Source organism: Dyella monticola (assembly GCF_003363155.1).
Classification (GTDB): domain Bacteria; phylum Pseudomonadota; class Gammaproteobacteria; order Xanthomonadales; family Rhodanobacteraceae; genus Dyella_B; species Dyella_B monticola.
This window is the reverse complement of record NZ_QRBE01000006.1, coordinates 115,012-172,682: the sequence shown is the minus strand read 5'-3', so window position 1 is coordinate 172,682 and position 57,671 is coordinate 115,012. Positions and strand designations below refer to the sequence as shown.

The 57,671-nt window shown below is 60.9% G+C and carries 52 protein-coding genes (2 of these 52 only partly in view); 27 read left to right on the top strand and 25 right to left on the bottom strand.

Annotation, left to right across the window (positions count from 1 at the left end; genetic code table 11):
* From DWU98_RS11820 to DWU98_RS21710, 9 genes are all read left to right on the top strand, one after another.
* Positions 1-84, top strand: the final stretch of a protein-coding gene (locus DWU98_RS11820; RefSeq protein WP_115495763.1) for a response regulator. The gene continues 558 nt to the left of window position 1, outside the view; 84 of the gene's 642 nt are visible here — the last part of the coding sequence; the start codon falls outside the window, past its left edge; the stop codon is at positions 82-84.
* A gap of 227 nt (positions 85-311) precedes the next feature.
* Positions 312-1,703, top strand: coding sequence for an SRPBCC family protein (locus tag DWU98_RS11815; protein WP_115495762.1), 1,392 nt, complete (start codon positions 312-314; stop codon positions 1,701-1,703).
* A 181-nt stretch (positions 1,704-1,884) separates the two neighbouring features.
* Complete coding sequence (locus DWU98_RS11810; RefSeq protein WP_115495761.1) at positions 1,885-2,823, top strand: ABC transporter ATP-binding protein; 939 nt, start codon at positions 1,885-1,887, stop codon at positions 2,821-2,823.
* Positions 2,820-3,554 carry an ABC transporter permease subunit gene (locus DWU98_RS11805; protein WP_115495760.1) on the top strand — a complete coding sequence of 245 codons (735 nt, stop codon included), beginning with the start codon at positions 2,820-2,822 and terminating at the stop codon, positions 3,552-3,554. The genes DWU98_RS11810 and DWU98_RS11805 overlap by 4 nt, the downstream gene beginning before the upstream one ends.
* A 14-nt stretch (positions 3,555-3,568) precedes the next feature.
* Positions 3,569-5,488: a GldG family protein gene (locus DWU98_RS11800; protein WP_115495759.1), complete on the top strand. Its 1,920-nt coding sequence runs from the start codon at positions 3,569-3,571 to the stop codon at positions 5,486-5,488.
* A gap of 125 nt (positions 5,489-5,613) precedes the next feature.
* Positions 5,614-6,486: a cytochrome c oxidase assembly protein gene (locus tag DWU98_RS11795; RefSeq protein WP_115495758.1), complete on the top strand. Its 873-nt coding sequence runs from the start codon at positions 5,614-5,616 to the stop codon at positions 6,484-6,486.
* A gap of 173 nt (positions 6,487-6,659) precedes the next feature.
* Positions 6,660-11,531, top strand: a complete 4,872-nt coding sequence (locus DWU98_RS11790) for an RHS repeat domain-containing protein (protein ID WP_115495757.1) — start codon at positions 6,660-6,662, stop codon at positions 11,529-11,531.
* Positions 11,532-11,548: 17 nt separating this feature from the next.
* A complete protein-coding gene (locus tag DWU98_RS11785) occupies positions 11,549-13,024 on the top strand; it encodes an RHS repeat-associated core domain-containing protein (RefSeq protein ID WP_158545041.1) in 1,476 nt (491 codons plus the stop codon).
* Positions 13,025-13,086: 62 nt separating this feature from the next.
* On the top strand, positions 13,087-13,398 hold the full coding sequence (locus tag DWU98_RS21710) for a hypothetical protein (RefSeq protein WP_147293309.1): 312 nt from the start codon (positions 13,087-13,089) through the stop codon (positions 13,396-13,398).
* Positions 13,399-13,616: 218 nt separating this feature from the next.
* Here DWU98_RS21710 and DWU98_RS11780 read toward each other — a convergent pair whose 3' ends face one another.
* The 3 genes from DWU98_RS11780 to DWU98_RS11770 are packed head-to-tail and all read right to left on the bottom strand — an operon-like array spanning position 13,617 to position 15,443.
* Positions 13,617-14,372, bottom strand: a complete 756-nt coding sequence (locus tag DWU98_RS11780; RefSeq protein WP_115495755.1) for a metallophosphoesterase — start codon at positions 14,370-14,372, stop codon at positions 13,617-13,619.
* Positions 14,373-14,385: 13 nt separating this feature from the next.
* Complete coding sequence (locus tag DWU98_RS11775) at positions 14,386-14,826, bottom strand: copper chaperone PCu(A)C (protein WP_115495754.1); 441 nt, start codon at positions 14,824-14,826, stop codon at positions 14,386-14,388.
* The gene (locus tag DWU98_RS11770; RefSeq protein ID WP_115495753.1) at positions 14,823-15,443 is read right to left on the bottom strand and encodes an SCO family protein; all 621 of its coding nucleotides are present in this window, start codon (positions 15,441-15,443) and stop codon (positions 14,823-14,825) included. Before DWU98_RS11770 ends, DWU98_RS11775 begins: the two co-directional genes overlap by 4 nt.
* Positions 15,444-15,527: 84 nt before the next feature.
* Between DWU98_RS11770 and DWU98_RS11765 the strand changes: the two genes are divergently transcribed.
* On the top strand, positions 15,528-15,911 hold the full coding sequence (locus DWU98_RS11765) for a DUF423 domain-containing protein (protein WP_115495752.1): 384 nt from the start codon (positions 15,528-15,530) through the stop codon (positions 15,909-15,911).
* An 8-nt stretch (positions 15,912-15,919) separates the two neighbouring features.
* Here DWU98_RS11765 and DWU98_RS11760 read toward each other — a convergent pair whose 3' ends face one another.
* From DWU98_RS11760 to DWU98_RS11750, 3 genes are all read right to left on the bottom strand, one after another.
* Positions 15,920-16,111, bottom strand: coding sequence for a type II toxin-antitoxin system antitoxin (locus DWU98_RS11760; protein WP_115495751.1), 192 nt, complete (start codon positions 16,109-16,111; stop codon positions 15,920-15,922).
* Positions 16,112-16,118: 7 nt separating this feature from the next.
* Complete coding sequence (locus DWU98_RS11755; RefSeq protein ID WP_115495750.1) at positions 16,119-16,988, bottom strand: SPFH domain-containing protein; 870 nt, start codon at positions 16,986-16,988, stop codon at positions 16,119-16,121.
* A 94-nt stretch (positions 16,989-17,082) separates the two neighbouring features.
* Entirely contained in the window at positions 17,083-18,615 is a 1,533-nt protein-coding gene (locus DWU98_RS11750) for a transglutaminase-like domain-containing protein (protein ID WP_115495749.1), read from the bottom strand.
* A 101-nt stretch (positions 18,616-18,716) separates the two neighbouring features.
* On the opposite strand from DWU98_RS11750, the gene purT reads away from it, so the two are divergent.
* On the top strand, positions 18,717-19,898 hold the full coding sequence (purT, locus tag DWU98_RS11745; RefSeq protein WP_115495748.1) for a formate-dependent phosphoribosylglycinamide formyltransferase: 1,182 nt from the start codon (positions 18,717-18,719) through the stop codon (positions 19,896-19,898).
* A 60-nt stretch (positions 19,899-19,958) separates the two neighbouring features.
* On the top strand, positions 19,959-21,473 hold the full coding sequence (locus DWU98_RS11740) for an FMN-binding glutamate synthase family protein (protein ID WP_115495747.1): 1,515 nt from the start codon (positions 19,959-19,961) through the stop codon (positions 21,471-21,473).
* A 68-nt stretch (positions 21,474-21,541) separates the two neighbouring features.
* Here the strand turns inward: DWU98_RS11740 and DWU98_RS11735 are convergent, their stop codons facing one another.
* The 4 genes from DWU98_RS11735 to DWU98_RS11720 form a co-directional block, all read right to left on the bottom strand.
* Complete coding sequence (locus tag DWU98_RS11735; protein ID WP_115495746.1) at positions 21,542-22,252, bottom strand: arginyltransferase; 711 nt, start codon at positions 22,250-22,252, stop codon at positions 21,542-21,544.
* Positions 22,253-22,314: 62 nt separating this feature from the next.
* Entirely contained in the window at positions 22,315-22,713 is a 399-nt protein-coding gene (locus DWU98_RS11730) for a hypothetical protein (RefSeq protein ID WP_115495745.1), read from the bottom strand.
* A gap of 9 nt (positions 22,714-22,722) precedes the next feature.
* A complete protein-coding gene (gene tesB, locus DWU98_RS11725) occupies positions 22,723-23,589 on the bottom strand; it encodes an acyl-CoA thioesterase II (RefSeq protein WP_115495744.1) in 867 nt (288 codons plus the stop codon).
* 58 nt (positions 23,590-23,647) lie between these two features.
* Positions 23,648-24,214, bottom strand: coding sequence for an N-acetylmuramoyl-L-alanine amidase (locus tag DWU98_RS11720; RefSeq protein ID WP_115495743.1), 567 nt, complete (start codon positions 24,212-24,214; stop codon positions 23,648-23,650).
* A 117-nt stretch (positions 24,215-24,331) separates the two neighbouring features.
* Between DWU98_RS11720 and DWU98_RS11715 the strand changes: the two genes are divergently transcribed.
* The 3 genes from DWU98_RS11715 (at position 24,332) to DWU98_RS11705 (ending at position 27,493) form a co-directional block, all read left to right on the top strand.
* Complete coding sequence (locus tag DWU98_RS11715) at positions 24,332-24,859, top strand: alpha/beta hydrolase (protein ID WP_115495742.1); 528 nt, start codon at positions 24,332-24,334, stop codon at positions 24,857-24,859.
* Entirely contained in the window at positions 24,856-27,042 is a 2,187-nt protein-coding gene (gene rlmKL, locus DWU98_RS11710) for a bifunctional 23S rRNA (guanine(2069)-N(7))-methyltransferase RlmK/23S rRNA (guanine(2445)-N(2))-methyltransferase RlmL (protein WP_115495741.1), read from the top strand. Before DWU98_RS11715 ends, rlmKL begins: the two co-directional genes overlap by 4 nt.
* A gap of 64 nt (positions 27,043-27,106) precedes the next feature.
* Positions 27,107-27,493, top strand: a complete 387-nt coding sequence (locus tag DWU98_RS11705) for a hypothetical protein (protein ID WP_115495740.1) — start codon at positions 27,107-27,109, stop codon at positions 27,491-27,493.
* 60 nt (positions 27,494-27,553) lie between these two features.
* On the opposite strand, the gene DWU98_RS11700 is transcribed toward DWU98_RS11705, so the two are convergent.
* The gene (locus tag DWU98_RS11700; protein ID WP_115495739.1) at positions 27,554-27,991 is read right to left on the bottom strand and encodes a DUF6491 family protein; all 438 of its coding nucleotides are present in this window, start codon (positions 27,989-27,991) and stop codon (positions 27,554-27,556) included.
* Between the two features lie 271 nt (positions 27,992-28,262).
* Here DWU98_RS11700 and egtB point away from each other — a divergent pair, with 271 nt between their 5' ends.
* Entirely contained in the window at positions 28,263-29,513 is a 1,251-nt protein-coding gene (gene egtB / locus DWU98_RS11695; protein WP_115495738.1) for an ergothioneine biosynthesis protein EgtB, read from the top strand.
* The gene (gene egtD / locus DWU98_RS11690; RefSeq protein ID WP_115495737.1) at positions 29,510-30,481 is read left to right on the top strand and encodes an L-histidine N(alpha)-methyltransferase; all 972 of its coding nucleotides are present in this window, start codon (positions 29,510-29,512) and stop codon (positions 30,479-30,481) included. Before egtB ends, egtD begins: the two co-directional genes overlap by 4 nt.
* Positions 30,482-30,527: 46 nt before the next feature.
* On the opposite strand, the gene mfd is transcribed toward egtD, so the two are convergent.
* Positions 30,528-33,974, bottom strand: coding sequence for a transcription-repair coupling factor (gene mfd / locus DWU98_RS11685; RefSeq protein WP_115495736.1), 3,447 nt, complete (start codon positions 33,972-33,974; stop codon positions 30,528-30,530).
* Between the two features lie 83 nt (positions 33,975-34,057).
* Between mfd and DWU98_RS11680 the strand changes: the two genes are divergently transcribed.
* A complete protein-coding gene (locus DWU98_RS11680) occupies positions 34,058-34,261 on the top strand; it encodes a hypothetical protein (RefSeq protein WP_147293308.1) in 204 nt (67 codons plus the stop codon).
* On the opposite strand, the gene DWU98_RS11675 is transcribed toward DWU98_RS11680, so the two are convergent.
* The 7 genes from DWU98_RS11675 to DWU98_RS11645 all read right to left on the bottom strand — a co-directional run bounded on the left by DWU98_RS11675 (position 34,258) and on the right by DWU98_RS11645 (position 41,804).
* The gene (locus DWU98_RS11675) at positions 34,258-34,863 is read right to left on the bottom strand and encodes a GNAT family N-acetyltransferase (protein WP_115495859.1); all 606 of its coding nucleotides are present in this window, start codon (positions 34,861-34,863) and stop codon (positions 34,258-34,260) included. The two genes, DWU98_RS11680 and DWU98_RS11675, sit on opposite strands and share 4 nt — an antisense overlap.
* 128 nt (positions 34,864-34,991) lie before the next feature.
* On the bottom strand, positions 34,992-35,900 hold the full coding sequence (locus tag DWU98_RS11670; protein ID WP_115495734.1) for a cation diffusion facilitator family transporter: 909 nt from the start codon (positions 35,898-35,900) through the stop codon (positions 34,992-34,994).
* 10 nt (positions 35,901-35,910) lie between these two features.
* Positions 35,911-36,417 carry a Slp family lipoprotein gene (locus DWU98_RS11665; protein WP_115495733.1) on the bottom strand — a complete coding sequence of 169 codons (507 nt, stop codon included), beginning with the start codon at positions 36,415-36,417 and terminating at the stop codon, positions 35,911-35,913.
* Positions 36,418-36,454: 37 nt separating this feature from the next.
* Positions 36,455-37,387, bottom strand: coding sequence for a 23S rRNA (adenine(2030)-N(6))-methyltransferase RlmJ (locus DWU98_RS11660; protein ID WP_115495732.1), 933 nt, complete (start codon positions 37,385-37,387; stop codon positions 36,455-36,457).
* A gap of 192 nt (positions 37,388-37,579) precedes the next feature.
* Complete coding sequence (locus tag DWU98_RS11655) at positions 37,580-38,506, bottom strand: DMT family transporter (RefSeq protein ID WP_115495858.1); 927 nt, start codon at positions 38,504-38,506, stop codon at positions 37,580-37,582.
* Positions 38,507-38,597: 91 nt separating this feature from the next.
* Positions 38,598-40,727, bottom strand: coding sequence for an AsmA family protein (locus DWU98_RS11650; protein WP_115495731.1), 2,130 nt, complete (start codon positions 40,725-40,727; stop codon positions 38,598-38,600).
* Positions 40,728-40,859: 132 nt separating this feature from the next.
* The gene (locus tag DWU98_RS11645) at positions 40,860-41,804 is read right to left on the bottom strand and encodes a peptidylprolyl isomerase (RefSeq protein WP_115495730.1); all 945 of its coding nucleotides are present in this window, start codon (positions 41,802-41,804) and stop codon (positions 40,860-40,862) included.
* A gap of 171 nt (positions 41,805-41,975) precedes the next feature.
* On the opposite strand from DWU98_RS11645, the gene DWU98_RS11640 reads away from it, so the two are divergent.
* Entirely contained in the window at positions 41,976-43,238 is a 1,263-nt protein-coding gene (locus tag DWU98_RS11640; RefSeq protein ID WP_230474818.1) for an NAD(P)/FAD-dependent oxidoreductase, read from the top strand.
* Between the two features lie 228 nt (positions 43,239-43,466).
* Positions 43,467-44,486: a hypothetical protein gene (locus DWU98_RS11635; RefSeq protein WP_115495729.1), complete on the top strand. Its 1,020-nt coding sequence runs from the start codon at positions 43,467-43,469 to the stop codon at positions 44,484-44,486.
* Positions 44,487-44,501: 15 nt separating this feature from the next.
* On the opposite strand, the gene DWU98_RS11630 is transcribed toward DWU98_RS11635, so the two are convergent.
* From DWU98_RS11630 to DWU98_RS11620, 3 genes are all read right to left on the bottom strand, one after another.
* Positions 44,502-45,617 (bottom strand): hypothetical protein, encoded by a 1,116-nt coding sequence (locus tag DWU98_RS11630; RefSeq protein WP_230474817.1) that lies wholly within the window; start codon positions 45,615-45,617, stop codon positions 44,502-44,504.
* Between the two features lie 198 nt (positions 45,618-45,815).
* Positions 45,816-46,892: an NAD(P)H-dependent flavin oxidoreductase gene (locus tag DWU98_RS11625; protein WP_115495728.1), complete on the bottom strand. Its 1,077-nt coding sequence runs from the start codon at positions 46,890-46,892 to the stop codon at positions 45,816-45,818.
* A gap of 42 nt (positions 46,893-46,934) precedes the next feature.
* The gene (locus DWU98_RS11620) at positions 46,935-47,855 is read right to left on the bottom strand and encodes a LysR family transcriptional regulator (protein WP_115495727.1); all 921 of its coding nucleotides are present in this window, start codon (positions 47,853-47,855) and stop codon (positions 46,935-46,937) included.
* Positions 47,856-47,950: 95 nt separating this feature from the next.
* On the opposite strand from DWU98_RS11620, the gene DWU98_RS11615 reads away from it, so the two are divergent.
* Complete coding sequence (locus tag DWU98_RS11615; RefSeq protein WP_115495726.1) at positions 47,951-48,832, top strand: aldo/keto reductase family oxidoreductase; 882 nt, start codon at positions 47,951-47,953, stop codon at positions 48,830-48,832.
* 229 nt (positions 48,833-49,061) lie between these two features.
* Entirely contained in the window at positions 49,062-49,763 is a 702-nt protein-coding gene (locus DWU98_RS11610) for a phosphatase PAP2 family protein (protein ID WP_115495725.1), read from the top strand.
* Positions 49,764-49,882: 119 nt separating this feature from the next.
* Here the strand turns inward: DWU98_RS11610 and DWU98_RS11605 are convergent, their stop codons facing one another.
* A complete protein-coding gene (locus DWU98_RS11605) occupies positions 49,883-51,004 on the bottom strand; it encodes an RMD1 family protein (protein WP_115495724.1) in 1,122 nt (373 codons plus the stop codon).
* A gap of 9 nt (positions 51,005-51,013) precedes the next feature.
* Between DWU98_RS11605 and DWU98_RS21705 the strand changes: the two genes are divergently transcribed.
* The 5 genes from DWU98_RS21705 (at position 51,014) to DWU98_RS11585 (ending at position 54,619) form a co-directional block, all read left to right on the top strand.
* Positions 51,014-51,193 carry a hypothetical protein gene (locus tag DWU98_RS21705; RefSeq protein ID WP_147293307.1) on the top strand — a complete coding sequence of 60 codons (180 nt, stop codon included), beginning with the start codon at positions 51,014-51,016 and terminating at the stop codon, positions 51,191-51,193.
* A 171-nt stretch (positions 51,194-51,364) separates the two neighbouring features.
* Positions 51,365-51,814: an ArsR/SmtB family transcription factor gene (locus DWU98_RS11600; protein WP_230474816.1), complete on the top strand. Its 450-nt coding sequence runs from the start codon at positions 51,365-51,367 to the stop codon at positions 51,812-51,814.
* Between the two features lie 55 nt (positions 51,815-51,869).
* Positions 51,870-52,571 (top strand): DUF899 domain-containing protein, encoded by a 702-nt coding sequence (locus DWU98_RS11595; protein ID WP_115495854.1) that lies wholly within the window; start codon positions 51,870-51,872, stop codon positions 52,569-52,571.
* Between the two features lie 22 nt (positions 52,572-52,593).
* A complete protein-coding gene (locus tag DWU98_RS11590) occupies positions 52,594-53,184 on the top strand; it encodes a DUF899 family protein (protein WP_115495723.1) in 591 nt (196 codons plus the stop codon).
* Positions 53,185-53,581: 397 nt separating this feature from the next.
* On the top strand, positions 53,582-54,619 hold the full coding sequence (locus DWU98_RS11585) for an MBL fold metallo-hydrolase (RefSeq protein ID WP_230474815.1): 1,038 nt from the start codon (positions 53,582-53,584) through the stop codon (positions 54,617-54,619).
* A gap of 123 nt (positions 54,620-54,742) precedes the next feature.
* Here the strand turns inward: DWU98_RS11585 and DWU98_RS11580 are convergent, their stop codons facing one another.
* The gene (locus tag DWU98_RS11580; RefSeq protein WP_115495721.1) at positions 54,743-56,806 is read right to left on the bottom strand and encodes a response regulator; all 2,064 of its coding nucleotides are present in this window, start codon (positions 56,804-56,806) and stop codon (positions 54,743-54,745) included.
* Positions 56,803-57,671, bottom strand: the 3' portion of a protein-coding gene (locus DWU98_RS11575) for a HAMP domain-containing protein (RefSeq protein ID WP_115495720.1). It continues 4,537 nt past the right edge of the window; only the last 869 of its 5,406 coding nucleotides appear in the window; the start codon falls outside the window, past its right edge — the gene reads right to left on this strand; it ends in the stop codon at positions 56,803-56,805. The genes DWU98_RS11580 and DWU98_RS11575 overlap by 4 nt, the downstream gene beginning before the upstream one ends.

Genomic DNA, 57,671 nt, shown 5'->3' with positions numbered 1-57,671 from the left:
CATGTGTCCAACATCCTTTCCAAGCTGGGTGTGCGTGACCGTACGCGCGCGGTGTTGAAGGCGCTGGAACTGGGCATTGTGTGAGGTGCTGAGTGCCCACTCGTGCGCCTACAGAAGAATGCTGCGTAGCAGCGCGGCCGGAGAGGGCGGCGGCCCGTAGCGTTCCTGAGCGCGAACAAGTACCATCGGCGGCTTAGGCGCCGGCCGAACCCCGTCCTGATGCGGTTTCCCTCGTGGGAAAACCACCCCGAGGCGGTCCGTTCCGACCGGCGCGTTTCACGCACTAGAGAGACGTCTCGGAGATACCTGGAATGACGCGTGTTCTGGAATTCATCGTTGCCCTGATCATCGTCGCCGTTGTTGGCGTCGTGGTGGGCATCATCATGCCCGGCAGTGGCCACGTTGAGCGGTCATTGATCGTGAGCAAAGACCTGCGCCAGGTCTATGACGTGCTGGCCAATTTCCGCACCTTCCCCGACTACGCCGTGCTGCGCGCGTACGATCCCAAAACGCAATACACGCTCTCCGGCAATGCCTATGGCGCCGGCTCCGAAATCAGCTGGAGCAGTCAGGACGACAAAGTGGGCGACGGCAAGCTGACCATCGCCAGCACCCAGCCGGAATTCGACAAGATCGATCCCACCGTCAACAACGCCGAGATCATCTGGAATGTGGATAACGCGTGGCGCGGTAGCGACAAGCACTTCACGCTGGATCTGCTGCGTCAGGGCAACACTGGCAAGCTGACCAAGATCACCTGGTCGTACGATGTGAGCTACGGCTTCAACCTGATGGATCGTTATTCCAATCTGTACATTCACGGCCAGCCGGATGCGTTCATCCAGTACAGCCTGAATGATCTGCAGAACGTGCTGGCCTCGGTGCCGAACGTCGACTACAGCGATCTGATTCCGTACATAGAGCAGCCCAAGGCCACGCCGGTGCTGCTGGTGTCTACGCAGATCAGCCTCAAGGGCGGTCTGATTGAAGGCATGGCGGATGCCATTCCTGCCGCGGTGAACCAGATCCAGGCCGCTGCGAAGAAGCTGGGTGTGAACATCACCGGCCCGCGCATCGTCTACACCACCAACTTTGGCGATCAGAACTATACGTTCGACGTGGCGATGCCGATCGACAACGCCAATCTCAACGTCAACGGCCAGAGCTATCAGCTGACGCCGGAAGTTCCCCCGTCACTGGCTGATCAGGCAGCTGCCGCCAGCACCAGCGCTACACCGGCCAATGCGCCAGCGCTGAACCCGGGTGACAAGGATCGCAATGGTCGCCTCGTGATCGACAACAACGTCCGCGCCATGCTGGCCTTCGGTCAACCTGCGCTGATGGCGAAATGGAACGGTACCATCGTGGGCGTGAAGAACACCCGCGAAGAGCTCGAAGCCTATGCGCAGACGCATGGCCTGAAGTTCAACGACTTTACCAACCGTAGTTATGACATCGAAGTGCAGCCTGAGGTGAAGGATAATTCCGGCAATATCACCACCTACGCTCAGTACGAGGTGTACCTGCCGTTGACTGATCTTCAAGATGTGACGGGCGGTGCGATACCGCAACAGACCCCGGAACAGCAGGCTGGCATCAAGCAGCAGGGCATCCTCAATGCGAACGGTCAGCCCGCTTCCAGCGGCACTGCGCCCGCTCCCGCGAGCAGCGCACCGGCCGCGGCGAGCACCGCCGGCCAATAAGCCGCGCGCGCCAGACCGACGAAAAGCCCTCCCTTTGCGGAGGGCTTTTTCGTTTTTGCGTGTGTAGCGCTTCGCGTGGCGAATTTTCGCGCGCTTGCGGTACATTGCGATGCGGTTCCTTTGACTGGCCCGCACATGGATCCCGACGCGGGCCACGCAAATAGTGTAAAAACAGGCCCTCATGATCGAGACCGACAAGCTCACCAAGCGCTATGGCCATTTGACCGCAGTGGATGCGTTGAGCATTTACGCCGAACCAGGCCAGGTGCTCGGCCTGCTGGGGCCGAACGGCGCGGGCAAAACCACGGCGATGCGCATGATCGCCGGCTTCCTCTCGCCCAGTTCCGGCACGGCGCGCGTGTGTGGGCATGACGTGACGAAGGAGCCGATCAAGGCCAAGCGAGCGCTCGGCTATCTTCCTGAGGGGGCACCGAGCTACGGCGAAATGACGGTGCGCGAGTTCCTCCTCTTCATCATGCGCATGCGCGGACTGCGCTCCGACGTCGGCCGGCGTCGCTTCGATGACGTAGTCAGTCATCTGCAACTGGAGGATGCCTTGCACGTCAGTGTGGAAACCCTGTCCAAAGGGTTGCGCCGGCGCGTCGGGCTCGCGCAGGCCATTCTGCATGACCCGCCGGTGCTGATGCTGGACGAACCCACCGACGGCCTCGACCCCAACCAGAAGCACACCGTGCGTCGGCTCATCGATACGATGGCGCGCGAGCGCACCATCCTCATTTCCACGCATTTGCTCGAAGAAGTGCATGCGCTGTGCAATCGGGTGGTGATCATCGCGGGCGGCCGGCTACGCGCCGATGCCACGCCGGCTGAACTGGAAGCGCGTTCGCGCTATCACGGCGCGGTGTCCTTCAGTGCGCAGGGCAGCGGCGTTTCGCAGGAAATGCTCGGGCGTCTTCCACAGGTCGCTGGTATCGAGGTGGATCCGCTGGACGGCCGAATCACCGTTTTTCCCAAGCCCGGTGAGCGAATCCTGGAACCGGTAGAGGCCTTGCTGCGCCAGCAAGGGCTGGAAGTATCCGAGATCCAGCTCGAACGCGGTCGCCTGGATGAAGTGTTCCGTCAGATCACGCTGGGCACTGACACGGAGGCGCGTGCATGAACCCCACCATAGCGGTCATGCGCCGCGAACTGCGCAGTTATTTCGTCACGCCGGTGGCCTACGTTTTCTTGGTGATCTTTCTGGTGCTGGCGGGCATCCTTACCTTCTACGCCGGTGGTTTCTATGACCGCCGTATCGCCGACCTCCAACCGTTTTTCGAAATGCATCCGTGGCTCTACCTCATCCTGGTGCCTGCGGTGTCGATGCGCATGTGGGCCGAGGAAGCCAAATCCGGCACGTTGGAATTGCTGCTCACATTGCCGATCAATCTGTGGCAGGCGATGTTCGGCAAATTTCTAGCGGCATGGCTGTTTGTCGGCCTTGCGTTGCTGTTGACGTTTCCCATCTGGATCACGGTCAACTATCTGGGCTCTCCCGACAACGGCATCATCGTCGCCGGATATCTGGGTAGCTGGCTGATGGCCGGTGCGTTCCTCGCCATCGGCGCCTGCCTGTCCACGGTAACGAGTAGCCAGGTGGTGGCCTTTGTCCTCACGGCGGTGGTGTGCGTATTGCTTATCCTCGTCGGTCAATCGCAGGTGCTGGATTTCTTTCAAGGCGCGTTGCCGCGCAGATTGGTCAATGGCGTGGCGCATCTGTCGATGTTCCGGCACTACGAGGCGATTGCGCGTGGTGTGCTGGATGTGCGCGATCTTCTGTATTTCATACTCACCATTGCTGCGTGGTTGACGGCCGGCGTACTGGTGCTCGATATGAAACGCAGTCGTTGAGCGGGGCGGTGATCATGTTCGGTCTTCCCTTGCGCCGCCGTACCGTACTGATCAGTGCATTGATCGCGCTGATCGTGGCCTATTGCAGCCTCACGCTGGTTACCAGTCGTTGGCTCGCGCCTGAGCGGTTCGACCTTACCGCGGACCACCTTTATACGCTGTCGCCTGGCACGCGGCAGATTATCGATAACGTGAACCGCCCGCTGTGGCTGACGCTGTATTTCTCGCAAGACGCCACGAAAGATGTGCCGGTGCTGCGAAGCTACGAGCAACGCGTAGCGGAAATGCTGCAGGAGATGGTGGCTCGATCGCATGGACGCATCCACTTGCAAATCGTCGACCCCGTCCCGTATTCCGATGACGAGGCCAGTGCAGAAGGCAACGGCCTGACGGCGCTGAATGGCGGTACCAACGGTGAGCGCATTTTCTTCGGCTTGGTGGGTACTACGCGCCCGCCAACGAACGAAGCCGCTACCGATTATCGGGCCGACTTTCCGAACTTGGCACCCGGCAAACTGATCGATCGCACGCTCTCCATACCGTTCTTCGATCCGAATCAGGAAACGTTCCTTGAATACGACACCGCCAAGCTGCTGTATCAATTGAGCGAAGCGGAAAAGCCACGCATCGGCGTCATTACGGATCTGCCCGTCATGGGCGATCCCGCACAAGGTACGCCGCCGTGGGCGGTGATGCGCCAGCTGCAGCAGTTGTTCGATGTACAGATGATCGATGCGAGCAAGCTCAAGCATATCGACAAAGCCATCCAGGTCGTGTTGCTTATCCACCCCAAGCATGTGTCCACCACCGTGGAATACGCGCTCGATCAATACGTGCTTGGCGGCGGCCATCTGGCGGTTTTCGTCGATCCGTACTCGGAGTCCGATCCCGCACCGCTGGTCGATGATCCAACCAGCGCCACGAACAATCACAGTTCCAACTTGCCACGGTTGTTTACCGACTGGGGCGTGATGTTCAATCCTGATCAAGTGGTGCTTGATCGTGCGCGTGCGTTGCCGATCGAGCTGGCGGGCGTGAACCTGGCGCACCCGGCCATGCTTGGTCTTGGTGCGGCCGAGCTCAATCGTGACGACGCTATTACTTCCAGCTTGCAGCGCATCAACGTTTCCACCGCCGGGCATTTCGATCTTCTGCCCAATGCGAACACGCGGCTGATCCCACTGATGCAAAGCAGCTCCGATGCGGAGGTGGTGCCCACGCAGCGCGTGATCGAGGCCGCCAGCAATCCGTCCAGCCTGCTGGATGGATACCAGCCGCAGGGCCAGAACTATGTGATTGCTGCGCGTCTGCGTGGACCGTTCGTCAGCGCGTTCCCCGAATTTGCCCGACACGCGGGACATCTGTCGACATCCGCGTCTAACGCGGAGGTGATTTTGGTGGCAGACACCGACCTGCTTACCGATCGTCTGTGGGTGGAGACGCAGAGCTTTCTCGGTCAGCCCATGCCCAGTGCGTTTGCCAACAACGGCGATTTCATCAGCAACATGGTGGATAACCTGAGCGGCTCGTCGGCGCTGTTGTCCATTCACGGGCGCTCCAGCTCGCAACGGCCGTTCACACGCGTGCTGGCTTTGCAACGTGTGGCGGACCGTAAATTCCTGCAAAAGAAGCAGGAGCTGGAAAACGAACTTGCCGATACCAAGGAGCGCCTCGACGAACTGCAACCTGCCAAAGGCGCGCGCGACACCTCCACCAATGCCGAACAGAAGCAGGAGATCGAGCAATTCCTGCAGCGTGAGCTGGCCATCAGCAAGGAGCTGCGCGATGTGCAGCACCAGCTCAATGCCGAGATCGACGCGTTGGGCACGGAATTGAAAGTCATCAATATCGTGTTGTTGCCGGCGCTGATCGTCCTGCTCGGGCTTCTCTATGGATGGCGCCGGACGCGTCGTAACCGGCGCCAACGGGGTTGATGGCGAAATGCCGCAGTCGGGTGTTGGCGCGGCTACCGGCAATGGCGTTACGCTGGGGTGGCTGTGTTACGTCGTTTGTCGGCGTTAAGCGCAGCAGGTGTGTCGCGCGGGGACTGTAGCCACCAATGTTCGCCTCTTTGCTGAAATGGATCGTTCCCTGGGAGTTTTCCTGGGTCTTTCTGGCGTGCTTTGTGTGTGCGTGCGTTTTGTACTGGCGCGGTTGTCGCAAGCTGCGGGTCAGCGTGGCGCGCAAGATGGCGTTCTGGACAGGCATGGTGATGGTGTACCTGTGCCTGCATACCTATTTCGATTTCTACGCCGAGCATGAGTTCTTCATGCATCGCCTCCAACAATTGCTGTTGCACCACCTGGCGCCGTTGATCGTCGTCGCGTCCTACCCCGGATCGGTACTGCGCGCCGGCTTGCCGCTGAAGTGGCGTATACGCGCATTGCGCCCGGCCTTGCGCGCGTGGCCATGGCGGTTGGTGAGCGCGGTGCTGCTCAACCCTGCTGTCGCGACCGTGCTGTTCGTAGCGTTCATCCTGGTCTGGCTGATCCCTGCGATGCAGACCATGGCGATGCTCGATTGGCGCATTTATCGCTTCATGAACTGGTCGATGATCGTCAGCGGTTTCGTGTATTGGTGGCTGGTGCTGGATCATCGCCCGCGCCCCCCCGGGCGAATGATTCCAGGCATGCGCGTACTGTCGCCCGGCATCACCATGGCGCCGCAGATATTGGCGGGCGCCATCATCACTTTTTCGAAAACGGATCTTTATCCGATCTTCGAAATCTGCGGGCGCGCATTCGATTTCAACGTGTTCACGGGACAACTCATCGGCGGCATCATCATCTGGGTGCCGGCGGCGACCATCGAAACCATTGGCGCTCTCCTGGCTATGCGGCAATGGTTGCGGCTTTCGCGCAGCGGGCGCATTCGCCATCAACGCCGTGCGGCGCATGCGATGTCCGGCATGGTAGAGCGGCCACTTGCGTAGTGTTGCGAGTTCTACCTCTAAGTAAATACGCACAGCCCTCGTCGCGATAAGCGGACTGTCTCCGCTGTGCAAGCGCGACTAAAAGAGCACTGACATATCCGGCAACATCACGCGGTGCACTCATCCAGCGCGTGATGGGGTGAGGCCGCGTCCATGCTCTCGGGGATATTGTCATGCGTTTTACGCCGCACGGATTCGCTGGTGTGTTGTTGCTTTGGGGTGGCGTTGACGCAGCCGTTGCGCAATCCGCTACGCCACAACAGGAGCTACGCGCCTACGTTGGGATAAAGGACAGCGTCCCACTCCCCGATGCCGGAGCGTTCGGCGAGCAGATTAACCCGTTGACTGGCGAGCTCACATTGGTGCAGACGGATGCCTGGCTGCGCACTAACGGCTTTCCTTTATCGGTAGCGCGCAGCTTTACGCCCGGTGGCTTCCCTGAAGGCACGCCACATACGGGTGCCTTTGGTGACTGGCAACTGGAACTACCGCGCATCACCACGCTCACTGTGCGTGGTAGCGACGGACATGGCTGGCAAGTGGCAGGTCCTAACCCGTATGCACGCTGCAGCGCTTTCGCATCGCCGCCGCCGGTACTGACGTCTGTTGAATTGTCGTCACGAGGCAAAACCCGCGGTCTGATCGGCACGGGCCCTATTTACAGTGGCGGCACCATTGGGGCGGGTTCCGATGGTTCTGCGCTCAATCCCGACGCCATCGATTCAAATGCCTGGTGGCAAGGCTATCAACTTATCGTGCCTGGCCAAGGTGAGCAGGAAATCCTTCACCGCGATGCCGGCAACACGCTGGCCGTCAACGGCACACCTGCCAATTATCCGCTTGTTACCACAAGGCAATGGCAAATCGGTTGCCTCGGCGCCACCGACAATGGCGAGCCAGGTGAGGCGTTTATCGCTGTTGCCCCAGATGGCACGAAGTACACCCTCAACCATCTCGTGTACCAGGCGGCATCAGACCTGTCGTTGACTGATCTCGGGGTGGTTGCGCGTGAGCGCGCCTCGATGCTGGTGACTCGCATGGAAGACCGCTTCGGCAACGTGCAGGAATTCATCTACGACGGTGACCGCTTGGTGACCGTGGCCAATCCCAATGAGATGCAGCTCGATCTCACGTATCGCACCGACGTACCCACCCTCGTCGATCAAGTGATTCTGCGGCCCTATACCGCCAATCCACGCAAATGGACCTACCGCTATGCCAACCTTGGCACCGGTCACGAAACCCTTACAGGCGTCACACGTCCCGATGGCACGGCGTGGGGCTACGACCTGCAAACACTTGCCGAAGCCACACTGGACTATAGCGGCACTACCACGTGCAACGCGGTCGCCCCCTTCGACGCCACGCAAACCTTTACCGGATCGATGTTCGATCCCAATGGACTGACCGAGCACCTCATCATGGCGGGCATGCGCCATGGCCGTGCCCAAGTCAAAAACGACTGCAGTATCGCCGCCAACTTCCCCTGGGTGCCATCCCAGTACGACACGATCTCGCTGGTTCAGCGCAGTTATTACGGTGCAAACGTCGGTACGCTTGCGTGGACCTATCGTTACGCCGCTGCGGCGGTATCACCGGCATGGATGGAAATCGTCGATCCCGATCAGCACATCACACGATTCACGTTTAGCAACGTGGCCGATGAAACCGAAGGTCACCTGCTTGCGCTGGATACCGATCGACACGCCGATGGCTCCGCCTCGCGCAGCATTCATTTCGATTACGCGGCGGCGAATGTCGGCCCGTATCCGGCTTTGCTAGGCAAGGCAGCCAGCTCGCGTGTCAACGCCGCCGCCCTGGGCAGCGTGACACCGTTGACCAAACAAACCCTTGTGCAAGACGGCGACAGCTACCTCACCGAATGGAACGCGTTCAACCGTTTCGGACAGCCTACGCAAACTCGGCGTAGCAATACCATCGCCGGCCAGCCCGTACTCGAAACGCGCACGGATTACCTCAACGATCTGCCGCACTGGGTGGTGGGCCTTTCGCAAGCCATCACTGACTTGGCGGACAACACCGTTATCCGCCAAAACGTCTACGATCTTGCGCAGGTCACGCTGAAAGAAACTTATCGCTTCGGTCTCAAGCAAGCCTCGTATACCTACGACGCGCAGGGTCACGTCGCCAGCGTCACCGATGGCAACGGACTCGTTACGCACTATCAGAACTATGTAATGGGTAACCCAGTCACGACCCTTTACGCCGATGGGACGAACGAATCCAGGTGGCCAGACGACTTCGGCAACATTGCGACATACATAGATCGAGCTGGCGTCACCACGACCGCCGACTACGACGTGATGGGGCGTATAACGCATCTGCATGCCCCCCAGGGCGACGGCACGACGTGGAATGACACCTATTATCGCTATCTTTACGGCGAATGGTCGGAAACAGGGGTTCGAGAGACGCACTGGCGCTACGGTGTAACACGCGGCGATGCCGATGCCATCGTCGACTACGATGCATTGATGCGCCCCTACATCCGCTCGATGCGCTCCGGGCCTGTTGGTGTTGCTCCCTATATAAGCACAGCCTATGCCTACGATTGGCGTGATCGCCCACTATTTACCTCTTACCCATCAAGCATCAGTGCCAACACCGCGCAACTCAACCAAGGCGTTCGTGTCGACTATGATGCCCTTGACCGTCTCACTGCCAGTCATCAGGATTCCGAACAAGGCGTACTCACCACCACGCTTGCTTACTTGAACGGCGCGCGCACGCAACTGACCGACCCCAAGGGCGCCATCACCACTACCAGCTATCAGGTACTGGGCGCTCCGAGCACGAGCACTGTGCTGCAGGTGCAAGCGCCTGAAGGCATCACTCAAACCATCGCGCGCGATACCTATGGCCTGCCGCTGAGCCTCGTTCAATCGGGCCTTTATCAAAACGCATCGGTATCGCTCACGCGCAGTTACGTGTACGACGAGCACAAACGCCTGTGTCGCACCATCGAGCCGGAAACCGGCAGCACCGTGGTCGATTACGACGCCGGCAGTCGCGTCATCTGGAGCGCGCAAGGTCTGTCGATCAACGCTGCTGGCTGCGGTCGCGAGCAAGTGGCCGACGGCGCTAAAACGCAGCGTGGTTACGATGCTATGAATCGCGTGCTTAGCGTAGCCTATCCCGCAGGCACGCTCCCGTCCCAATTCACCTATGACGCGATGGGGCACATTACCAGCGCGGATACGGGCCTGAGTCGTTGGATCTACGCTTACAACAAGCTCGGGCTGCCCGCCAGCGAAACGCTCATGGTCGATGGGCTGCCCTACACGCTCCAATACACCTACGACGCCAACGGCAGCCTGGCCAGCACCACCTATCCCGACGGCCGCGTCATTGCCTATGCTCCCGATGCCTGGGGCCGTCCCACGCAGGCGGGCAGCTTCGCCAGCGCCGCCCGTTATCTGCCCAGTGGCGAACTGGAGTATTTCAAATACGGCAACGGCATCGAATACGTCACCGACCAGAACGCACGTCAACTGCCCAACAATCTGAGCTATGTGCTACCCAACGGCAGCCTGCTCTTCAGTCAGGACTTCAGCTACGACAAAAACGGTAATCTCACCCAAGCCAACGACCTGCTGCAAGGTGTTGGCAGCCAACGTGCCTTCCAGTACGACACCCTCGACCGCCTGACCCATGCCACTTTGCCCGGCGCGGCCAATAGCGAAACCTACAACTACGATCCCCTCAACAACCTGCGCCACATCACCGCAGACACCGGCCTGCAGCGCGACTATCTGTACGACCCCTTCAACCGGCTCAGCAGCGCTGTCGGTTCGGACGGCCATCCTCACCAGTTTGTCTACGACAACCGCGGCAACACCATCCAGCGCGACGCCACGCCGCTCACCTTCGACTTCGCCAACCGTCTCACCGAAGTCAGCGGACGCGAAAGCTACGTCTATGACGCCTTCGGACGGCGCGTGCTCAAAACACGCTTGGGGGTGGGTGGTAACAAGACCTACTATGTCTACAGCAACCAGACCGGACAGTTGATGTTGGAGCGCGACAACGATGTCGCCTCCAGCGAAACCGACTACATCTATCTCGGAAGCATGCTCGTCGCGCAGGCCACCACGCGCAAGCATGACTTGCCGGGAGCCATCAGCTTCGTACCGGCCAGCCCCTCCAATGGTGATTACACCGTAGCCTGGGGCAGCTCCGATGGCGCCACGGCCTACGAACTGCAGGAGCAGTACAACGGCGGCGCGTGGAACACCATCTACCGCGGCGCCCAACCCAGTACCAACCTTGCTGGCCACCAAGGCGGTACCTACCTGTACCAGGTGCGCACGTGTTCAAGTACGTGCGGCGGTTGGGTGGTCTCCAGTCCGATGGGCGTCACGCCCGCCGCCATATCGGCCATACGTATACCGTCCGGCGTTCAGCGTGGCGCATACACCATCCGTTGGGATCCAACGGTCGGTGCAACCCGTTACGACATCGACGAACTCAGCGGCGACAGTTTGATACCCGTTTCGCGTCGCGTCGCCAGCGACATCACGGGTAATGCGGTTCAACTGCCGGGTAACGCGAATGGCTTCTATCGTTACCGCGTGTTAGCCAAGAGCGAGTACGGCGATCGCGGTTGGAGTGCGCCGTCCGACACCGTACAGGTAGACGTGCTGCCGCCCGATCCGCCGCCAGCACCACCGGCCAGCCCGGCATTCACCACCCCGCCACCGCCCTACGACTGGCCCGTCGCCAAATTTCCCGCCAATGTGGTGGTGGAGTGGGACCCGGTAGCGCGCGCAAGCCGGTATGAAATCACCATCGCCGAGCCAAGCGTGCTCTACACCACCACCGATATCCGCCAATCGGTAGGTATCAACCAAGCCGGTACCTATTACGTCAGCGTGCGCGCCTGCAACGACGTCGGCTGCTCCAATTGGAATCATTGGGGACCGTTTTCCATGCATCTGGCAGGCGGTCCCGGAGGCGGCGGCCCCGCGATGCAGTCCACCCGGAGGGGCGGGGCGGAACGCGTTGATCAGGCAGGTAAGCCATGACGTCACCAGGGAGGGGAGTGCGCATCGTGCGGATGTCAAAGAAAGGGTTGTGTGCATTGGTGCTGGCGTTATGCGTCTGGAGCATTCGGCCCGCCTGCGCACAAACCTATGCAACGCTCGGTAACGTGGATGGAGTCGTCGGCGACGGCACCGGCGCGATAACGCTGCGTGGCTGGGCCTGCTGGCAAGGCTACGTTTTGCATCGGTACTCGCCGCAACTCAAGCTCTACGTAGGCGGCGAAGCTGGGCAGGGCGGTACAGAGCTGGGCATCTATCAGGTCGATCAACCCAGCGAGCAAGCCGTTGAAGATACCTGCCGCAACCAGAATCCAAACAATCGTTTCGTCATCGGTTTGAGCATTGCCGTGCGCCAGCAATACGGTGGCCAACGGCTGTACGTCTATGCCCAAACGCTAGCTGTTCCCGAGGGCGGCTATGTCTTACTGCAGGGATCAGGGCAATACACGGTGCCGGCGGCTCCCGCCGTGAGCGACTCGGTGTACTACATCCACACCGATCGCCTGGGCAGCAATGTCATCATGACCGACGCGAATGCCAACGTGGTGGCGAAGACTGATTACAAGGCGTACGGTGCTGCGGCAGACAATGGCAACAAAGCCGAAGCACCGGGCTTCATCGGCCAATACGAGGACCCGCTTACGGGGCTGACTTATATGCAAGCGCGTTACTACGATGCGGATCTAGGACGATTTATCTCGGTCGATCCGATCGCGGCAAGAACCGGAGATATGTTCAACTTCAATCGGTATGCGTATGCCGCCAACAATCCAATGAACCTTACTGATCCAACGGGATTGGACTACTGCCAAGGCTTTGTGAATGGTGTTGCTGCAGGTATTGGATATTGCGGAGACAATCCAGGCTCCATAGGAAGCGGCGGCCCGCGAGATAGCAACCGGGGAGGGGCCATAGGTGGGCCCGGGGAAGGAGGCGGCGGGAGCATCCCGACGGAGGACCCGGTGAATGTGACGGCGAATAGACCGCCAGACATAGAACGGCAAGAATTCTTTGGATTCAGTTTGAATCCGCAGTATGTGACGGCTTATAGGATGCCGAACCAAATTTCGTGCGGCACGGTCCTTCCGGACGGCTCCACCGTAGGAGACCGGGTCACAGCTCTCTCGCATACTATCAATGACGCAGCCCAAATTACTTCAACTCCATATGGACCATCAATGAGTCAGACGCGAGGATACAGCCCGTTATCTGTGCCTTCTATAGTGTATTCGCAGACTAACTTCAAGATCATGTTCCGAGGTCAGGGAAATGCTGCTTTCCTTGGAGATGCCGGGAATTTCGCATACGCTGCAGTTGCAGCGAATATTGGAGTGCCATTATTCGTAACGGAAATGGTGGCCGGAGGATACGCACTCTGGGCCGGGCATAGAGATACTGGCGGCCCATTTTGGATGGATGCTAGCGCGACACGACAAGTTCCAGCAGGGTACAGTGCAGCATGCAACGTATATTGATTTGCATAGCGTGTCTTCTGATGATCCTCTTGCAATCTTGCAATAGGATTGCTGAGGAACATATGACCGAAATAAAGAACGGTCCTTTTAAGGTTGACGTTCGCGTTCAAGAAATTAACTATTCAGGAAGTCAAAACATAGATGTTTGTGTAGCTAATTCCGATAATAAGATTTTTCCTGATAAAAAAGTCCAATGCTTTTTGAATGGTTACGATTTTGACGGGCTGTCTATTAAATGGTTGTCACCGCGTGTAATTAAAGTATCTTTTCGCTCAGGAAGAGTTACGGGCTTCACAAACTCTGCCTTTGTCTATTCCAACGGGACTATTCCTGAGGAATTCCACATAATATTATGTGAGGGGTGCGGCAACTGAGAAGGTTTTCTTCGAAAGATTAAGTCTGATGCATTAACAAATCTATACATGCTGTCGGCTGGTGTGTTCTGGGATTTAGCAGCTACAGCAGCTTGGAATCATTATTGTGGAAATTAAAAAAAGTCATGCTCTTTGTAATGCTAATATTTAAGGAGTCGGTAAAGTTTTTTTGGGGGATCTGAAGAAGAAGTTTGCTTTCAAAGATCGAGTGTAGTGCATCAGTAAACCTGCACGAGTTGCCGCCCAGTGAAGTGCGCTTCGTTCGGGTAACCGAGGGCATTGTTGATATAGGTGACGCCGTCCATCGTCACGCGCCTGTTCACGTGGCTGTGTCCGTAAACGTGCGTGGTTGAGCCCGCTGCACGAAGCTGCGTCTCCAACGCGGTGGTGCCGAGCACGGGGTAGATTTTTCTGTGTTTGTCGGGAATGCGCTCGGGCATCAGATCGATGCGCGGCAGAAAGTGCGAGAAGCTGATGATGCGTTGTGCGCCTGTCAGCATTGGCGAGTGCACGGGGTTGCTATCGGTGAAAAAACGCGTCAGGGCTGCGTCGTCGTACCCCGGCCAGCGGCATGCACGGTAGTCGGCCCAGGCGGTTTTGAGATAGTCGTCCGCCGCGCCGAAGGAATAGTCATACCAGCCGAGCAACGGCATGATGACGAGCTCATCGTTGCGAAAGACATCGGTGCGGATGCCGTGTTCGTGCGCCGCGGCCAGCACGGCATCGAGTTTCTCGAACGAGTTCTGCATTGGCTCACGGTGCACCCACAGATCATGATTGCCGGGTACGTAAAGCACGGTGGAAAAACATCGCGCGACGAGCTTGAACGCATGATCGAGCCGCGACAGGCGATCGGAGACGTCGCCGGCGAGTATCAGCACGTCGTCGTTGTATTCATGCCGTGGCAACTGTTCGAGCCACTCATGGTTTGCGGCGTAATCCAAATGCAAGTCGGAAACCGCAAAAACACGCATGACGTCGGTGAACCTATGGGGATGTGTTGGCCGGGCGAACCAGGAATGAAACGGGCAGGTGGCTGCCGTCCGCGAAATCCAGGGTGATGGCGACCATGTCGCCTGGTTTTAGCGCATGGGTGGCTTGCTCCAGCATCAAATGGTATCCAGACGGCGCCAATGCAAGCCGGCCGTGAGCAGGGATGCTTACCCGCTCGACCATGCGCATGGTGCTGTTGCCCGACGGGTCCTGTGTGCTCTGATGAAGCATGGCGGAGGCGTACGTGGCGCTATGCGCGGAAACGAGCGTTGCGGCCGAAGCACTCTCGTTGTCCAGCGTGACGTAGCCGCCGGCTGGCAAGTTGGCCGGCAGCAGCCGAATCCACGCATGGCTGGCCTTGATGTGATCGGCTTGCGCTGCCTGCACGCCGAGCGGGAGGAGCGCGCCGACGAGCAGAAACACGATGCGTTTCACGTTGCACCTGCCGGACTCAGCAATAGATGCAGATCGTGCACCAGCTTGTCCTGCGAATCGCTGGGCGTCGCCAGCAGGCGGGCTTTACCGGTGGCATCGAAAATGTAGATGCCGGAGCTATGGCTGACATCGTAACCACCGCCCCCTTTGTTGGGTTCGCGCGTGAAAGCGGCGCGGTAGCGTTTGGTCAGGGCTTCGATGTCGGACGGCGAGCCCGTCAAGCCCACTGCGTGGGGATCGAACGCGGTCACGTACTGATGCAAGACCTCGGTCGTGTCGCGTGCCGGATCCACGCTCACGAACAGGATGCGCACATCATCGGCAAGCGGGCCTAGCCGCTGCAAGACCACATGCAGATGGGCGAGCGTCAAAGGGCATACATCCGGACAGTGGGTGTAACCGAAATAAAGCAACGTGACCTTGCCGCGATAGTCGGCGGCACTGACCGCCTTGCCCTGATCGTCGGTAAGGTGGAAGGCGAGATCGGGCATGTGCCCGGAAATATCGGTGAGCTCCCACGGCATGGCTTGCTCTTGCCGCTGACAGCCGGCGAGCAAGAGGCCGGCAATGAGCATGGCCGATAGACACACAAGGCGGGCGAAACGCGAGAGCTTCATGCAAGAATCCCGGGCGGTTGAACCTGCTCAGCATACGCCACGCGATACGCGCCCAGCCCTTTTCGCACCCACGGAAACCACCCGATGCGACAACTTGCCCGAATCCATGAAGGTCTACTGGTCGGCGCCGCTGGCGCAAGCGCCGTGCTATTGGGCGCCTTCGGTGCGCATGCGCTCAAAGGCGTGTTGGATGCGATGCACTACACGCTTTGGCATACCGCCGTGGACTACCACGTCTGGCATGCACTGGCCCTGGCCATCACGGTCGCATGCGCGCATGGCAAAGGGCGTCGCGTTGCCGTGCTGGCGTTCCTAGTGGGAATCGTCATGTTTAGCGGGAGCCTGTATGCGCTGGCGCTTGGCGCACCGCGATGGGCGGGCATCATCACGCCGTTCGGCGGCGTGGCATTCATGGTCGGATGGGTGGCCCTCGGTGTAGGCCTGTGTGCGCGACGCGCTGATCCATGACAGATGCATCAGCGCGGTACGTCGTCCGCCATGGGTTTGACTTTGGTCGGCTTGAGCCGTCCGCTTTCTTGCAGTGCATGACGCAATACATATTCGATCTGTGCGTTGACACTGCGCAGCTCGTCGTCGGCCCAGCGTTGCATGGCTTCCAGCACAGTAGCGCTGATGCGAAGCGGATAGGCTTTTTTTTCTGCCGACATAACGCGATTAGCTGTAGAGCGTGCCGGTATTGATCACCGGCTGCGTTGCATGCTCCCCGCATAGCACGACCAGCAGATTGCTCACCATCGCCGCTTTGCGCTCTTCGTCGAGATCGACGACACCCTGGCTGCGCAATTTTTCCAGCGCCATGGCGACGATGCCGACCGCACCCTGCACGATGCGCTCGCGTGCCGCGACAATCGCGCTGGCTTGTTGTCGTTGCAGCATCGCCTGGGCGATTTCCTGGGCATAGGCAAGATGGCTGATGCGCGCTTCCGTCACCTGTACGCCGGCTTTTCCCAGCCGTGCCTGGATTTCATCGCGCAGATGGTTGTTGATGTCATCACCGTGGCTGCGCAGGGACGGCTTGCCATCATCGTTACTGTCATACGGATAGCTTTGCGCCATCTGGCGTAGCGCCGATTCGCTTTGGATGGTCACGTAGTTTTCGTAGTTGTCCACGCAGAAAACGGCCTCGGCGGTGTCGATGACCTGCCATACGATCACGGCGGCAATTTCGATCGGATTGCCGTTGCTGTCGTTGACCTTCAGCTTGCCGCTTTCGAAGTTGCGTACGCGCAGGGACAGGCGCTGCCGGGAGTAAAAGGGGTTGGTCCAGCGCAGGCCTTCCAGCCGCACGCTGCCGGCGTACTTGCCGAACAGTTGCATGACCTGTCCTTCGTTCGGTGCGACCTGAAAGAAGCCTTTGAGGAACAAGATCGTCAATGCATGGATGACGAGGCCCACGGCAACGATCCCGCTTGGTTCGGCGCCGCTGGCGGCGCTCAGATAGCACCACGCGCCCGCGAATGCGAGCACGAGGCAAACAAAGATGAATGGAATCCCGGCAATCGAAAACGCAGTACGTTCATTCATGGCAAAGCCCTCCAGTGGCGGCAATTAGATATCAAAATGATATCTAGCGCAACAAGGCTGTGCCAAGCTGGAGCAAGCTAGGACCGAAAGAGGGTTATTTCGAGGCGCCGGATGCCCCGGCTTGCCCGGTGGGGGCGCCGCCGCCGGGCGAAGCGTTGTACATCTCGGCGAAGGTGTGCACGGCATCGATCTGGATGCTGCCAAATTCATCCGCGGCCTTGAAGAAGTGCCATGGGTTGCCGTCGCCGATGTCCAGCGCAATATGGCCGCTGTCGAAATGCGCGACACCGGGGTCGAAGCTGCGCCAACGGTGTCCTACCCATGCGGTCACCCAGGCGTGCGGTATGAACACGCGGTCCTTGTTGTCGTAGCGGTCGGTATAGAGCATGCCCACGACGACACGTGCGGGGATGTTCTCCGCCCGGGCCATGGCCGCTAGCAACACCGCCGATTCGACACAGTCGCCACGCCGATCCCGCGCCACTTCCAGTGCCGAGGCGTAGCCGATATCCAAGCCCCGCTTGGAAAGGTAGCGACCGACAAACGTATTGAGGTTGCCCATGATGTGGCTCGCGCTTTGCGCATCGCCCGCGGCGAGCGTCGCAAGCTGCCGAATTTCCGGTGCGTCCGATTGCAACCATGCATTCGGTCGCGTGTCGGCCGGCGTGGGCGGGCTTTGGTCGTCGAGCAGGCTGCGATAAACGTTGATCTGCCATTCGCCATCGGCAAGCTTGGCAACCGACTGTTCATCCGTATCGATGAACGGCTTGGTGATGTTCTTGTTGGTGATGCGTACGCGATAGCTTAGGAAATCGCCGAGCATCTCCGATGTGATCAGGCGCGGTGAATCCACCGTGGCCGAATCCATCATGTTCAGGCTTTCGTCCGGCAAGTTGGCGCAAGCCTGGCTGCAGGCGAGCATGTCCATCGATGTGCCGAGCAGGGAGAGTGAGCCCTTGCGGATGTTTCCGTCGGCGTCCAGCCAAAGGTCGACCGATTGGGTGCTGCCGGGGCGTTGCAGCGTTTCGCGCTGGTGACTCAAGGTTTCGGCGTGATCAGGAAATTGCACGCGCTCGTTGCCGATGACCTCTACATTCAGCGTCATCGGTTGCTGGCTCGCCTGGTTGTATACCTGCAGCGTGTAATGCATGCCGGGATGGCCAATCGCCGCCCGCATGGCCTGGCGTTGACCTTCCACCAGCAACGCGCCGGCGGGCCATTCGGTCACTGAACGGCGCTCACTGCCGCCCACGTTGTTGACCAGCTCCAGGCTTCCGTCGGGCAATCGTGTGCCTTCCACCGACGTCTGCGTGGCAGACATCACGGTGCTCATGCTGAAGCTGAGCGGTTGACCGTCGGGCGTTTCGACGCTATGGCTGATGTTTGTATAAGGCGCCACTTTATGGTTGCGCTCGACATCCATCACCAGCGTTTGCGTGGTGACGATGGTGTTGCCGACTTGAGCGCGCTGGATTTCCTCGTGACCGATCTTGCGGCCATTGAGCAGCACGGTCATCCAGATGGTAGTCGGATCAGTGGACGCGGCATCCACCGCGGCGGCCATGGCAGGGCCGCAGGCAACGCACAACATCGGCACCAGCAAAAGCGGGGCAATCCTGCTGCGCATAATCGATCCGTGGGGAACGGAGTTAAAGCTAGTGAATACCTGCTTTAGCCCGGCGTCAATCTGCACTGCGGCAAGTACAATGGCGCTTTTGGGACGCTCTGATGAAAGCCTTTGGCACGCCTAATTCCGCCCATGCCCTGAAGGTGTTGTTGCTCGGAGCCGGCGAGCTTGGCAAGGAAGTGGCCATCGAACTCCAGCGCTACGCCGTGGAAGTGGTCGCCGTGGATCGCTACGCGGATGCGCCGGCGATGCAGGTGGCGCATCGCAGCCATGTGGTCGACATGCTGGACGGCAACGCCTTGCGCGTCCTGATTGCCCAGGAGCAGCCCGATCTGGTCGTGCCGGAAATCGAGGCCATCCACACGCCGACCTTGCTGGAGCTGGAAAAAGAAGGCTTAAAGGTGGTTCCTACCGCCCGCGCCACGTGGCTTACGATGAATCGCGAGGGCATTCGCCGGTTGGCTGCCGAGGAGTTAGGGCTGCCGACCTCGCCCTACCGGTTCTGTGATACCGAGGCCGACTATAACGATGCCGTCGCGATCATCGGCTATCCCTTCGTGATCAAGCCGGTGATGAGCTCTTCGGGCAAAGGGCAGAGCATCGTGCGAGATGCGAGTGAGTTGAGCGATGCCTGGGATTACGCCCAATCCGGTGGCCGGGCTGGCAAGGGGCGGGTGATCATCGAGGGCTTCGTGCCTTTCGATTACGAAATCACCCTGCTTACTGTGCAACATAAGCAGGGCACCTCTTTTTGCGCGCCCATCGGGCATCGCCAGGAAGACGGGGATTACCGCGAATCCTGGCAGCCGCAGCCCATGAGTGCGGTCGCCTTGGCAGAGGCGCAGCGCCAGGCCCAGGTCATTACGGCTGCGCTGGGCGGTTGGGGGGTGTTCGGCGTGGAATTCTTCGTAAGGGGCGACCGCGTGATCTTTTCCGAGGTCAGTCCGCGTCCGCACGACACCGGGCTGGTCACGTTGATTTCGCAGGATCTGTCCGAATTCGCGCTGCATGCGCGTGCGATTCTTGGGCTGCCCGTTCCTTCCATTGTTCAACAGGGGCCTTCGGCGTCCTGTGCCGTATTGGTGGAGGGCGACGGGCGCGCACCGCGCTATCACGGTGTTGCTCAGGCCCTGGCAGAACCCGATACGCAACTGCGCATCTTCGGCAAGCCCGAAGTGAAAGGCCGCCGACGCATGGCGGTCACCTTGGCGCGCGATAACGACATCGAGGCGGCGAAAGCCAAGGCGATTCGTGCCGCGGAGGCGCTGCGCATCGAGTTGTAGAATGCGCTGATGTGCACCCTCTCCCTGCGGGAGAGGAGAAAACCCGAATGGAGAGCGATGATGGAACCCTCAGGCTTCGCGCATTGGCTGGTCGTGCTGGTGGAAACCTTCGCATTGCTGTTCGTGATGCTGTTGGTGTTCGCCGTGCTGTTTGTGATGGTGGTATGGGTCACTGATCGCAATCAGACGCACAACTCGGTGTTGCGCAACTATCCGGTGATCGGGCACTTCCGTTATTGGTTCTTGCACCTGGGCGAATTCTTCCGCCAATACCTGTATTCCAGCGATCGCGAGGAACTGCCGTTCAACCGCGCCCAGCGCATGTGGGTGTATCGCGCGGCGAAGAATTCCGAAAACACCAATGCGTTCGGCTCCACGCGCGATCTGCATGCCGAAGGTGTACCGTTCTTCGTCAACGCCGCGTTTCCGGCGCTGGGCGACACGCATGTCGAACCCAGCCCCGTGCGCATCGGTCCGTATGCGCGCGAGCCTTACGATCATGCGGCGTTTTTCAATATTTCCGCGATGAGTTTTGGCGCGCTCTCCGCGCCGGCCGTGCGTGCGCTGTCGATCGGGGCGGCTAAAGCGGGCATATGGATGGATACGGGCGAAGGCGGATTGTCGCCGTATCACCTTGAAGGCGGTTGCGATATCGTGTTCGAAATCGGCACCGCGAAATACGGCGTACGTACGCCCGACGGCAAGCTGGACGACCAGAAACTGCTAGCCATTTGCGCGCACAAGCAAGTCAAAATGGTCAGCATCAAGTTGGGGCAGGGTGCCAAGCCTGGCATGGGCGGTTTGTTGCCGGCGGCGAAAGTGACGCCGGAGATCGCGGCGATTCGCGGCATTCCGGCAGGGCAGGATTCGCAAAGCCCCAACCGCCATCTGGATATCGCCAACGTGTCGCAGTTGATGGATGCGGTGAACCACATTCGCGATCTCACCGGTAAGCCTACCGGCTTCAAAGCCGTGTTCGGCGACATGCAATGGATCGAGCAGCTGTGCGACGAAGTGAGCAAGCGCGGCATCGAGAGCGCGCCGGATTTCATCATCGTCGATGGCTCCGAGGGTGGCACCGGCGCGGCGCCGCAAACGTTGATGGAAGGTGTTGGGCTGCCGTTGCGCGAAGCATTGCCGGCGCTGGTCAATACGTTGATCGTGCGAGGCCTGCGCGAGCGCGTCAAAGTGATCTGTTCGGGTAAATGCATTGCCGCCTATGACGTGGCGTGGGCGTTGTCGATGGGCGCGGATTTCGTCAATTCAGCGCGCGGCTTCATGCTGGCGCTGGGGTGCATTCAGTCGCTGCAGTGCAACCGCAACACCTGTCCCACGGGTATCACCACGCAGAATCCACGATTGCAGCGCGGTCTGGTGGTGACGGACAAGAGCGAGCGCGTGGCCCATTACGCGCACAATGTCATGCACGAGGTCGGCATCATTGCGCATAGTTGCGGCGTGGATGATCCACGTGAACTTGATCGCACGCATTGCCGCGTGATGGGTGAGGATGGGATTTCGGTGCCGTTGATCAAACTGTTTCCGTATCCGGAAAAGGTTGCGGAGAACGTTTGAACATGTTCCACCGTCATTCGGGCCTGCGCCGGAATGACGAGCGCATCAGTGCAGTGGATCAAGGCTACTCAATCCCGCTTCAAATCCACCCAGCCTTCAGCCGTGCGAACCTGCAGGGGCTGGAAGCGTCGCTTGTAGTCCATCTTCGGATGGCCGTCGATCCAGAAGCCCAGGTAGACCCACGGAATGCCGCGCCGCTTTGCTAGTTCCACCTGTTGCAGAATGGCGAACGTGCCCAGGCTGCGATCTTCTTCGTCCGGGTCGTAAAACGTATAGACGGCCGAAATGCCGGTCATGCATACGTCCGTAACCGCCACGCCGAGCAGACGCTCGCCCAGGTGCAGCTCCAGGAACAATGTGGGGCTCCATGGCGCAGTGAGGAAACGCCGAAAATCGCTGGCCTCCGCCTCATCCATGCCGCCGCCGGGATGGCGCGTGCGCAGATAGCGGGAATACAACGCATGGCGCTCGCTGTTATAGCCGGCCATGCATTCGCGAACGATCAGATCCTTATTGCGTTTCAGGCAGCGGCGTTGTGAACGGTCCGGCTTGAAATGGGCTACGTCGATGCGGCAGGGCGTGCACGCATGGCAGTTTGGGCAATGCGGAAAATACAGGTGCCCACCCGCGCGTCGAAAACCATGATCCAGCGCCGCGCCATAGAGCCGGTCCAGCTGCGGGGCAGCCGGATCGATCACCAGATTTTGCGCGGTACGTCCCGGGTAATAACCGCAGGCGTGCGGCAAGGTCTGGAACAGGCGGACGTGGTCAGAGCGCATGAGGGGATTCTATGACCGCCACGGGGCACTGTGGCAAGCGTAAAAGCCTTCACGCGGCTTTGTTACAGAACGTGCAGATAACGTAGCGCCAACACCATGAAAACGCCCAGGATCGCCAGCATCACGATGCGCCGCACCCTCGTGACGGTGTGTTCACGGCGCGCGTACACGGACGCCACCGGATCGCGCGAAACCCGCAGCTCCTCGGCAAAGCGGACTTCCGGCTCGATGCCCAGCGTGCGCAGAAGTTCGCGCGCCTTGGTGAAATCGTCAGCCCGGCTTACCCAGACCTGCGGCCAGGCGTCCCGGTTCTCGCTGCGTTGGGAGTAGCTGAAGCGCTGATAGCTGGGTTTGTTCCAGTTGGAGCGATTGGTGATGGTGGTTTCGACCCCGTTTTCGGCCATGAAGGCCGCCACGCGATCGATGTTTTCCTGACGGGGAGAGGTGTAGAGCAGGCGCATGCGGCAAGTTTACTCGGCACGCAGCCGGATCAACCCTTCCTGGGCCGTGGAGGCCACCAGACGGCCGTCGCGAGTAAAGATCTGCCCGCGTGCCAGCCCGCGCGCGCCCTGTGCCGTAGGGCTGTCGAAGGAGTACAGCAGCCACTCGTCCACCCGGAACGGCCGGTGGAACCACAGCGCATGATCGAGACTGGCCATTTGAAGCTGGGGGGTGAGGTAGGAAATGCCGTGAGGCAAGGTGGCCGTGCCGATCAGGTGGAAATCCGATGCGTATGCCAGCATGGCCCGGTGCAGGATGGCCGAGTCGTTGATGGGCGAGGTGAGCCGGAACCAGATGTGCTGGATCGGCGGCCGTTTGGCCGGGTGCAATTCATTGCGCGGCCACACCTGGCGGAATTCGAACGGCCCGTCGATGCCCAGCCAGCGCTGCAGCTTCACAGGCAGGCGGGCGAGGTCGTCCTGGGGCACGCGGTGCATGGGTTCCACGTCTTCCGGCTCGGGAACCTCAGGCATGCCGGACTGGTGCTCGAAGCCCTTCTCCGGAACCTGGAACGAAATCGCCCCATTGAGAATGGGTTGCCCGTGCTGGATCGCCACCACCCGGCGGGAGGAGAACGAGCCGCCATCGCGCGCGCGTTCCACGCTGTAGACGATGGGCGCGTCGATGTCGCCGGCGCGCAGGAAATAGGCGTGCAGCGAATGGGCCTCGCGGGAAGGGTCTACCGTCTGCTGGGCCGCGGCCAGCGCCTGGCCAAGCACCTGGCCGCCGAAGACATAGCGCGTGCCGATATCACGGCTCTGGCCCCGGAAGAGGTTGTCTTCCAGCCGTTCGAGCTGCAACAGCTCGACCAGTTCCTTGACATGTTCGTCCGGCATACGACTAACCCCTGGTGCGCAAATGACCGACGATTATAGCGGGCTAATCCGCTTGCCCTCAGCGCTGCGAGCCGATCCGGCGCAGGCCGCTGCCAGCCAGCACCTCGTCCCACGGGAATAACGGGCCAGGATCGAGCTTGCGCTGCACTTGCCGATGCGGGTCGTCGCTGGCCGGCACGCGGGCCGTGTCCAGATCTTCGTGACCTGCGATCTCGTGCAGGTTCGGGTATTGCGTGCGCAACTGCGCCAGCAGCGCGCGCAGCGCTGCAATTTGCGCCGCCGTATACGGTTCGGTCATGGTCTGCTGGCGCGTGTCGAACCAGTTCGGGTAACGCCCGCGGTTCACCAGTTCGATACCGATCGAGGCCGGGTTGTAGCCGCGCACGTGATTGGCGACCCGGGTGCCGGGTACATAGCGGTATATCGAGCCGTCGCGGTCGATGTAATAGTGGCCGCTGTTGCCGGCACCGCTTTCGTACAGCACGCGTTCGCCGTATTCCCGCGCGGTGGCCAGATCTGGCAGTTCGGTACAGTGGATCACCACCAGCGCTACCGCGCTGGCGGGTCGTTCCGGCAGGCGGCTTACATAGGGCAGCGGCTGGTCGTGGATGGTCAGCATCGGCATGGCGGGCAGTCTTGCACGCGCAAGTGCGCTGAACCAAGAGGAGCGTGGCAGTGCACGGCGTGCCGTGCTCCAGGCGGGCTATCATGCACACCCCGCCGGCATTCCATGGAGCCTCCCATGCCTGGACACGTCATTCTTTCCCACGGTTCGGACTCAGGACCCGACGCTACCAAGGTCAGCGTGCTGGCAGAGCTTGCCCAATCGATGGGATGGAGCACAGAGCGGCCTGATTTTCGCGAGGACGACAAACTGGGCCACGCCGCCTCCGTGGCGCCACGCATCGCCCGGTTGCACGAGCGCATGGCCGCGTGCAGCGCACCGCCGGTGCTGGTGGGTTCCAGCATGGGGGCGTTCGTTTCCGGGCTGGCGTCGCTCGAATTGCCGGTGGCGGGCTTGTTCCTGCTTGCCACGCCCGCGCTTATTCCCGGCAACGACCTGGCCTTCGACGTGCGCCTGGATGTCCCCACGCTATTGGTTCACGGCTGGGGTGATGAGGTCTGTCCGCTGGATGAGGTCTACGAGTTCGCCGGGCGACGCCAGCTTCCCTTGCTGATCCTGGATGACGACCATCGCCTTGGCGCGCACATTGACGCCATCAGCCGCCACTTCGGCCTTTTTCTGGAACAGTTGGCGGCAAGCGCTTGAATTCATTTTTTGCAACCTGTCCGAAAGGACTCGAATATCTCCTGCGCGACGAACTGATCGCGCTGGGCGGCGCCGACGTGCACGAGGCACTTGCCGGTGTGCGTTTTTCGGGCAGCCTGGAAACCGCCTATCGCGCATGTCTATGGTCGCGCCTGGCGAGCCGTATCCTGTTGCCGATTGCGGAATTCGATGCCGCCTCGGACGATGCGCTTTATGCCGGCGTACAAACGATCGAGTGGACCGATCACCTCGCCCCGCATGCAACGCTTGCGGTAGATGCCAACACCTCGCAGAGCAAGCTCACGCATAGCCAATACCTGGCACAGCGTGTGAAAGACGCCGTGGTCGATCAGTTCCGGGAGCGCGGTCTTAATCGTCCCGACGTGGATACGGAAGAGCCCGACGTGCGCATCAACCTGCGCATGCGCCGCGATCGCGCCACACTGTCGATCGACCTGGCCGGGGCGCCCCTGCATCGCCGTGGATGGCGCCAAACGCAAGGCGAAGCGCCGCTCAAGGAAAACCTCGCTGCCGCCATGCTGCTGCGCGCAGGGTGGCCTGCCGTATACGCGCAAGGTGGCGCGTTGCTCGATCCCATGTGCGGCTCAGGCACCCTGCTGATCGAAGGCGCGTTGATGGCAGCGGATGTCGCCCCCGGCCTGCGTCGCCCCTACTACGGATTCCTCGGCTGGAAACAGCACGACATTGCCCTGTGGCGTAGTTTGCTCGCTGAAGCGAACCGGCGCGCGGAAGCCGGACTGCCGGCGCTGCGCAGTTGTTTCTTCGGCTCCGATGCGGACCCGCGCATGGTTCAGACGGCCAAACGCAATGCACAGGAAGCAGGCGTGGCCGGGTTTCTAACGCTGGATCGCCATGACATGCAACACGTGCGGCCCCCATCTGGCTTTGCGCAGGGATTGGTGATCACCAACCCGCCGTATGGCGAACGGCTGGGCGAGCGCGAAGGGATGCCCGCACTTTATCGCAGCCTCGGCGAAACGCTGCGCGATCATTTCACCGGCTGGCGTGCGGCGGTACTTGCGGGTGATGCCGAACTGGGTCGTGCCACGACGCTGCGTACCGACAAGAAATACACGCTCTACAACGGTGCGCTGGAAACGGTGCTGCTGATCTTCGAATTGCATCCACGCGACGACACGCCGCGCGAAAAGCCGCCGCTATCGCCCGGCGCGCAGATGCTGAAGAACCGGCTGGAGAAAAACCTAAAGCACCTGCGCAAACGGCTGGAGCGCGAAGGCATCCATGCGTGGCGCGCTTACGACCAGGATCTTCCCGAATACGCCGCGGCGATCGATGTATACGTCGATACATCGGATGCCGCGCATTTGCACGTCCAGGAATATCGTGCACCGGCCGATGTGCCTCAGGAACTGGCGCGCACGCGTATGCGTGAAATAACGCGGGTGGCCGGCGAAGTATTCGATATGCCGCGTGCACGCATCGCCATCAAGACCCGCGAGCGCGGCAAGGGTGGTTCCAAATACGGTCAGTTCGACCAGCGCGGAGAATTCATCGAGGTGGAAGAGGGCGGCTTGACGTTCCTGGTCAATCTTCACGATTACCTGGATACGGGCCTCTTTCTCGATCACCGTCTGGTGCGGGCGAAGCTGCGTGAGCTGGCCGCGGGAAAGCGCTTCCTCAATCTATTTGCCTACACCGCCACCGCAACTGTCTATGCGGCGGCTGGCGGCGCGCGCGATACCACCAGCGTGGATTTGTCCGGTACGTATCTGGAATGGGCGTCGCGCAATCTTGCGCTGAACGGATTCACCGGCGAAAAACATCGCCTGATCCAGGCCGATGCCACGACTTTTCTGCAGCGCACGCACGAGCGCTACGGCCTGATCTACGTCGATCCGCCCACGTTTTCCAACTCCAAGCGTGCGGACGATTTCGATGTTCAACGCGACCATGTTGCACTGTTGCTGGCATGCGCAAATCGGCTGACGGCTGACGGTGTGATCGTGTTCTCAAACAACTTCCGCCGTTTCTCGCTTGATCGCCAGGCGCTTGACTCGCGCCTGGTTATCGAGAGCTGGGGTGCGGGCAGTATTCCGTTTGATTTTTCGCGCCGCGCAAACATTCACGATTGCTGGCTACTGCGGTTGCGTCCAGCTGACGGCCCGCTAAATCCTTGGGATGCGGCACGTATTAAGAAATGAAACCCTTCAGTACAGATTAAGCGCGCCAGGATGACCATTCACGTCGTGCAAACGGAGGTGTGTCATGGTCAAACGTAGTGTCGGCAAGTTCGTTGCAATTGGCTTAGCGCTTGCTGCGGCAGCGGCTTTACCCGTGGGCGCCTCGGCGCATCCCTGGGGTGGTTCGGGCTGGCACGGGTATCACGGCGGTGGTTACTATCACGGTGGTTGCTGCTATCGCGGCGGTTACTGGAGTGGCGGCCGCTGGATCGCTGGCGCCATCGTCGGTGGCGCAGTGGCCGGCCTTGTGGCGGGTGCGGTAGCGGGCCCGCCGGTGTATTACGCACCGCCGCCGGCGGTGGTGTATGCACCGGGTACAGTGGTTTATTCAGCGGCACCGCCGCCGGTGGTTACCACCACGGTCGTGACGACGGATCCCTACCAAACCCGCTATGTCGGTCCGGCGTACTGATCGCCGGAAATAGCAAATAGCATGGATAAAGAGCCCGGTCATGCCGGGCTCTTTTTTGCGTCAGTGGGACGGTGCCTGGGTCGTAATGCTGTGATACGTGGAGCCGGCGCGGTAGTGCTCATACGTCGCTTCATCGATCAGGCCGACCGATTCGATAGCGCAGGGTGGTTGATACCTGGAACGCACTTTCTCACCCACGCCACCGCAAATGCGAAATACGCTCGTCGCTTTGTCCGCTTGGCTGGGGACGAACAGCAGGCCGGGGTTGCCGATACCCAATTTGTCGCAGCTCCCTTGCAGTTTGACCAGATAGCGTTGATGCGGGCCGGTGCGAACGATAACGGTTTTTGGATTGACCACATGCCATTCGTTGATCAGATCGGTGCGGATGCAATCCTTATAGGGAAGCGTGTTGTGCATTGGCGCTGATTGCGCGAGCGAGGCCCCCGCCATGGCGGCCAGAGCAAGGGTCAGCACTGCAGAAATGACGGCTTTCATGGAAGTCACCTCACGGCTGTTTGTTGAGCGTTCAATGCAGTGGCCCGATCCTTCCCATGCGCGGGAGTCAGGATGCCATTGCGTGGGAGGCATGATGTCAGAAAATCGGCGTGCACGATTGTGCAGCGCAGGGCGAAGACATCCACAAAGAACCCAGGTACCCTGTCACATTATTTGAACAACACGTGCGGCATGGTGGCTGTATGATCGTCCGCTGTTTCGCGCTTCTGAAGGTGTATCGCAGCACGTTCGCCGTTACCGAGTCTGCGCTATGAATGTCCCAGCATTCGCTCCCTATACCGAAGATGCAGTCACGCGATTCATGCGTATCCGTCGCCAGACACTGGCGCTGTGCGCGGGATTGAGCGGCGAAGATCTCCAAGTGCAGTCGATGCCGGAGGCCAGCCCCGGCAAATGGCATCTTGCGCACACCACATGGTTCTTCGAGCAATTTGTGCTGGGCTGCGATCCAGCCTATCGCTCGGCCGATCCGGCATGGGACTACCTGTTCAATTCCTACTACGAATCGGTTGGGCCGATGCATGCGCGTCCAAAACGCGGGTTGCTCACGCGGCCCACGCTCGATGACATTCGCGACTATCGTTCGCGCATCGACGAAGCCGTCGGTGAACTTTTGGTGCGTGGCGTTGACCAACCTCTCGCAGCCCGGATCGAACTGGGCTTGCAACACGAACAACAACATCAAGAATTATTGCTTACCGACATCAAGCACGCGTTCTGGTGCAATCCCTTGCAACCCGCCTATCACCATGCGTCATCGCCCAACGAAAGCAGAAGCGCCCCGATGCGCTTCGTGCCGGGGCGGCAGGGGCCGATGGATATCGGCCATCATGGCGACGGTTTTGCTTACGACAATGAAACACCGCGCCACACGACATGGCTGTCCTCGCATGCACTGGCAAACCGGTTGGTAACGAATGACGAATACCTCGCTTTCATCCGTGACGGTGGCTATCGCGATGCCGGACTCTGGCTTTCCGATGGCTGGGTACGCGTACAGCGCGATGGATGGGAGCGGCCATTGTATTGGCAGCAAGACCTGACGAGCGAGTTCACGCTCGCAGGTATTCAACCGCTGGATCCCCACGCGCCGGTGTGTCACATCAGCTATTTCGAGGCCGATGCGTTTGCACGCTGGGCGGGTGCGCGTTTACCGACGGAAGCCGAGTGGGAAGACGCCGCGGCGCGATTGCCCCTGCACGGCAACTTCCAGGACAACCTTCGCCTCCATCCGATCGCGATGCCATCGGGTGATGGTCTGCTGCAAATGTATGGCGACGCCTGGGAGTGGACAGCCTCTCCTTACGTCAGCTATCCAGGTTTTAAGCCGCTGCCCGGTGCACTGGGCGAATACAACGGCAAATTCATGAATGGCCAATGGGTCTTACGCGGCGGCTCATGCGCAACGCCGCGCGATCACATACGCGCCAGTTACCGCAATTTCTTTCCGCCCCATGCCCGTTGGCAGTTCGCGGGTATTCGCCTGGGACAGGACCGATGAATGTACAAGCTTATGTAGTGCGCGACGAACAACGTCCGCCTGACAATGTGTTGTTGCAAGTGGTGCAGCGTGGTTTGCGCGCGCAGCCCAAGCACCTGCCATCCTGGCTATTTTATGACGAACGTGGTTCGGCACTGTTCGAGCAGATTTGCGAGCAGCCGGAGTATTACCTCACGCGTGCTGAAATTGCTCTGTTGAAGGAGCATGCGGGCGATATCGCGCAGGTGCTGGGTCCCGACGTGCGCCTGGTCGAATATGGCAGCGGCCACGCCATCAAAACGCGACTCCTGCTGGAGCATTTGGCGACGCCTGTGGCCTGGGTTCCGGTGGAGCTCTCCATTGAGCCACTACGGCTGGGCATGGAGCGCATGGCGGCGCATTTTCCGCATCTTCCGATCCAGCCGTTGGCGGTCGATTTTACGCGTCCCCTGCGCTTGCCGGTGCCGCCGCGCGCACCGCGCCGCACTGTGCTGTATTTTCCAGGGTCCACCATCGGCAATTTTGAAGACCGCGAGGCCGCGCAGTTGTTACGCAAAATGCGCAGCGAGATGGGTGACAACGGCGGCATTCTGGTGGGTGCTGATTTGAAGAAAGACCGCGCGACCATCGAAGCGGCCTACAACGATGCAGCGGGCGTCACCGCCGAATTTACCCTCAACCTGCTGGTGCGACTGAATCGCGAGTTGGGTTGCAATTTCGAGTTGGGCGGCTTCCGGCATCGCGCGCGTTACAACGCTATGGCTGGCCGGATCGAAACACATATCCTCAGCCAGCGGGAACAATATGTGCGCGTGGGGCGTTTGCAGATTCCTTTCCGCAAGGATGAAGCCATGCTGGTGGAATATAGCTGCAAGTATTCAGTGGCCGATTTTGCAGCGCTGGCCGCGGCTGCGGGACTGGCAGTGCAGCGCGTGTGGTTTGATCCGGAGCGGATGTTCAGCTTGCACTATTTGACGCGTGCGGCGTAACCGCTCCCTCCCCTGCGTGTAGGAGGGGAGGGAAGTTCGATGTTCATTAGGCCGCCTTGCGCGTCCCAAGCCTTCCAAGCACATCCTGCGCCGCACGAATGCGCTCTGTGGAGCCCGGCAATTCCAGGTTGATCTTCAGCTTGTCCTGACCGTCCAGCTTATACACGCGCGGATAATTCTGAATCAGGCGAATAATGGCCATCGGGTCGACATCCGGCTTGTCGCGAAACGTGATGCGGCCGCCATTGGCGCCCAAGTCCAGCTTGCGGATGCCAAGCGGCGTGGCGGCCAGTTTCAAGCCGGTAACGGCGAACAGGTGCTTGACGGCATCGGGAAGCAGGCCGAAGCGATCGATCATTTCCACCTGCAATTCGCGCAATGCCTCTTCGTCGCGCGCGCTGGCAATGCGCTTGTACAGCGTCAGGCGCGCATGCACATCCGGCAGATAATCGTCGGGAATCAGCGCAGGCAGATGCAGTTCCACTTCGGTTTCGTGCTCGGAGCTCAAGTCGAAGTCCGGCACGCGGCCGGATTTCAAGGCGCGCACTGCGCGTTCCAGCAATTCCGTATAGAGACCAAACCCAATTTCCTGGATCTGCCCTGATTGCTCATCGCCCAGCAATTCGCCAGCCCCGCGAATTTCCAGGTCGTGCGTGGCAAGTGTGAAGCCGGCGCCGAGCTCTTCCAGCGACGCAAGCGCTTCCAGGCGCTTCTCCGCATCGGCGGTGATGGAGCGTCTGTCCGGCACGATCAGATACGCGTAAGCGCGATGATGCGAACGTCCGACGCGGCCACGCAATTGATGAAGCTGTGCCAGGCCGAACCGATCCGCGCGATTGATGATGATGGTGTTGGCAGTGGGAATGTCGATGCCGGTTTCGATGATGGTGGTGCATACCAGCACATTGAAGCGCTGGCGATGGAAGTCGGCCATCACCTGTTCCAGTTCGCGCTCGGGCATCTGGCCGTGCGCAATGCCGATGCGCGCCTCGGGGAACAGTTCCTGCGCTTCGCGCGCGGTACGTTCGATGCTCTCCACTTCATTGTGCAGAAAATACACCTGGCCACCACGCTGCAGCTCGCGCTGGAACGCTTCGCGAATCAATGCCGGTTCCCAGGCGGACACGAACGTGCGCACCGCCATGCGATGCGCGGGCGGCGTAGCAATCAAGGACAAATCGCGCAGACCGCTCATCGCCATATTCAGCGTGCGCGGAATCGGCGTAGCGGTCATGGTCAGCAGATCTACCTCGGCGCGCAGCTTCTTGAGCTGTTCTTTCTGGCGCACGCCGAAGCGTTGTTCTTCGTCAACGATCACCAGGCCCAGTTGCTTGAACTTCACATCAGGCTGCAGGAGCTTGTGCGTGCCGATGATCACGTCGATCTGCCCGTCGGCCAGGCGCTTGAGCGCCTCGTTCACGTCCTTGGTGGAGCGAAAGCGCGAGAGCACATCCACTTTTACGGGCCAGTCCGCAAAGCGATCGGCGAAGTTGCGGTAATGCTGTTGTGCGAGCAGCGTGGTGGGAACCAGCAGTGCCACTTGTTTGCCGGCGGTGGCGGCGGCGAATGCGGCGCGCAAGGCGACCTCGGTTTTGCCGAAACCTACGTCGCCGCAAATCACGCGATCCATCGCGCGCGGTGCGGCCAGATCACCGAGTACCGCATCGATGGCGCGCGCCTGATCGGGCGTTTCCTCGAACGGAAAATTACTGCCAAATTCCTCGACCAGCTGGCGATCGATCGGCAAGGATTCACCGCCGCGGGCCTCCCGCTGTGCGTAAATCGCCAGGAGCTCGGCCGCCACGTCGCGTACTTTTTCGGCCGCTTTTTTGCGTGCGCGTTCCCAGGCATCGCCGCCCAGCGAGTGCAGCGGCGCCAGTTCCGGCGCAGTGCCGGAATAACGGCTGACCAGGCCCAGCTGCGCCACCGGTACGTAGAGTTTGTCACCCTTGGCGTATTCGATGATGAGGAATTCGCCCTGCAAGCCGCCGAGCTCCATCGACACCAGACCCTGATAACGGCCTACGCCATGGTCGACGTGCACGATTGGCGCACCCACGGAGAGTTCCGTGAGGTCGCGAATAATCGCTTCGGGATCGCGCGCTGCGCCACGCCGGCGCTTCCGTTCGGTGCGTACGCGCTCGCCGAACAGTTCGCGTTCGGTGAACACGGTGATAGCGGGTTTCTTCAGTGCAAAGCCTTGCTCAAGCGGCGCGATGATGATCGCCAGCTTGTTCGACCCGTTGAGAAAGCTGGGCCAGCTGTCCAGGTTTTCCGGACGAAGGCCGGGCACGGCCAATTGCTCGAGCAGGGCTTCGCGGCGGCCGGCCGAATCGGCGGCGACCAGGATGCGGCCCGGATACGCCTCCACGAAATGGCGCAGCGACGTGCCAGGCTCTTCACCCTTGCGATTGAGCGGCAGCTCCGGAGCGGGTTGGGTGCCGGCGTCGACGGCGTGCTCATGACTGCTATCGACCACTTCCACGCGCAGGCGCTTGTTGAGCTGTTCGCGCAACTGCTCGGGCGAAAGATAAAGCTCCGCTGGCGGCAGCACAGGACGCTCGATGTCGTGCGCGCGCTGATCGTAACGTTCGGCCGTCTGTACCCAGAATTGTTCGGACGCCTCGTGCGTGCCTTCGCCGAGTACGAATAGCGCATCACCGGCGAGGTAATCGAACAGCGTGGCGGTGTTCTCGAAAAACAGCGGCAGGTAATACTCGATGCCGCCGGGCGTGACAGCTTCCTTCATGTCCTGATAGAGCGGACAGCGGCGCACGTCGATGGGGAAACGTTCGCGCAGGCGATTGCGAAATGCCTTGGCCGCGTCGTCGGTCACAGGAAATTCGCGTGCCGGCAGCAGCTCCACTTTTTCCACCTGCTGCTGCGAGCGCTGTGTTTCCGGATCGAAACTGCGGATCGATTCCACTTCGTCGTCGAACAGCTCCACGCGATAAGGCGCGCTCGCGCCCATCGGGAAAATATCGATCAGCGCACCGCGCACGGCGAAGTCGCCCGGCTCGGCCACTTGCGGTACATGACGATAGCCGCAGGCTTCCAGGCGCCGTTGTTCCGTCGCCAGATCGAGCTTCTGGCCCTTGTGCAGCATCAGCCCGGAACCGGTGATGTGCGAGCGTGGCGCGATGCGCTGCATGAGCGTCGAGGCTGGCACGACCAGCACGCCGCGCGTCACGCTGGGCAGTTGATAGAGCGTGGCGACGCGTTGGGAAACGATATCCGGATGCGGACTGAAGACGTCGTAGGGCAGCGTTTCCCAATCGGGAAAATGCAGCACCGGCAACGTGCCTGCAAAAAGGCGCAGCTCGTCCTCCAGCGCGTGGGCGCGCTGCGTATCGCGCGTTACCGCCACCAGCAGGCCCTCATGCGACCTTGCGGCCTCGGCAATCAGCAAGGCGCGCGCGGAGCCGTGTGGCGGTGTCCAGAAGCGGCGTTGCTTGGGGCTGGTGGGGAGGGGCGGGTGACTGACTGTCTGCATGGGAAGGGTGCGGAGGGAAAGCGCGGGTATGACGCCCAGCGAGCGCGCAAGTTTAGCGCGTCGGCTGTGGTGGATTGTTCGTCATGCAGCCAGCAATGATGCTGGGCGATCGCCGCTACGACTCGATGCTGCTGCTCCACCTGCTGCCTTGTCCGCCGGGCGGCATGGCGGACAAGGCGCGCGTGTTCGACCATCTGAAGGCGCATCTGGCGGAAGAGTGTGCTGTACTGCGCCCTGATCCTCACGCAACACGGCAACGCGGCGTGCTTTACGGCGCGCGACCCTAAAGCGTAAGCCGGATCTGCGCGGTGCCCGGTTCGCCCGGAACCATCTGGGCGGCGAAGCCCAGTTCCTTGCACAGTGCCAGCATGGGGCGGTTTTCCATCAGCACATAGCCCCAGATTTCGTTGAGGTTGCGGCGGCGGCATTCGTCCACCAGGCGCTGCATCAGCAGGGCGCCCAGGCCGATGCGTGTCCATTCGCGTTCCACCAGCACGGAGAACTCGGCCGTGTTGCTGGCGATATCCACGAAGATGCGCCCCACGCCGCGCAGTTCGGCCGGCTGCACGGTTTCATCGATCAGCACGAAGGCTGCTTCCACCTCGGGGTCGATCCGGCACAGGCGCTGCGCCAGGGGCGCGGGGAGCTCGGACATGGCATGCATGAAGCGGCGGCGCACATCCTCCGGCGGAAGCCGCTTGAAGCAGCGCTGGATGGCCGCTGCGTCGCCCGGCTCGATGCTGCGCAGGATCAGCTCACGACCGTCGGCGGTATGCACCCGCTCGCCGGGTGGGGCAGCGCAGACGGGCGAGGGCGAATAACGCTCGCGGCTACGCGGCGGCAGGTGGGCGTGCCGGGAGAGGGGCTCGAAGTCGCGGGCAGCGGTCATCATCATCCCCATACTTTACCGTATTGTTTGCGTTGCAGCATGAACGCGCGGCAAGCAGGTCGGGCTATTTGGCGGCGGGAAAGCGCTATTGGTTGCGTCGAGTTGTCGCAAAGCAGCATGAATGGGCGCTAGTCGGCTACGTCCGGCTCGAAAAAGCTCCAGCGCACGTCGGCGAAGTGCGCCTTCATCGCCTTTTCGACGGTGTTGATGGCCTCGATCAGGCTCAGATTATCGGGGGTGGGCACCATGCGCGCCTTGATCGCCACCATCACGTCCGGCCCCATCTGCAAGGTGATCAGGTTGAGCACTTCGGCAATCTCCGCCCGGCCGTGCAGGAAGGCAAGCAGCTCCGCGCGTCGGCGCGGTTCCACGCCCTGGCCGATCAGCAAGGCCTTCACTTCGATGGCCAATGCGATCGCCACGACGATCAGCAGCACGCCGATGGCAATGGTGCCCAGCGCATCGAACAGCAAGTTGCCGGTGAGCATGGCCGCGCCGATGGCCACGGCAGCCAGGCATAAACCGAGCAGTGCGGCGAGATCTTCGCCGAAGATCACCAGCAACTCGCTGGAGCGCGTTTCACGAAACCACTGCCACAGGTTTTGTTCGCCGCGTGCCTGATTCACCTCGCGCAGGCAGCCATGCATGGAGATGCTTTCCATCACGATGCCAAACGCCAGCACTCCCAGCGCCACCCACGGCCAACGCAGCGGCTCCGGATGCGCGAGCTTGTGTGCGCCTTCGTAGACGGAGAACAGGCCGCCCACGGCAAACAGCAGCACTGCCACCACGAACGACCAGAAATACAGCGCCCGTCCCCAGCCAAGGGGGTATTCGTCGGACGGCGGCCGCTTCGACTGACGCATGCCCAGCAGCAGCAGCAGCTGGTTACCGCAATCGGCCAACGAGTGAACGGCCTCGGCCAACATCGCGCCCGAACTGGTTATCACCGCAGCGGCCAGCTTGGCGATGAAAATGGCGAAGTTGGCGCCCAGCGCCAACAGGATCGCCTTGAGCGAATTGGCGTGTCCGGACATGGGCGAGAGGTCAGTGGATACCCACGCCTACACCTACACCGAAACTGATATTGGGATGGCCCGCACGCATTTCGGCGGCCGTCCAGCGATGCGATTGCGCCACTGTCATGAGCGGGTAGACGTAAGGCGCTTGATCCACACTGCCAGCGCGCGTGCCACTGAGTTGCCCGCTCAACGTGACCAGGCTGCCGTTGGGGAAATTGAAGGCTTCCACGTAGCCCGGAAAGATCGCAATGAAGCGGCCCGCGCCTTGCGCATTCGGCCGCGGCCGCTGCGAGGAATCCAGCGGGTAGGCCAGCACTTCCATTTCGGTGTGGTCAGGGAAGTTGCGCACGCTGACCACGCTCCCGCCCCAGATCACCGCGCCATTGCCGAACTGTTCCGGTGCGTGAGCCACTTGCGCGGGCAGCGCCGTTACGGCGCCGGGTGCGGTCTTGTAGATCGGCGCCGGTGCACAGGCCGTCAGCAGCAGTAAGGCAAGCGGCGCGAACGGACGCAAAGCGGTGCGGAGGTTCATGGCGATATCCCTTCAGCGAACGTGCAACGGCTTGAGCTTAGCGGGGACGCCTGGGCGGCGGTAGCGGCTTGGTGTGACGCGGCGATGACGGACCGGCGGCATCCTGCTCCTGCACCAGCCAATCCAGCTGCCATTGCGCCGCGCGTTCTTGCGCCAGCAGGCGCGCCATGGCTTGCAGAGGGTCGCGCAGCATCTGGTCAAGATTCCAGGGCGCGTTGAGAATCGCCATCCCCGAGCCGTTCAAGCGCAATGGTGAATCGTCCGGGCGCACCAGCAGTTCGGCCCGCAACACGCGTCGCGCGCCGCAATGCTGCAGCCAGCGAAGAAAAGGCTGCACCTGGCTGCGCAGCTTGATCGGGTACCAGATCGCATACATGCCAGTGGGCCAGCGCTGCAGTGCTGCCTTAAGCGTTGCTTCGATGAGGCGGAATTCATTGTCCTGTGCTTCGTACGGGGGATCGATCAGCACCAGGCCGCGTTTTTCCTTCGGCGGCAGCAAGCCTTTGAGTGCTTCGTAACCGTTACGGTGATGCACGTGCACGCGATGATCCCGCGCAAACAGCTCGCGCAGGCGCGACACTTCTTCAGGATGCAGTTCGCAAAGCTGTGCGCTATCGGTTGCCCGCATCGCTCGCGCCGCTTGCAGCGGTGAACCGGGGTATAGCTTCAGGCCGTGCTCATTGCCTGGCAAAGCAAGGATGGCATCAAGCCAGTGGCGCAGCAGCGACGGCAGGGTGCCTTGTCCGCCCTGTCGCAGGTCAGGAAACATCAGGCGCGCAATGCCATCGCGGTATTCGCCCGTCTTGCCTGCTTCTTCGCTGTCGAGTGCGTAGCAGCCACTGCCTGCGTGCGTGTCGATCAGCGCGAACGGCGTGTCTTTTGCCTCCAGCGCCTGGATCAGCGCAAACAACACACTGTGTTTGAGGACGTCGGCAAAGTTGCCTGCGTGATAGGCGTGGCGATAGTTCATGGGTGCTCGCAAAGGCAGGGTTGCCAGGGATAGTAATACGCCACGGTGATGCGCTTGCGCAGCGAGCAAGGTTTCAGGTGTGGCCTTCGTGAAAAAGGACGCTGGAACAAGGCATGCGCAAGCGGTCGGGTTGTACAGCGCCGTCCATGAGCAGGATGGCAAGCCCGCGCCGTTCCGGCCGCAGCGTGTCGGTCAGTCGAGATTATGCGTTTCGGCCGTGCCGAGCAGTTCGGTTTGCAGTGGCACCTGTTCGTTCCGATGCAACAGCGGATGCGCGAATACGGCCGACAGAATCACCGCCACGCCCAGATAGAACCACCCGTCGAGCTGCCGCTGCTCGCCCAGCAGCAGTATCGCCAGCACGATGGCATAGACGGGCTCCAGGTTGGTAATCATCTGCGTGGCGAACGCACTGACATGACGAAGCGCCACCAGCACCAGCGTAAACGGCAGCAAGGTGCAACCGAAGGACAAGGCCAGCAGCAACAGCGCATCGTGCAGACTAGGAAGCGGAAAGGCCACTCCCTGATGCGGCAACAGCGGTGCCAGTACGGTAAGGAAGAGTGCGCCCGTGCCCAACTCGATACAGGTGACGGTAAGCGGATCGCCATGATCGACCATGCGTTTGTTGAACGCGCCGAACAATGCGACGAAGAGCGCCGAGACCACGCCCACCACGATGCCGAAGCGCATGTGGGCGGGCACACCGCCAGCGACCATCGCCACGCCGGGCACTATCGCGATGGCGATCACCAGTTCGCGTGGATCGAAACGCCGCTTGGCCACCCACGGTTCGATGAACGCCAGGAACGCGGGCCCCAAGGCAATGCAGGTTGCGCCGACGGATGCATTGGCAAGCTTGATCGCCGCGTAGAACGTCAACCAATGCACGGCCACCAGCACACCAATCCCAGCATAGGCCAAGCGCAGCTTCATCGGCATCGCCCGCAGGCCGCGCCAGACCCTGGGCATCATCAGCAACGCGCCGGCCACCAGCAGCATGCGCCACCACACCAGCGCGATCGCCGGTAGCGTGATCAATTTGCCGAGAATGGCGGTGAAGCCCCACAGCAGTACACAAAAGTGAATCTGCAGGCGGGCCTTGGTGAGAGGCTGCATGAACATCGATGGGAATGGACGGCGCGTGATTCTAGCTCGCGCGGCGCCTCTTTTCAGAAACACCGGCGATCGACGCACGTTCGCGCCGCTGCTATTTACCCTTCGCGCCGGGTTGGGCCGGACCGGAGGGCTGTTCGTGGCGTAACGTCGTCAACACCTGCTGGCAATCGTTGTGCTGATCGCGGCTGGGCACGACCACCGCAACCAAGGCCGCCAGCGGGGCGGCCACGATGCCGAGCGCCAACGCGCCACCGCCACGCAGCAACAGCGGTCCCGGGTGTACGCCCACGTCGGGGTTCTTGAAGGTGCCTTTGACATAGAGCGGCGAGCGTAGCGAAAAAATGCGCAGGCCCTTGGTATGCGGCACCACATCCAGATTCAGCTGTTCATTGCGAAAATCGATGGTGCCGGTGACGTTGATGATGGCGTCCGACGTATCCAGTACGAACAGGCGGCTGGTGAATGTGCCGTCGGTTCCATCCATATCGGCGGCGAGGCAATTGATGTGCACAGTCTTGTCGCCAAACAGCTTTTCGATCACGACGTTGGCGACATTCAGGCCGGCGGCTTCCAGCAGGGTCTTGCTTACCTCGCCGTTTTCCATCATTAGCTTCACGTCGCCGTCCGCATTGCCCATTAGCCCGGCGGGAGAATCGCCGGTAGTGTTCAGGGTCGCATTGGCGTTGATTTCGCCCAGACTGTTTTGCATGGATTGAATGGTCGGGAACAACTGCTTCAAATGCACGCGACGCGCGCGCAGATCGAACGTCGTGCGCATGGGCTCGGCGCTTGCATCCATGCGCATCTTGCCGTCGATCGTGCCGCCGGCTACGCCGGCATGCAGTGGGTCCAGACGCAGCACGCCGTTATCCAGATAGATGTGCGTAGTGAGTGCGTCGATCGGCAGTGATGACGGATGCTCGATGTGTGCAGCGTCGAAGCTGAGATCGGCATCCATCGCACGCAGGCGATCGGTGTGGAACTGTTCCACCGGCAGTGCTTTGTTGGTCGGCTGCGAGGTGGTATCGCCGCGCGCCTGCTTCTGCGTTTCATTGCCAGCACCGACGAGCGATGCAAGGTCGACAAACCGCAACGTCTGCGAATGCACATCGCCGCTCAATGTGGGACGCGCACCGCCGGTGGTGACCTGGATGTTGCCGCCCAGATCGCTTTCGCCTACACGTCCCTTGAAATTGCGGTATTCGAAATGGCTACCGTGGTAATGCAGTTGCGCTGAGAGGTGGCCCTCGGTGGCATACGGCGGCGTGTCGGGCAGCGAGATGCCGATGATCGGATAGAGCTTGGCCATGCTGCTGCCCGCGAACCACAGGCGCAGGTTCAGCGCACCCAAGTGCAACGGATCAGTCAATGTGCCGACCAGCGCGATCTTGCTGTCGTCGATATGTACGCGCGCCTGTACCGGAAACGGGACATGGGTCTGCTGCAACGCGAGCACCGCGCCGGACTTGCCGTGGCCATTCACGGGCGCGCCCTGGTAGCTGCCGTTGACCGTCCAGGCGAATTGATAGCTCGAGCGTTGTGCGTCGGGAGAGATATCCGGGCTGGTCTGGCTTTCGTTGACCATGCTGCCTACGCCATGACCCACATCCGCCCGCGCGTCGCTGGAGGCTTGCTTGACGAGCTGGTCGTAGGCAATCGCCTGCTGCAAGGGTGTGATGCCCACATGCAGATTCAGGCGGTTTTTTGCGTCATCCAGCGCGATGTCGCCCTTGTCCAGGCCAATGGTGCCAAGCGTGAACGTCCAGTTCGACGGCTTCTGGCTCGTGGGGAGAGAGATATCCCAGTTCGCCTGGCCTTGGCTGTTGCGTTCCAGGTCCACGTGCAAGCCCACCAATTGCACCGAAGGCACATAGATGTGCTCAATCAGCAGCGGCAGCGGTGACAGTCGGAACACCGCCGCGTCCAGTTCTACGAATTGCGATTGCCTGGCCCACGCCGGATTGCCTATACGGATATCGCGTGCGGTGAAGGTGGGCCAGGGCATGAGGCTGCCAAGACCGTGCTCGGTCGGCGAGCGCCGCCATGCCGCGGTGAGGTCGCCACGGATGATAAAGGGCCGACTCAAAGCCGCGCTGGCCTTGTCATCGATGGTGGGCTTGAGGCGGTTCCAGTCGAAAAAGGCCACAAACAAAATCAGTGCGACCACCAGCACCGTCAGCACACCCACCATCCAGGCCAGTATCTTCAAACTGAGCCGCATCGACTCCTTCGCCTCTCGCCAGTCCGGTGTGGCCTCAACTAACTACGATCGAGGCGAAGGCGATGTGTAATCGGCGTGGATAACCGTATCCGGTTCGCGCGGATGCGCCCGACGGGCAGGGCGGACGTTACCTCATCGGGCACCGCTCGATGCGGGTTGCGTGCGCACCGGCACATCGATGTTGCATACCCCCACTTTTCCGGCTGGCAACGTGTAGAACGTGTCGTGGCGATTGCGCTTGGCGTCGACCAGCGCTGCGAAGGTCGCACTATCCGTGCGCAACACCTGCAGTTGCTCGCGCTGTGCGGGTGGCAGATCGGCCGCCAGCTTTACCGAGAGAATTGGTACGCGTTGCGCTGCCTGCGTGTAGAAGCCTAGCGGGCCGGTGCCGCGCGGCAGCGCAGAGAGGTATTGCATGCCTTCAATGACACGGCCGGCGATGGCGAGGTTTCGGTCGATCTGGCGTGGTGCCTGACCGATCACCGTATAGAGCGAACTGCCGTTGCCGCTATCGGGCGCGACATCGCGCGCCACGCCCACCATGCCGTAACAATGCAACAGCCACTCGCGACCGGTGGCTGGATCGCGCCCTGCGGGGAACCCTTCGGTGAAACCGACTTGCGGTGCGTACACATCGCCATCGGGCAGGGATGTCCACGGCAGCTTGGGATCGATCGCGCGCGTGTATTCCGGTGGCAGCGTGCGTTTGGCATGGCCGAGCGGCTTGATCTTGCTCTTGTCGCCGCTGTCATCGTCGTTGGGATCGCCCCATTGTGTGACGAAGTTGTCCTGCACGCGAATGATCGCCAGGCCATCGAAATAGTGTTCGCGCACCAGCGTGCGGATGTTCGCCGCGTGCAGTGGCGTGAAATCGGGCGCCAGCTCGATCACCACCCGGCCTTGCGGCAATTGCATGTAAAGCAGGTTGTTGGGATCGGGTGTGCGCCATTCATTGGGCTTGGACTGGGCGATCAGTTCTTTCGCGCTGGGCGTGGGCTTGGATGTGTCGGCCGTCGCGGGCAACGCGAGCAGGGCGAGCACCGAGGCAAGAATTACGGCAAGCGACTGCGGACGCATGGATTTCCCCAAATGAATGCGCGAGGCTCGGACGGTACCAGAGCTTCGCCGCGGTGCGAAGCGCAGCGGCGATGGTTGAGGTTTTCACCGCTCAGGTCATAAGGTGACGGGCGGCGTATCAACGTGCTTTTGCATAAGATCCTGTCGAGCCGCCTGCCTGGGAGAAATTCATTGAAAGCAAGGTCTCATCGGCATCGCGTGGTCATCGTCGGCGCAGGGTTCGGCGGCCTTGAAGTGGCGCGGCGGCTGGGGGGCGGCGAGGTGGATGTCATCGTCCTCGACCGCAGTAATCATCACGTTTTCCAGCCGCTGCTCTATCAGGTGGCCGGGGCGGCGCTGGATATCTCGCAAATTGCCTGGCCCATCCGGCATGTGCTGCGGCGCTGGAAAAATATCACCACGCTGATGGCCGAGGTGGCGGGTGTCGATGTCGCAAACAAAGCAGTGCTGCTTACCGAAGGCGACCGTATTGCCTATGACACCCTGGTGCTTGGCACCGGTGCCACCCACGCCTATTTCGGGCACGACGAATGGGCCGAACACGCGCCGGGACTCAAGACGCTGGGTGACGCGTTGTCGATACGGCAACATCTGCTGGGCGTGTTCGAACGCGCGGAACGCGAGTCCGATCCGGCAAAACGGCAGGCCTTGCAAACCATTGTCGTGATCGGTGGCGGTGCGACTGGCGTGGAATTGGCGTGCACCATCGCCGAGCTCGCGCACGAAGACATGCCGGACGACTTTCGATGCGTCGACACGCGTGCGGCGCGCATTGTGCTGGTGGAGGCCGCACCCAGGGTGCTGTCGGGTTTTCCCGAGGCCCTCGCCGATTATGTGCAGCACACCATGGAGCAGCTTGGCGTCACCGTGCTGCTGAATCATCCTGTTACCCAATTGCATGCCGACGAAGTGATCTGCAAGGACCAGCATATCCACGCTGGCGCCATTTTCTGGGCAGCCGGTGTACGCGCTGCACCGGTTGCGCAGTGGTTGGGCGTGGAGGCAGACAAGGCCGGACGTGTAAAGGTGGAGCGTGATTTAAGCGTGCCTGCGCATAGGGACATCTTTGTGGTCGGCGATGCCGCGGCGATCATGCAGGAAGACGGCACGCCTGTTCCTGGCCTTGCCGCGGCTGCCAAGCAGGAAGGGCGCTACGTGGCGCAGGTGATTGGCGCGCGCCTGCGAAATCGGCGGCCGCCCGATGCATTCCGTTATCGCAATTACGGCAATCTCTCCACCGTAGGCAAACACACCGCCGTGGTGGATTTCGGATGGATGAAACTTCGCGGACGCATCGCCTGGGTGGTCTGGGCCATCGCGCATATCTACTTTCTCATCGGTGTGCGCAACCGCTTGATGGTGGCGTTGAACTGGATGTGGCTCTACATGAAGGGCGAGCGGGCGGCGCGCATCATCATCAGTCGCAAGACGTGAATGCGATGGCGGTGCGCGTTGTGGCCATATCCGGGCTCGGGAGGGGGAAGGGGCGTCGCTGAGGCGCTTCGGGCGCGTTGGCATGTCCGCGGTGGTCCTTGCTCGCTCCCGGCGGGGTGGCCCGTATTCCCATGGATGCGTCTTGCGGCCCATCACGGTTCGCCCGGACAATAGCGTTCATGATCTGCACCACAATGCAATAACCAGCATCGAGCACAGGGGGGCCTAATGATCGAGCTGGAAGTCCAGGCGCTCTCGCTATCGCGGGAGGGTCTTCTCATCGATATCGGACGCGTCGTCGTCGCCAATGGATTCAACCTGGTGCGGCAACGCCTGGCTGACGATGCCAATGGCGTACTGCTGAGCATGGTCGTGCGTGGGCCAGAGCGTAAGCAACGCACGCTGGAGACGGCGCTGGATGCGCATGAGCGCATTATCAGTTTCGAGGTGTCCCCGTTCGAAGCGGGTGTATCCAGGCCGCATTTCGCCGCATCGCGGACGGTCGCTTCCGGCTATGTGCCGCCGCCGCCCGCGCCCATCGTTGAACCGGATCCGTCGCCGGCCCAGCCGAGTGCGCCTGGCAAAATGGCCAATGACCCGCTCGCAACCGTACCGGCGCATGTGCGTCGCCCGGCTGAGGTCCTGCAAGCGGCGCCGCCCTTGCCGACGCTGCAGCCTGCGCCTGAGCCGGAACCCGAACCGGCGTCGGAACCCGAACCGGAGTTCGTCTTCACCCGCACGCGCGCTCCGTTGCCGCCTGCTGCGCCCATCGTGGAGCAGCCTTTCGTGGAGCCCGTCACGCTGGATGCCGACGTCCAAGCCATCGAGAAGGTGCTGCCCGCACTGATGAGCGATTACCCGCGGATTTTTCCATCGATAAAAAAGCTTGAGCAAGCGGTGGCCGATGGCGCGCGTGAATCATCCTTGCAGCTGGCAGGGCAACGCATGGGTGCGTGGTGCTTGCAGCGCGATCACGCGATGGCATCGAGCATGAAACTGGACGAGGCGATGAAGCGCATCGGCGTTCCCGCGTTGCGGGCACTGGTGGAACTGGATTACCAAGGCAACCAGCTGCACATCCGCGACAGCCCCTTGTGCACACAGGAGGGGCGCTCCAACTGCAAGTTCTTCAGTGGTTTTCTGGAAGGACTGCTGGGTCCGCTGGTCGGCACGGAAAACCTGTCGATTTTCGCCGTATGTTGCCGCAGTTGCGGCGCGGATGCGTGCGTGCTGGCCGTGATGGACTGAGCGCCAGCGCAGCCCTCACGAGTGCGCTTGCGCTTCATTCACGCAGGCATTGGTGAAGTCGTTGAGAATCTTCCGCACGCCGCCCACTTCGAACGCAAAACCGAAGCGGATACCGTTTCGATCCTTCACCCATGCGCCCATGGCTTGGGCAGAGGCCACGCGCGGCAACTGATTCAACGGATAGATGCGGTGAATGACGACCGACTCATCCACCGCCATGGCCCCACGTTGCTGCGGCAGCACTTCCTGCTGATTGATTTCGAAGTACGAGTGTTCCTCGCGGCCCACGATGCTTCGGGCGCGCACGGCGCCGATCGTGTCGTAGGTGGTCAGTTCCGCGCCGGCTTGCTTGCAAAGCAGGGTAATGGAATGCGTGCCATTGCGATCGATCTGCTTGAGTTCGAGTTGGGGCGCGCCTTGCGAAAAAGAGTAGGTGGCCACGAGATCCTGCCGTCCGTTGTTGGCGAGGCCCTTGGCGATCATCGTGTCCGCGTTGGGCCAGAGCACGGGATCGGGCGAAGTGCCCGATGTCGCGGCGGCAAGCGCATCGTCATTGATGCCCATGTCCTTGAGATACGCTGAAACATCTTCCGGCGCGCGTTGCGCGGCATAGGTGGGAAAGCCGATGCGATCGCTACCGCTGGCCGCCCAGCGATAGAGGCCGCCGAGATATGCGTACGCGCACGCGCCTTCGCAGATCGCAGACCTGTTTACATTGGCCGCTCCCTTGGGGAGTCGCGGCATGCCTAGGTGCGTAATCATCCCGCCTTGCCGGAACAGCCGGCCGAGCGCCATGCCAGCCGTCACGCTGCCGCCGGGCGAATTCAAATAGATGTCCGAACCGGGACGAATCCGGCCCGAATTGACCAACGCCTCGAAGCGCTGCGGCGCATCGACATCGATCGGGCCATACAGGTAAATCTGCGGCACGCGGGCCATGCTCAGGGTGATGCGATCGTCGTTCACCTGTATCGCGAGCTGGCTCGACGTCACGGCGTTCGATGCGCCTCGCTGCGTATGCGCGGCGCTGGCCGAGCCCGCGCATGCGGTGAACGACAGCGCGAGGAGCGAAAACTGAAAACAGGCTGCGCGCAAGCGGGAAGGGCGTCGAAAGGTATTGCGATACGGCACGGCGATTACTCTTGGCTTGAGACTATGCGGCGGTTGAAACGGCTCAGTCTCCGTGGTTCCGGATGTCCTGCGGGTGAATGGCTTCCTGCGACGGACCCGCCAGTATAGTTGCTGGCAGGACACGCGTCCGATTCATGCATGTGGGTGCCGCGGGGCACATCACGCCGCGCCTTCGATGCGTTTCAGTGCCATGGCGATTTACGTGGATGCACGTTCCCATTCGCTTTTCAGCGCGTGCATCAACGCTTGCGTGGAGAGGGCGCGCGCCAACGGTGCGCCTTGTCCAGCCCATTGCGCGCCATAACCGCTTTGTCCAACTGCCTTGGCCGCCGCATGCAGCGCCTTGCCCGCGTCGTAGGCGATCGGATAATCGGGCACCGCCTCATCGGGCACCGAGCTGCCCCATGCCGTAAATGCATTGGCGAGGCAGCGCGCCGGGCGTCCTGAAATCACGCGCGTCATGCGGGTGTGATGGGCGGCATCGCTGAACAGACGCTCACGGTATCCCTCATCGGCAAGCGATTCATCGGTGCCCACGAAGGCCGTTCCCAGTTGCGCCGCGCTCGCGCCAAGTCTGAGTGCCGCGGCGATGCCCGCGCCATCCATGATGCTGCCTGCCGCAATCACCGGCACATGCAGTGCATCGACCAACAAGCGCGTCAATGCAAAGGTACCGAGCATGCTGTCTTCTCCATCCGGATCGAATACGCCGCGATGGCCGCCTGCCTCATAGCCCTGCGCCACGATAGCGTCGATACCCGCCGCTTGAAGGGCGATGGCTTCCTGCACGTTCGTGGCCGTGGCCAGCAACACGATGGCCGCCGCATGCAATGCGTCGACCTGATCCGGGCGCGGCAATCCAAAGTGGAAGCTCACCACCTTGGGCTTTTCTTCCACCAGCATCGCCAGCATGTCGTCATCGACTAGAAACGATGTATAGATCTCATGCAACGCGGTTGGCGGCTTTGCGTTCGTGTGTTGGAACTGCGGACTCAGCCGCCCGATCCACGCCGCTTGCTTGCGTTCGTCGTTGCGCGCCGGTTGATGCACAAACACGTTCACATTCAGCGGCCCCGTACTCAGTGCGCGAAACTGTGCGATGGCCTCGCATGCCTTGGCGGCGTTCATGGCGCCCACGCCCAGCGAACCAAGGCCGCCGTGGTTGCTGACGGCGGCAGCCATCGCCGGTGACGACACGCCCGCCATCGGGGCCTGGATGATCGGCAGCGAGATACTCAACAGATGGAGCAGCGAGGCGGGGGAATCAGTGGCCATGGCCTATGGCTCCTAGTCGAAGGGAAAAGCATGAGACGCGCCTCATGACGGCGATGTGTCTGCGGCATGGCTTGCCTTGATGAAATCCACGAAGGCGCGCAGGGGTGCAGGCAAATGGCGATGTCCGGCGTAATAAAGAAACGGCCCCGAAAATCCCTGCCACCATGTTTCAAGCACAGGTTCCAGCATCCCCTTGTCAAGATACGGGCGCAGCGTCTGCTCATAGAGGCGAGCGATGCCCAATCCCGCGACGGCCGCATCGACGACGAAATCCATCGCGGCACCAGGACGTACCAGGAGCGGCCCGGTCGGATCCACGCGGATCACCTCGCCGTCGCGCTCGAACTCCCAAACCGGCAATGCGCCGCTTGCGAACTGTATGCGCAGGCATGCATGGTCGAGCAGTTCGCGCGGGTGCTCGGGCCTGCCCCGTGCAGACAAATAGCTCGGCGCCGCCGCGGTGGCCAACCGTTGCACGCGCGGACCGATGGGCACGGCGATCATGTCCTGCGCCAGTCGTTCGTCATAACGGATGCCTGCATCGCAACCGGCGGCGAGCACGTCGACGAAGCTGTCCTCGATGATCAGCTCGACGCGAATGTCCGGATATGCGTGTAGAAACGAGGTGATGATGGGTGGTAACAGCGTGCGGGCAACGCCGGCAGGAACATTGAGTTTCAGTGTGCCGGCAGGACGGCCGCGAAATCCATTCAACACATCCAGCGCCGCATCCATGTCCGCAAGCACCGGCGCAAGTCGCTCGATCAGGCGCAAGCCTGCTTCGGTGGGCGCGACGCTGCGCGTGGTCCGATTGAGCAGCCGCACCTCGAGGTTCGACTCCAGGCGGCGCACCGCTGCGCTCAAGCCGGAGGCGGATACCCCGCTGACGCGTGCCGCATCGCGGAAGCCGCCGGCGCGGGCGACCGAGACGAAAGCGGCGAGATCGTTGATGTCGACGGCCATTGTTCGGGTTCCTGCACAGCCCGTGCAGTTAAAAAGGGATTATCTAACAAACACACGTGCGGCATAGTAAGCGGGCCCTTCAAGGAGACGCTTCCATGTCCGTGATTGCTCCCGCCACCAGCACCTTCCCGCTCGCCGGCCGCCAAGTGAATCGCATGGGCTATGGCGCCATGCAGCTCGCCGGCCCGCATGTGTTCGGGCCACCCAAGGACCATGACGCGGCGATCGCGGTATTGCGCGAAGCGCTGGCCGCCGGCGTCAATCACATCGATACCAGCGATTTTTACGGGCCGCATGTCACCAATCAACTTATTCGCGAGGCCTTGCATCCGTATCCGCGTGATCTGGTGATCGTGACCAAGGTCGGCGCCGTGCGCGGCGCGGATGGCGCGTGGTTGCCTGCGCAAGCGCCGGACGAGATCCGCCGTGGCGTGCATGACAATCTGCGCAATCTGGGCCTGGACGTATTGGATGTGGTCAATATGCGCATCATGGGTGACGTGCATACGCCCAGCGAAGGTTCGATTGCGCGGCAGGTCGCGGCGCTGGCCGAGCTGCAGCAAGAGGGGCTTATCCGCCACATTGGCTTGAGCAATGTCACGCCAGCGCAGATTGATGAGGCGCGCGGCATCGCCCCGATCGTGTGCGTGCAGAATCTTTACAACCTCGTGCATCGCGCCGATGACGCGCTGGTCGATGATCTGGCGGATAAAGGCATCGCCTACGTGCCGTTTTTCCCACTGGGCGGCTTTACGCCGATCCAGTCCTCGGCGCTGTCGGATATCGCCGCGCGGCTTGGCGCTACGCCGCTGCAGGTTGCACTCGCGTGGCTACTGCATCGTGCGCGCAATATCCTGCTTATTCCCGGTACGTCCTCGCTCGCTCATCTGCGTGAAAACCTCAAGGCTGCGGCATTGAATCTCTCGCAGGATGTGCTCGCCGAACTCGATGCCATCGGCCGGCAGGGCGAACGCTGACAGCGGCGGCAAATCGACCCCAGATCGAGAGCTGCGGAAATCTCACCATTCACCATTCACCATTCACCATTCACCATTCACCATTCACCCTTCACCCTTCACCCTTCGCCATGACATCGACCGCGATGTCATGGCGATTTCGAATGCGCTCGGTGCAGCGTATTCACATTCGGACCACGGCATAACCATTAGATGACCGTAATAAGTCTGTAGTGAATGTAGCGTTGCCGTGAATGCATTCGATCTCACCATCCTGAGGTTCATCAACCACTTTGCGTTTCGCTCCTCGCTGTTCGATTACGCGGTCATCGGCATCGAGAAATTTTATTTCACGCGCGGCCTGGGCTTGATATGCCTGCTGTGGTGGATCTGGTTTCGCGACGGACCGACCGCGCGCCGCGACAAGGAGATCGTCACGGCGACCATGGTGGCGACCTTCGTGGCCTTGTTCGTCGGCAGGTTCATGGCGCATTGGTTGCCGTTCCGGCTGCGACCTTTTTCCAATCCGGCGCTGATGATGCGTTTTCCGGCGGAGGCCTCTGCCTGCAGTGGTCATGCGCTGCGGACCTGGAGTTCGTTTCCCAGCGATCATGCCATGATGTGGTGCGCGGTGGCGACCGGCATCTTCCTGGCGTCCAGGCGGCTGGGCGCCATCGCATTCATCTATGCGCTGGTCTTCATCTGCCTGCCGCGCGTGTACCTGGGCATGCATTACCCCACCGACGTGCTGGCCGGCATCGTGCTCGGTGTGGCCATCTGCCTGCTGTTCAACTATCCGGCGCTCCGTCACCGCATCGCTACCCCGGCGCTGGATTGGTCCATCAAGTACCAGGGCGTGTTCTATGCGCTCGTCTTCTTGTTGAGCTTCGAGCTAGCAAGCCAATTTGACGAACTGCGCTCGCTCACCGAGTTCATTTGGAGGCGGGTGTGAGCGCGGTGCTGGCAGCGGCTCAGCCCGCATGGAAATTTGCGCGCGGCGACGGCGCTCGATAAGTCATGGGCGCGTAAACACGGTTGTGCGTGACATCGACGCATGCCCGGTCCGGTCGCTCAGTGCCGCAGGATCGCTATCGCGATCTCCACCACGATCAGCACAATGATCGCCACTTCCAGCAGCTCGGCGCGCTTGCCGGAGGCTTCCTCGTAAAGCGCGGCGTAGGTGTCGCGGATGATCGAGAGCTTGCGGTCCACGGCATCGCTGACATGCCGCACGCGAAACATGTCCAGCGCGGAGGCGTAGACGCGTGCCAGATAGACGTCTTCGGTGACTTGCAGGGCGTTGTCCACGCGTTCGGTGATTTCGGTCACTTCCGCGACCAGCATATAGAGCTTGCGCGCCAGATCGGCGAAATTGCGCGAGGCCAGCGGATTGCCCGTGTGGTGGGCGGCTTCGACCATGTCGTACATGCGCGGTAATTCGGCGTCCAGCAGTTCGTCGTAAAAACGCATTTCCAGCAATTGCGCGTTGGCGACTTCGAGGATGTCCACCACATCCGAGTCGTCGCGCGGTTCGTAGATGAAGGCGCGATCCCAGGTGAGGATCACCAAATCATCCACGTAATAGGAAAAGCGCTGCTGCAACAGATCGCGACGCGCCTGATCGGAAAGCGGGCGTTGTTCGCCGGAAAGCAGCGGTATCAGATCGACACGCTCGTGCAAGGTATTGGCCGGCAGCATTTCGTCGAATGCGTGCACCATGCCGAGCAGGTAATCCTCATGCAAAGACGCGGGGCTCGGCCTGGTCAATGCCGGCAGCAGCGCAGCGCGCACGTGTTCGAGCAACTGCGCCCAAAGGGGGCTGTCGGCGCTGGGACCGAGCAGCGCATCCACCGCATTGACGAGCTGCGAAAACGCATCCCAATCGCATGATGTTACCGGGATATGTATCGAGAAGGCCGCCGCACCGAAGTCATATAACCTCACGGTTGCGTGCGCCTGGTAGGTTTGCCCCAGCAGCGACAGCTCAAGCGCATCCAATTTCAATACGACCGGCGGCACACCGAAGGCCACGGCTTTGGGTGGTGTGCTGCTGAGCTTGCTGCGCATGCTGGCGGTGCGTCGCTGCCTCTCCCACAGCACTTCCACATTGGACAGGTCGATGGCATCGGCGATGTCGATCAGATGCATCGCAATGATGACGGCCGACTTCACGATAGGCTTCGTGTACGTCATGGAGATCCTTTGGATAGGGTCGTCATCCGTCCGGCCATGTTTGCCATCGCCGTGATGCGTTTTTCGCTGTTGGGCCACAGCGCAAGCTACACCATGCTTGGGTATCAAGGTGAAAACTGCATGACAGCAGGGAATGCGGCCGTTCTTACAGAAATCGCCGCGCTGGTGACCTGCATACGCAAGGCCTGAAAAAATCACGTCGACGCGGTGTCGAGCCCGGACGTTGGCTCGCTGCGCGAGACTTTGAAAAGCAGAACCCCGTTAGGACCTGGAAAACCGTGGTTTCGCGGGCTTCGCCGCTTGTGTGAAATAATCAACATAGTTCTTGACAATCAACTGATATGTTGATATTCATACATCATGATGACTATTGGACATGCACTGCGGGCGGTGAGCGAATCCGGGCTGGACCCGGATAGGGCGCAAGCCCGTCTGGATGAGGTGTTCTTCGCGCTCTCCGATCCGGTGCGGCGGCAGATCCTGGAGCAGCTGGACGGGCAGGCGCTGCTCGTTTCCGAGCTTGCCGCGTCGTTCGATATTTCCCTGCAGGCGGTGTCGCGTCATATCCAGGTATTGGTGCGCACGGGCCTTATCCAGCAGGAGCGCACCGGGCGCATCAGCCGCTGCAGCCTGGATGCGGGCCCCATGCTGGAAGCGGCGGTGTGGATGAATCGCTACAGCAAATACTGGCAGCAACAGTTCGACATACTCGCTGCCACCTTGGCCGACATCGACGATCGACGCTTGCAGAAGGCGTCCGCGCGTCCAGCAAAAAAGCGCCCCAAACAAGGGCTTTCCCGCAAAAAGTGAGTACGCCGCGTTACTGCGTGGCGTGCGTTGCAACCTTACACTTATGGAGGATGTCATGACCAGTCATCGCATCGTCAATCATGACGAGTGGATCGCCGAACGCACGCGTTTCCTCGATAAGGAAAAGCAATTCACCCACCTGCGCGACGAACTCAGCCGCGAGCGCCGCGCATTGCCCTGGGAGCGCGTGGAAAAGTCATACAGCTTCGAAGGCGAAGACGGCAAGGAAACGCTGGCTGATCTGTTCGGCACGCATAGTCAGCTCATCGTTTACCACTTCATGTTCGGCCCTGAGTGGGACATCGGTTGCCCGGCGTGTTCCTTCTGGGCGGACAACTTCAACGGCATCATCGAGCACCTCCATCATCGCGACGTGTCATTCGTGGCGGTATCGCGCGCACCGCTGGCAAAACTTCAGGCGCAGGCGCGCGCGTTCGGTTGGACGTTCAAGTGGGTGTCTTCGGCTGGCGGCGATTTCAACTACGACTACAACGTGTCGTTCCAACTGCCGGAAGGGAAGGCTGACGTGTTCTACAACTATCGCACGCAGACATTGGGCAACGAAGAGCAACCGGGCATCAGCGCATTCATCAAGGAAGGGAACGGGATCTTCCACACCTATTCCACCTATTCGCGTGGCCTGGACATGCTCAATACCGCCTATCACTACCTCGATATCGCCCCGCGTGGGCGCGATGAGGATGGCCTGCCGTTTCCGATGGCCTGGCTGAAACACCGCATCGCCTATTCGAACTGATGCCATAGCGGAGAGTACGTCCATGAACTACACCGATGTGCATGACAAGCTCACCGATTACCGTCGGCAAATCGCCGCGATCCGCGAAAAGATGCGCGACACGCTCGCCGACGTCGAACCGCAGGTGGTGGGCGATTACGCGTTCACCAACCTCGACGGCACGGTGCATCTATCTGATTTCTTCGGCGAGCACGACGATCTCATCGTCATCCACAACATGGGCGCCACGTGTTCCTATTGCACGTTGTGGGCCGATGGGTACAACGGTATCCACCGGCATGTGGTCACGCGCGCGGGTTTCATGGTGACCAGCCCGGATCACCCAAGCGTGCAGAAAAAGCTCGCAGAAAGCCGCGGCTGGAAATTTCCGATGGTGAGTCACGCCGGTTCGAGTTTCGCTAAAGACATGGGTTACGTCTCCGGCAAGGGCGGATGGTTGCCGGGTGTTTCCGTCTTCCGGCGCGAAAACGAGGCCATCGTGCGTGTCTCGGATACCGGCTTCAGTCCGGGCGACGATTTCTGCTCACTGTGGCATTTCTTCGATCTGCTGCCCGGTGGTGCTGGCGAACGGCCCGACGCGCAGAAAAAAACTTCGTGCTGCTCGGATCATTGAAAGAGGAGGGCATGCCGTGTGTCCTTTGTGCATTGGATCCTTGCTGTACCTGCTGAGCGGCGCGGGCTCGGCAGGCGGAGCCACGGCGCTTACGCTGCGTTCGGTGGCGCGGCGGCAAGGTTCACGAAAGGATGGCGCGGCTTCGCTGCGTGCATCGCCCAAGGCGCGAAGCGAAGCGTCCAAATACTGTACCAACGTGCGCCCTCAGTGAGGGTTGGATAACGCGAAGCGCGGACACATAGTCATCTGTATGGCTCGTTGCGTGTGAATCCGTCGTCCCTGCTTCTGCCGGAGCGACGAGGTTCCAGCAACGGGTTCGGTGCACCTAAGCTGTTTCCGCGCGAGGTATGCAATGTCTGCGTTTCGCCAAAAGATGGAAGGCCTCCGGCTGGAGCGCATGCGTGCATCCAGACAGTACGCGGATGGCGGTTTCATCAACACCTATTCCGCCAGTGCGCTGCGTGAACTCGACGATCGACCCACACTGGTCGATTTCATGTTCCGCGGCAAGGAACACCGGACACCGCTGCGGCCGTTGCCGTCGCTCGATCCGCGTGACACATGGGCGAAGCCGATCCCGTCCGGCTTGCGCGTGACCTGGTTGGGTCATTCAACGGTGTTGCTGGAAATCGATGGGTTGCGCGTGCTCACCGATCCGGTATGGGGTGAACGCGCGTCGCCGGTTGCGTTCTTCGGCCCCAAGCGCTTTCAGCCGGTACCGGTAAGCATTGAGTCGTTGCCCGCGCTCGACGCCATCGTGATATCACACGATCATTACGATCACCTGGATTATCCAAGCGTGTGTGCACTGGCCACCTTGGGTGTGCCATTCGTTACCTCGCTTGGTGTCGGCGCGCGATTGGAAGCATGGGGTGTACCGGCCGAGCGGATCATCGAGCTCGACTGGTGGGAAAGCACGACGTTGCCGCGCGGGCTCGTCATAACCGCCGCGCCGTCGCATCACTTTTCAGGTCGCGCTCTCAATGATCGCAACGCAACGTTGTGGTCGTCGTTCGTCATTCGTGGCGAGCGGCATGCGGTGTACTTCAGTGGCGATACGGGTCTTTCGCCACATTTTGCGGAAATCGGTCAACGGCTCGGGCCGTTCGATGTGGTCATGATGGAAGTCGGCGCGTTTCATCCCTCGTGGGGCAGCGTGCACCTTGGACCCGACAACGCACTGCACGCGTGGAAGCAGCTGGGCAGCGGGCGTTTTCTGCCTGTGCACTGGGCCACGTTCAACCTTGCCCTGCATGCGTGGGAGGAGCCGGCTGAAGTGCTTTATGCCAATGCACAGGAAGATTTGGTAATGCCGCTGCTGGGCGAGCCTATCGAGCCGGCGTATATCGAGCGCGTGCAACCGTGGTGGCGTGAAGCGGTGCGTGGGCCTAAGGCAGGCGTAGAACGTCTAGTGGCGTCGAAGGCTTCGCGTTAGTAGTCGTGCGTGCTCAATAGCACCCATCACTAGAATGAAGCGAGATGCAGTTCCCTCCCCTGCTGCGCAGGGGAGGGAGCCATGTTCGCGAGCTAAGGTTGGTGCAAAGAAAAGCAGCGGCGATCAGGAAACCGTCGCCGCATGCCTGGATTCCACTACCGTAATCGCATCTTGCAGCTGCGCCAGCGTAAAGGGCTTGGGCAGCACGAGCACGCTTTCGGGAAGGTTGGAAATCGCATCTGCGTGACCGGTGATGATGATGGCGGGCAGCGCGTTCCGTTTGGTGCGTAGCTTGCGGATGATTTCCGAACCTGACATCAACGGCATGGCATAGTCGCTGATCAGCAAATCGATGTCTTCCAGTTCTTCATTCGGCAAATCGACGGCCTGTGCACCGTCGGGCACGGCAGTGACGCGATAGCCGAGCTCTTCGAGCAGGGTAACGGTGGTCATGCGCACGCCGTCGTGATCATCGACCAGTAAAACGTGCTGCTGTCCGCGATTTGGGCGACCGTCCTGTATGGATGTCCGGTCGACGGCGGCACCCGTGGCGGGTTGTGGCAAGGCCATTGCGCGCGGCAGCCATATTTCCACTGTCGTGCCTTGCCCAAGCCGGCTTTCGATCCGCACGGTACCGCCGGACTGCCGTGCGAAACCGTAGACCATGCTCAGTCCTAGCCCGGTACCTTTATCGACGGCCTTGGTGGTGAAGAACGGTTCTGTCACCCGTTCCAGATCCTCCGGCGCGATGCCGCACCCGGTGTCGGAAACGGCCAATACCACATAGTCGCCATCCGCCAGACCTGCATCGTCTCCGCACGCATTGCGGCAACTGACCTGGATCGTGCCGCCTTCCGGCATGGCATCGCGCGCATTGATCGCAAGATTCATCAGCGCAAGCTCAAGCTGTCCTTCATCGGCGTAGGGATGCCACAAGCCTTCGTCCAACTGCCATTCCAGCATCACCATGCCGCCCATGGTGTGCTCGAGCAGTTGCGTCACCGCGGTGGAAAGCGCGGTCATGTCGATGCTTGCCGGCTGAAGTTTTTGCTTGCGCGCAAACGCCAGCAGGCGCGTGACCAGTGCGGCGCCGTGCTCGGCAGCGCGACGCGTGGTGGCAAACAGCCTGCGATGCGCCGGTTCCATCTGCACGCGTAATTCCAAAAGCTCGAGGCCGCCCAGAATGGCGGCGAGCAGGTTGTTGAAATCGTGTGCGATGCCGCCCGTGATCTGGCCAAGCGCATCCATCTTGCGCGCGTGCAGCAGTTGTGATTCCAGTTCCTTGCGATCGGTGACGTCAAGCAGCGTGCCCGCGTATTCCAGCGGTTGCCCGTGTGCATCCGGCAGCAGGACGGCCTGATCCAGAAAATGCCGATATTGCCCATCGGCCGTTTGCCAGCGGTATTCCACCGAATAACTGCGGCCGCCTTTGCGCGCGGCGAGGGCGGCGGTCACACGCGCATGATCATCCGGGTGAAGGCGTTCCATCCACTGTGTTGGATCGGCCGCGAGCTCCTCGAAGGTGAAGCCTGTCAACGCATGAAAATTACCGCTGACGAACTTGGGTACGTGCGGAGCTGCGTCATGTTCTTCCAGATACAGCACGATGGGCAGCGAGGCGATGATGGCCGATTGCCGCTGTTCGGCCAGGCGCAACTCCTGCTCGGCGCGTAGGCGGTCCGCATTGGCGCGAAGATTGGCATCGAGCAGTTTCTGCTCGTGCCGTGCCTTGAGCTGTATCTCACGTCGCATCAGATAAAGATCGACGAATACCGCCACCTTGGACTGCAACACAATCGGCTCGACTGGCTTGAACACATAATCGACCGCGCCCATCGAGTAGCCGCGGATGAGGTGTTCGACTTCCTTATTGACGGCCGACAGGAAAATAATGGGAATGCGCTTGGTGTGCTCGCGCGCGCGAATCATTTGTGCGGTTTCGTAGCCATCCATGCCGGGCATGTAGACGTCCAGCAGAATCACCGCAAACTCGCCCTTGAGCAAATGCCGAAGCGCTTCTTCGCCGGAACTGGCCTGGACGACTTCCGCAACGTCTTCCAGCACCGTCCGGATCGCGTGTAGGTTGTGTTCGTCATCATCGACGATCAGCACGCGCGCACGGGAAGCGGCCGGTTGAGCCTGCGCATCAAAGGTCACATGACCCTGATCGAGTAACTTGGCTGTCATACGTTGCTCTCCAGCGCTATATGGCTATCGAGCACTACATCGGTCATCCGAATCTGGCCAGCCTGTTCGCGAGCGCGCGTGATCCACACGCGCAGCAGCGCGAGCAGCAACTCGATATCGACCGGCTTGGCGATGTAATCGGACGCGCCCGCTTCCAGGCATTTCTGCCGATCGCCTTTCATCGCCTTGGCCGTGACCGCAATCAACGGTACGCCGGCCTGGCTGGACAGCGCGCGCATCTGCTGCATGGTTTCATAGCCGTCCATTTCCGGCATCATGATGTCGATGAGGGCGACATCGATGTCCGGCGTCTGCTGGAGAATGGCGATGCCGTCGCGCCCGCGTTCGGCGTGCAGCACTTCCACGTCGTAGTTTTCCAGCACGCTGGTCAGCGAGTAAATGTTGCGGATGTCGTCATCGACGATCAGCACTTTGGCACCGGCAAGCTCCGGTACCGGGCGCAATCCGGTTGTTTGCGAATGCATGTCGCCGGGTGAAGGTGAGGGCACGGGCGGCATCTGGCGGATGCGCCGGCCGAGCTCGGCGAACACGGCCGCAAGGCTTTCCAGCGTGGCCGGTTTTTCCGTTACGCCGTAGTCGCTCAGCGAGTGATCGCACGTGAGATTGTCCGCACCGGAAATGATGTGAATCGGCACGTGCGCCGTACTCGGATCGTGCTTCAACAGATCAAGCAACACGAAACCGTCGATGTCCGACAGGCCCAGGTCGAGCGTAATCGCGCTGGGACGAAGCTTGCGCGCCAGCATCAAGGTGCCCGCGCCGACGGTCGAAACGATGCCCTTCAAGCCCGTTTCGCGCGCGATATCCAAGAGGATGGATGCGAACGTGGGGTCGTCCTCGATGA

What these genes read in the sequence shown, in the direction of transcription:
- DWU98_RS11815 (WP_115495762.1), top strand. Translation starts at nt 312, where the DNA reads ATGACGCGTGTTCTGGAATTCATCGTTGCCCTGATCATCGTCGCCGTT.
- DWU98_RS11810 (WP_115495761.1), top strand. Translation starts at nt 1,885, where the DNA reads ATGATCGAGACCGACAAGCTCACCAAGCGCTATGGCCATTTGACCGCA.
- DWU98_RS11805 (WP_115495760.1), top strand. Translation starts at nt 2,820, where the DNA reads ATGAACCCCACCATAGCGGTCATGCGCCGCGAACTGCGCAGTTATTTC.
- DWU98_RS11800 (WP_115495759.1), top strand. Translation starts at nt 3,569, where the DNA reads ATGTTCGGTCTTCCCTTGCGCCGCCGTACCGTACTGATCAGTGCATTG.
- DWU98_RS11795 (WP_115495758.1), top strand. Translation starts at nt 5,614, where the DNA reads ATGTTCGCCTCTTTGCTGAAATGGATCGTTCCCTGGGAGTTTTCCTGG.
- DWU98_RS11790 (WP_115495757.1), top strand. Translation starts at nt 6,660, where the DNA reads ATGCGTTTTACGCCGCACGGATTCGCTGGTGTGTTGTTGCTTTGGGGT.
- DWU98_RS21710 (WP_147293309.1), top strand. Translation starts at nt 13,087, where the DNA reads ATGACCGAAATAAAGAACGGTCCTTTTAAGGTTGACGTTCGCGTTCAA.
- DWU98_RS11780 (WP_115495755.1), bottom strand. Translation starts at nt 14,372, where the DNA reads ATGCGTGTTTTTGCGGTTTCCGACTTGCATTTGGATTACGCCGCAAAC.
- DWU98_RS11770 (WP_115495753.1), bottom strand. Translation starts at nt 15,443, where the DNA reads ATGAAGCTCTCGCGTTTCGCCCGCCTTGTGTGTCTATCGGCCATGCTC.
- DWU98_RS11765 (WP_115495752.1), top strand. Translation starts at nt 15,528, where the DNA reads ATGCGACAACTTGCCCGAATCCATGAAGGTCTACTGGTCGGCGCCGCT.
- DWU98_RS11760 (WP_115495751.1), bottom strand. Translation starts at nt 16,111, where the DNA reads ATGTCGGCAGAAAAAAAAGCCTATCCGCTTCGCATCAGCGCTACTGTG.
- DWU98_RS11755 (WP_115495750.1), bottom strand. Translation starts at nt 16,988, where the DNA reads ATGAATGAACGTACTGCGTTTTCGATTGCCGGGATTCCATTCATCTTT.
- DWU98_RS11750 (WP_115495749.1), bottom strand. Translation starts at nt 18,615, where the DNA reads ATGCGCAGCAGGATTGCCCCGCTTTTGCTGGTGCCGATGTTGTGCGTT.
- purT (WP_115495748.1), top strand. Translation starts at nt 18,717, where the DNA reads ATGAAAGCCTTTGGCACGCCTAATTCCGCCCATGCCCTGAAGGTGTTG.
- DWU98_RS11740 (WP_115495747.1), top strand. Translation starts at nt 19,959, where the DNA reads ATGGAACCCTCAGGCTTCGCGCATTGGCTGGTCGTGCTGGTGGAAACC.
- DWU98_RS11735 (WP_115495746.1), bottom strand. Translation starts at nt 22,252, where the DNA reads ATGCGCTCTGACCACGTCCGCCTGTTCCAGACCTTGCCGCACGCCTGC.
- DWU98_RS11730 (WP_115495745.1), bottom strand. Translation starts at nt 22,713, where the DNA reads ATGCGCCTGCTCTACACCTCTCCCCGTCAGGAAAACATCGATCGCGTG.
- tesB (WP_115495744.1), bottom strand. Translation starts at nt 23,589, where the DNA reads ATGCCGGACGAACATGTCAAGGAACTGGTCGAGCTGTTGCAGCTCGAA.
- DWU98_RS11720 (WP_115495743.1), bottom strand. Translation starts at nt 24,214, where the DNA reads ATGCCGATGCTGACCATCCACGACCAGCCGCTGCCCTATGTAAGCCGC.
- DWU98_RS11715 (WP_115495742.1), top strand. Translation starts at nt 24,332, where the DNA reads ATGCCTGGACACGTCATTCTTTCCCACGGTTCGGACTCAGGACCCGAC.
- DWU98_RS11705 (WP_115495740.1), top strand. Translation starts at nt 27,107, where the DNA reads ATGGTCAAACGTAGTGTCGGCAAGTTCGTTGCAATTGGCTTAGCGCTT.
- DWU98_RS11700 (WP_115495739.1), bottom strand. Translation starts at nt 27,991, where the DNA reads ATGAAAGCCGTCATTTCTGCAGTGCTGACCCTTGCTCTGGCCGCCATG.
- egtB (WP_115495738.1), top strand. Translation starts at nt 28,263, where the DNA reads ATGAATGTCCCAGCATTCGCTCCCTATACCGAAGATGCAGTCACGCGA.
- egtD (WP_115495737.1), top strand. Translation starts at nt 29,510, where the DNA reads ATGAATGTACAAGCTTATGTAGTGCGCGACGAACAACGTCCGCCTGAC.
- mfd (WP_115495736.1), bottom strand. Translation starts at nt 33,974, where the DNA reads ATGCAGACAGTCAGTCACCCGCCCCTCCCCACCAGCCCCAAGCAACGC.
- DWU98_RS11680 (WP_147293308.1), top strand. Translation starts at nt 34,058, where the DNA reads ATGCAGCCAGCAATGATGCTGGGCGATCGCCGCTACGACTCGATGCTG.
- DWU98_RS11675 (WP_115495859.1), bottom strand. Translation starts at nt 34,863, where the DNA reads ATGACCGCTGCCCGCGACTTCGAGCCCCTCTCCCGGCACGCCCACCTG.
- DWU98_RS11670 (WP_115495734.1), bottom strand. Translation starts at nt 35,900, where the DNA reads ATGTCCGGACACGCCAATTCGCTCAAGGCGATCCTGTTGGCGCTGGGC.
- DWU98_RS11665 (WP_115495733.1), bottom strand. Translation starts at nt 36,417, where the DNA reads ATGAACCTCCGCACCGCTTTGCGTCCGTTCGCGCCGCTTGCCTTACTG.
- DWU98_RS11660 (WP_115495732.1), bottom strand. Translation starts at nt 37,387, where the DNA reads ATGAACTATCGCCACGCCTATCACGCAGGCAACTTTGCCGACGTCCTC.
- DWU98_RS11655 (WP_115495858.1), bottom strand. Translation starts at nt 38,506, where the DNA reads ATGCAGCCTCTCACCAAGGCCCGCCTGCAGATTCACTTTTGTGTACTG.
- DWU98_RS11650 (WP_115495731.1), bottom strand. Translation starts at nt 40,727, where the DNA reads ATGCGGCTCAGTTTGAAGATACTGGCCTGGATGGTGGGTGTGCTGACG.
- DWU98_RS11645 (WP_115495730.1), bottom strand. Translation starts at nt 41,804, where the DNA reads ATGCGTCCGCAGTCGCTTGCCGTAATTCTTGCCTCGGTGCTCGCCCTG.
- DWU98_RS11635 (WP_115495729.1), top strand. Translation starts at nt 43,467, where the DNA reads ATGATCGAGCTGGAAGTCCAGGCGCTCTCGCTATCGCGGGAGGGTCTT.
- DWU98_RS11625 (WP_115495728.1), bottom strand. Translation starts at nt 46,892, where the DNA reads ATGGCCACTGATTCCCCCGCCTCGCTGCTCCATCTGTTGAGTATCTCG.
- DWU98_RS11620 (WP_115495727.1), bottom strand. Translation starts at nt 47,855, where the DNA reads ATGGCCGTCGACATCAACGATCTCGCCGCTTTCGTCTCGGTCGCCCGC.
- DWU98_RS11615 (WP_115495726.1), top strand. Translation starts at nt 47,951, where the DNA reads ATGTCCGTGATTGCTCCCGCCACCAGCACCTTCCCGCTCGCCGGCCGC.
- DWU98_RS11605 (WP_115495724.1), bottom strand. Translation starts at nt 51,004, where the DNA reads ATGACGTACACGAAGCCTATCGTGAAGTCGGCCGTCATCATTGCGATG.
- DWU98_RS11600 (WP_230474816.1), top strand. Translation starts at nt 51,365, where the DNA reads ATGATGACTATTGGACATGCACTGCGGGCGGTGAGCGAATCCGGGCTG.
- DWU98_RS11595 (WP_115495854.1), top strand. Translation starts at nt 51,870, where the DNA reads ATGACCAGTCATCGCATCGTCAATCATGACGAGTGGATCGCCGAACGC.
- DWU98_RS11590 (WP_115495723.1), top strand. Translation starts at nt 52,594, where the DNA reads ATGAACTACACCGATGTGCATGACAAGCTCACCGATTACCGTCGGCAA.
- DWU98_RS11585 (WP_230474815.1), top strand. Translation starts at nt 53,582, where the DNA reads ATGCGTGCATCCAGACAGTACGCGGATGGCGGTTTCATCAACACCTAT.
- DWU98_RS11580 (WP_115495721.1), bottom strand. Translation starts at nt 56,806, where the DNA reads ATGACAGCCAAGTTACTCGATCAGGGTCATGTGACCTTTGATGCGCAG.